Origin of the sequence: Halomonas eurihalina, from assembly GCF_008274785.1 — a bacterium.
GTDB classification, from domain to species: domain Bacteria; phylum Pseudomonadota; class Gammaproteobacteria; order Pseudomonadales; family Halomonadaceae; genus Halomonas; species Halomonas eurihalina.
Map to the genome: position 1 here is coordinate 1 of NZ_VTPU01000003.1, position 57,671 is coordinate 57,671.

At 58.2% G+C, this 57,671-nt stretch carries 40 protein-coding genes (1 of these 40 running past the window's edge); 27 read left to right on the forward strand and 13 right to left on the reverse strand.

What is annotated here, in order from left to right:
• Positions 1 to 224 precede the first annotated feature (224 nt).
• Positions 225 to 1,763 (reverse strand): alkaline phosphatase D family protein, encoded by a 1,539-nt coding sequence (locus FZZ93_RS04090; protein ID WP_149321063.1) that lies wholly within the window; start codon positions 1,761 to 1,763, stop codon positions 225 to 227.
• A gap of 467 nt (positions 1,764 to 2,230) precedes the next feature.
• On the opposite strand from FZZ93_RS04090, the gene FZZ93_RS04095 reads away from it, so the two are divergent.
• The 24 genes from FZZ93_RS04095 (at position 2,231) to FZZ93_RS04210 (ending at position 30,755) form a co-directional block, all read left to right on the forward strand.
• Complete coding sequence (locus FZZ93_RS04095) at positions 2,231 to 3,994, forward strand: SLC13 family permease (protein ID WP_149321064.1); 1,764 nt, start codon at positions 2,231 to 2,233, stop codon at positions 3,992 to 3,994.
• Positions 3,995 to 4,174: 180 nt separating this feature from the next.
• Complete coding sequence (gene cysQ / locus FZZ93_RS04100; RefSeq protein ID WP_149321252.1) at positions 4,175 to 4,978, forward strand: 3'(2'),5'-bisphosphate nucleotidase CysQ; 804 nt, start codon at positions 4,175 to 4,177, stop codon at positions 4,976 to 4,978.
• A gap of 120 nt (positions 4,979 to 5,098) precedes the next feature.
• Positions 5,099 to 6,013 carry a sulfate adenylyltransferase subunit CysD gene (gene cysD / locus FZZ93_RS04105; protein WP_149321065.1) on the forward strand — a complete coding sequence of 305 codons (915 nt, stop codon included), beginning with the start codon at positions 5,099 to 5,101 and terminating at the stop codon, positions 6,011 to 6,013.
• A gap of 149 nt (positions 6,014 to 6,162) precedes the next feature.
• The gene (locus FZZ93_RS04110; RefSeq protein ID WP_149321066.1) at positions 6,163 to 6,507 is read left to right on the forward strand and encodes a four helix bundle protein; all 345 of its coding nucleotides are present in this window, start codon (positions 6,163 to 6,165) and stop codon (positions 6,505 to 6,507) included.
• Between the two features lie 75 nt (positions 6,508 to 6,582).
• Complete coding sequence (cysN, locus tag FZZ93_RS04115; protein ID WP_149321067.1) at positions 6,583 to 8,496, forward strand: sulfate adenylyltransferase subunit CysN; 1,914 nt, start codon at positions 6,583 to 6,585, stop codon at positions 8,494 to 8,496.
• Positions 8,497 to 8,639: 143 nt separating this feature from the next.
• Positions 8,640 to 9,080: a DVU3141 family protein gene (locus FZZ93_RS04120; protein ID WP_246146104.1), complete on the forward strand. Its 441-nt coding sequence runs from the start codon at positions 8,640 to 8,642 to the stop codon at positions 9,078 to 9,080.
• The gene (locus FZZ93_RS04125) at positions 9,077 to 10,855 is read left to right on the forward strand and encodes a polysaccharide biosynthesis/export family protein (protein WP_149321068.1); all 1,779 of its coding nucleotides are present in this window, start codon (positions 9,077 to 9,079) and stop codon (positions 10,853 to 10,855) included. The genes FZZ93_RS04120 and FZZ93_RS04125 overlap by 4 nt, the downstream gene beginning before the upstream one ends.
• A 62-nt stretch (positions 10,856 to 10,917) precedes the next feature.
• A complete protein-coding gene (locus FZZ93_RS04130; RefSeq protein ID WP_149321254.1) occupies positions 10,918 to 11,730 on the forward strand; it encodes an ABC transporter permease in 813 nt (270 codons plus the stop codon).
• A gap of 51 nt (positions 11,731 to 11,781) precedes the next feature.
• The gene (locus tag FZZ93_RS04135) at positions 11,782 to 12,837 is read left to right on the forward strand and encodes an ABC transporter ATP-binding protein (RefSeq protein WP_149321069.1); all 1,056 of its coding nucleotides are present in this window, start codon (positions 11,782 to 11,784) and stop codon (positions 12,835 to 12,837) included.
• Positions 12,838 to 12,893: 56 nt separating this feature from the next.
• Positions 12,894 to 13,976, forward strand: a complete 1,083-nt coding sequence (locus FZZ93_RS04140; protein ID WP_149321070.1) for a KpsE/RkpR family capsule polysaccharide export protein — start codon at positions 12,894 to 12,896, stop codon at positions 13,974 to 13,976.
• 156 nt (positions 13,977 to 14,132) lie between these two features.
• A complete protein-coding gene (locus FZZ93_RS04145) occupies positions 14,133 to 15,065 on the forward strand; it encodes a glycosyltransferase (RefSeq protein WP_149321071.1) in 933 nt (310 codons plus the stop codon).
• Positions 15,065 to 15,886: a beta-1,6-N-acetylglucosaminyltransferase gene (locus FZZ93_RS04150; RefSeq protein ID WP_187774457.1), complete on the forward strand. Its 822-nt coding sequence runs from the start codon at positions 15,065 to 15,067 to the stop codon at positions 15,884 to 15,886. The genes FZZ93_RS04145 and FZZ93_RS04150 overlap by 1 nt, the downstream gene beginning before the upstream one ends.
• 1,007 nt (positions 15,887 to 16,893) lie before the next feature.
• On the forward strand, positions 16,894 to 18,060 hold the full coding sequence (locus tag FZZ93_RS04155; protein WP_149321073.1) for a nucleotide sugar dehydrogenase: 1,167 nt from the start codon (positions 16,894 to 16,896) through the stop codon (positions 18,058 to 18,060).
• A 71-nt stretch (positions 18,061 to 18,131) separates the two neighbouring features.
• On the forward strand, positions 18,132 to 18,551 hold the full coding sequence (locus FZZ93_RS04160) for a hypothetical protein (RefSeq protein ID WP_149321074.1): 420 nt from the start codon (positions 18,132 to 18,134) through the stop codon (positions 18,549 to 18,551).
• The gene (locus tag FZZ93_RS04165; RefSeq protein ID WP_149321075.1) at positions 18,551 to 19,768 is read left to right on the forward strand and encodes an SGNH/GDSL hydrolase family protein; all 1,218 of its coding nucleotides are present in this window, start codon (positions 18,551 to 18,553) and stop codon (positions 19,766 to 19,768) included. Before FZZ93_RS04160 ends, FZZ93_RS04165 begins: the two co-directional genes overlap by 1 nt.
• Entirely contained in the window at positions 19,765 to 20,787 is a 1,023-nt protein-coding gene (locus FZZ93_RS04170; protein ID WP_149321076.1) for a glycosyltransferase family 2 protein, read from the forward strand. The genes FZZ93_RS04165 and FZZ93_RS04170 overlap by 4 nt, the downstream gene beginning before the upstream one ends.
• Positions 20,788 to 21,006: 219 nt before the next feature.
• Positions 21,007 to 21,840 carry a sulfotransferase family protein gene (locus FZZ93_RS04175; protein ID WP_149321077.1) on the forward strand — a complete coding sequence of 278 codons (834 nt, stop codon included), beginning with the start codon at positions 21,007 to 21,009 and terminating at the stop codon, positions 21,838 to 21,840.
• A 3-nt stretch (positions 21,841 to 21,843) separates the two neighbouring features.
• The gene (locus FZZ93_RS04180; RefSeq protein WP_149321078.1) at positions 21,844 to 22,659 is read left to right on the forward strand and encodes a hypothetical protein; all 816 of its coding nucleotides are present in this window, start codon (positions 21,844 to 21,846) and stop codon (positions 22,657 to 22,659) included.
• A gap of 13 nt (positions 22,660 to 22,672) precedes the next feature.
• A complete protein-coding gene (locus FZZ93_RS04185) occupies positions 22,673 to 23,692 on the forward strand; it encodes a glycosyltransferase family 2 protein (protein WP_149321079.1) in 1,020 nt (339 codons plus the stop codon).
• A gap of 4 nt (positions 23,693 to 23,696) precedes the next feature.
• The gene (locus tag FZZ93_RS04190; RefSeq protein WP_149321080.1) at positions 23,697 to 25,808 is read left to right on the forward strand and encodes a beta-1,6-N-acetylglucosaminyltransferase; all 2,112 of its coding nucleotides are present in this window, start codon (positions 23,697 to 23,699) and stop codon (positions 25,806 to 25,808) included.
• Between the two features lie 64 nt (positions 25,809 to 25,872).
• Entirely contained in the window at positions 25,873 to 26,871 is a 999-nt protein-coding gene (galE, locus tag FZZ93_RS04195; RefSeq protein WP_149321081.1) for a UDP-glucose 4-epimerase GalE, read from the forward strand.
• Between the two features lie 120 nt (positions 26,872 to 26,991).
• Positions 26,992 to 28,962, forward strand: a complete 1,971-nt coding sequence (locus FZZ93_RS04200; RefSeq protein ID WP_281290356.1) for a capsular polysaccharide biosynthesis protein — start codon at positions 26,992 to 26,994, stop codon at positions 28,960 to 28,962.
• A gap of 63 nt (positions 28,963 to 29,025) precedes the next feature.
• Positions 29,026 to 30,051, forward strand: a complete 1,026-nt coding sequence (locus FZZ93_RS04205; RefSeq protein ID WP_149321083.1) for a phytanoyl-CoA dioxygenase family protein — start codon at positions 29,026 to 29,028, stop codon at positions 30,049 to 30,051.
• 44 nt (positions 30,052 to 30,095) lie between these two features.
• Positions 30,096 to 30,755, forward strand: coding sequence for a hypothetical protein (locus tag FZZ93_RS04210; protein WP_149321084.1), 660 nt, complete (start codon positions 30,096 to 30,098; stop codon positions 30,753 to 30,755).
• A 105-nt stretch (positions 30,756 to 30,860) separates the two neighbouring features.
• Here the strand turns inward: FZZ93_RS04210 and FZZ93_RS04215 are convergent, their stop codons facing one another.
• Together FZZ93_RS04215 and FZZ93_RS04220 are read right to left on the reverse strand one after the other, a co-directional pair.
• Positions 30,861 to 33,224 carry a glycosyltransferase gene (locus FZZ93_RS04215; protein ID WP_187774458.1) on the reverse strand — a complete coding sequence of 788 codons (2,364 nt, stop codon included), beginning with the start codon at positions 33,222 to 33,224 and terminating at the stop codon, positions 30,861 to 30,863.
• A 196-nt stretch (positions 33,225 to 33,420) separates the two neighbouring features.
• Positions 33,421 to 34,647 carry a Hint domain-containing protein gene (locus FZZ93_RS04220; RefSeq protein ID WP_149321086.1) on the reverse strand — a complete coding sequence of 409 codons (1,227 nt, stop codon included), beginning with the start codon at positions 34,645 to 34,647 and terminating at the stop codon, positions 33,421 to 33,423.
• A 944-nt stretch (positions 34,648 to 35,591) separates the two neighbouring features.
• Between FZZ93_RS04220 and FZZ93_RS04225 the strand changes: the two genes are divergently transcribed.
• Complete coding sequence (locus FZZ93_RS04225; protein WP_149321087.1) at positions 35,592 to 35,861, forward strand: hypothetical protein; 270 nt, start codon at positions 35,592 to 35,594, stop codon at positions 35,859 to 35,861.
• Here the strand turns inward: FZZ93_RS04225 and FZZ93_RS04230 are convergent.
• The 10 genes from FZZ93_RS04230 to FZZ93_RS18515 all read right to left on the reverse strand — a co-directional run bounded on the left by FZZ93_RS04230 (position 35,858) and on the right by FZZ93_RS18515 (position 55,854).
• Positions 35,858 to 36,433: a manganese efflux pump MntP gene (locus tag FZZ93_RS04230; protein WP_149321088.1), complete on the reverse strand. Its 576-nt coding sequence runs from the start codon at positions 36,431 to 36,433 to the stop codon at positions 35,858 to 35,860. The two genes, FZZ93_RS04225 and FZZ93_RS04230, sit on opposite strands and share 4 nt — an antisense overlap.
• A 250-nt stretch (positions 36,434 to 36,683) precedes the next feature.
• Positions 36,684 to 37,592 (reverse strand): LysR substrate-binding domain-containing protein, encoded by a 909-nt coding sequence (locus FZZ93_RS04235; RefSeq protein WP_149321089.1) that lies wholly within the window; start codon positions 37,590 to 37,592, stop codon positions 36,684 to 36,686.
• Positions 37,593 to 37,657: 65 nt separating this feature from the next.
• Complete coding sequence (locus FZZ93_RS04240; protein ID WP_149321090.1) at positions 37,658 to 39,676, reverse strand: CocE/NonD family hydrolase; 2,019 nt, start codon at positions 39,674 to 39,676, stop codon at positions 37,658 to 37,660.
• Entirely contained in the window at positions 39,673 to 41,253 is a 1,581-nt protein-coding gene (locus tag FZZ93_RS18510) for a BCCT family transporter (RefSeq protein ID WP_149321091.1), read from the reverse strand. Before FZZ93_RS18510 ends, FZZ93_RS04240 begins: the two co-directional genes overlap by 4 nt.
• Before the next feature lie 216 nt (positions 41,254 to 41,469).
• The gene (locus FZZ93_RS04250; RefSeq protein ID WP_149321092.1) at positions 41,470 to 42,801 is read right to left on the reverse strand and encodes an aminotransferase class I/II-fold pyridoxal phosphate-dependent enzyme; all 1,332 of its coding nucleotides are present in this window, start codon (positions 42,799 to 42,801) and stop codon (positions 41,470 to 41,472) included.
• On the reverse strand, positions 42,798 to 50,258 hold the full coding sequence (locus FZZ93_RS04255; RefSeq protein WP_149321093.1) for a type I polyketide synthase: 7,461 nt from the start codon (positions 50,256 to 50,258) through the stop codon (positions 42,798 to 42,800). The genes FZZ93_RS04250 and FZZ93_RS04255 overlap by 4 nt, the downstream gene beginning before the upstream one ends.
• The gene (locus FZZ93_RS04260) at positions 50,255 to 51,829 is read right to left on the reverse strand and encodes an LTA synthase family protein (protein WP_149321094.1); all 1,575 of its coding nucleotides are present in this window, start codon (positions 51,827 to 51,829) and stop codon (positions 50,255 to 50,257) included. Before FZZ93_RS04260 ends, FZZ93_RS04255 begins: the two co-directional genes overlap by 4 nt.
• Complete coding sequence (locus tag FZZ93_RS04265; RefSeq protein ID WP_149321095.1) at positions 51,826 to 52,590, reverse strand: SDR family NAD(P)-dependent oxidoreductase; 765 nt, start codon at positions 52,588 to 52,590, stop codon at positions 51,826 to 51,828. The genes FZZ93_RS04260 and FZZ93_RS04265 overlap by 4 nt, the downstream gene beginning before the upstream one ends.
• On the reverse strand, positions 52,587 to 53,825 hold the full coding sequence (locus FZZ93_RS04270; RefSeq protein WP_149321096.1) for a capsule biosynthesis protein: 1,239 nt from the start codon (positions 53,823 to 53,825) through the stop codon (positions 52,587 to 52,589). Before FZZ93_RS04270 ends, FZZ93_RS04265 begins: the two co-directional genes overlap by 4 nt.
• A 1-nt stretch (position 53,826) precedes the next feature.
• On the reverse strand, positions 53,827 to 55,854 hold the full coding sequence (locus tag FZZ93_RS18515; protein WP_309676010.1) for a capsular polysaccharide biosynthesis protein: 2,028 nt from the start codon (positions 55,852 to 55,854) through the stop codon (positions 53,827 to 53,829).
• Between the two features lie 374 nt (positions 55,855 to 56,228).
• Between FZZ93_RS18515 and hemP the strand changes: the two genes are divergently transcribed.
• The gene (gene hemP, locus FZZ93_RS04280; protein WP_149321097.1) at positions 56,229 to 56,399 is read left to right on the forward strand and encodes a hemin uptake protein HemP; all 171 of its coding nucleotides are present in this window, start codon (positions 56,229 to 56,231) and stop codon (positions 56,397 to 56,399) included.
• 203 nt (positions 56,400 to 56,602) lie between these two features.
• Positions 56,603 to 57,671, forward strand: the 5' portion of a protein-coding gene (locus FZZ93_RS04285) for a TonB-dependent receptor domain-containing protein (protein WP_149321098.1). The gene runs 944 nt beyond the window's last position; only the first 1,069 of its 2,013 coding nucleotides appear in the window; it begins with the start codon at positions 56,603 to 56,605; the stop codon falls past the right edge of the window.

Genomic DNA, 57,671 nt, shown 5'->3' on the forward strand with positions numbered 1-57,671 from the left:
GCCTGATTCTATTTTTTATATGATTTAGTAAGTTTTTATGCTGTATGGTTTATGGTGTATGCTGTAAGAGGGAAGAGGGAAGAGGGAAGAGGGAAGAGGGAAGAGGGAAGAGGGAAGAGGGAAGAGGGAAGAGGGAAGAAACCCCAGCCCCGGCCCCGAGGCTGGTTTGGGGTTGTCTTTTCTCTTAAAGGCGCTACGCGCCGTTCTTCCCTCTTCCAGCGGCGCTAGCCGCGCTCTGGTGTTAGCTCCTGCTTATGCAGGGCGTTGCCGGCGGCGTCTTTCAGGGTCACGGTCAGCATCTCGCTTTCGCCGTCGAGGTCCACCTGGCCGAAGAATTGGTAGCCGGCGGAAGGCGGCAGGTTGGCCTGGCCGTCGGGTGGGGCCTTCTGAAAGACGACTTCCGGTCCGAAGGTGGCGTCGAGATCGTTGGGGCCGAAGGTTCCGGCATGCAGGGGGCCACTGACGAATTCCCAGAAGGGCCGGAAATTCTTGAAGGCTGCGCGCTCCGGTGCGTAATGATGCGCAGCGGTGTAGTGCACGTCAGCGGTGAGCCAGACCACGTTGCGGATATCGTTGTCGCGCATGGCCTCTAACAGGCGTGCTATTTCCTGCTCGCGGCCCAGCGGCCGGCCGGGATCTCCATTGGCCACTGCTTCGGCGTTGTCACCGTCGGCGACCATCAGCCCCACCGGCATGTCCGAGGCGATGACCTTCCAGGTCGCGGTGGAGCGTTTCAGGCTGTCGATCAGCCAGTCGACCTGCTGGCGGCCGAGCAGGGCCGCGCCATCTTCCTGCTGATTGGCATCGTTAGGGCCGCGGAAGCTGCGCATGTCGAGCATGAACACCTCGAGGCCCGGCCCGTAGGGGAAACGACGATAAATCCGCTGTGGCGCCTCGGGCTGCTGACGCAGCGGCATGTACTCGAGGAAGGCGCGACGAGCCCGGGCCGAGAGCAGGGACACGTTGGTCTCGGTGTAGCGCGGATCGTCCAGCACTTCACCGGGATACCAGTTGTTCACCGTCTCATGGTCGTCCCATTGAGCCAGCATCGGTACCTCGGCATTCAGGCGCCGCACATTGGCATCCAGCAGGTTGTAGGCGTGTTGGCCCCGGTATTCGTCGAGGGTTTCGGCGACCTTGCTCTTGGCCGGAGTGAGCCGATTGCGCCAGATGCTGCCATCCGCCAGCTCGACGCTTTCCTTCAAGGGGCCATCGGCGTAGACGGTGTCGCCGGAGTGGATGAAGAAGTCCGGATGCTGCTGACGCATGGTCTCGTAGGTGGTCATGCCACCGCGTGATTCATCGATGCCCCAGCCCTGGCCGGCAGTATCGCCGGACCACACGAAGCGGACGTCGCGCTTTTGTTCCGAAGGCAGGCGTAGCTGGCCAACGACGGGCTCGCTGATCGCACGATGATCGCCCAGGGCAGCGAATCGAACGCGATAGTGCAGGGTATCCATGCCATCGAGCCCCGTGACATCCAGCTTGGCGGTGAGATCCCGCACGGGCAGGGCCTCGGGGCCACGCAGGCTTCGAGCGCCCCTGAATTCCGGGTTGTCGGCGACCTCCAACAGCATCCGGGAAGGACGGTCGACGCGCGACCAGATCATGGCGCGGTCGGTCAGCATGTCGCCGCTCATCACACCGGACGTGATCATCGGTCGGCGCGTTTCGGCAAGCACGATGGCAGGCGCGGCCATGGTGGCGCCAAGCGCCATGCCGCCCTGCATACCAAGCCCCAGTACCTGGCGTCGTGTCAGCATGTCATCGGTCTCCTCGGGTCGTTATCGGAACCCGGGAGCCTAAATGGAAGGGATGACAGTTATATCGCTATATGATGAAGCCTTGATTATCAACGCACTGTCATCGATTGGCGACAATACAAAGTTATTTTCTTTGTGTTGCAATGAGGATCCTGTAGGAAAGAGGCGGGACTGGCTGTTGTGGTGACGCCTCGTCAGCAGGAGGCGAAAGGGCTACGAAGGCCGGAGTGACCTGGAAAGTTACGTAAGGTTACGTTCCAATCAGGCGTTTCTGGATGAAAATAGCTCTTGTTCGGCTAGCCGCCAACGTTGTAAATCCATAGAATGGCCACCGACCTACGTGATCGAGCGTAGTCGCAGAACCCGCAGGAGCGGTCATACAATTCGACTCGACAGGGCAAGGGAAATCGCCCGGAGCAATCCCGGGGCGGTAGCGTGCCTCGGCGAATTTTGGAGTCTTATACCCCATGGCAATGGATGCCTGGCTCAGTACATTCAGCGTAATCGCCGTTCTGGTGGCCCTGGCTGCTACGCGGATCGCGGCGGACGCCATCCTGATGGCGGCAATGGCGTTTCTCGTGGTCAGCGGCGTGCTCGAGCCCGCCGAGGCCCTGGTCGGTTTTTCCAATACCGGCGTCATGACCATCGCGGCCCTGTATGTCGTCGCCGCTGCACTCAAGGAAACCGGTGCAGTGCAGTGGGTGGCGAATGGGCTGCTGGGACACCCCAGCTCTCTCAAGAAGGCGCAATTGCGGGTCATGCTGCCCGCTTCCACCCTCAGCGCCTTCATGAATAACACCACCGTGGTCGCCATGTTCATTCCGGCGCTGCAAGAGTGGTCCCGCAAGCTTCGGCTTCCCCCTTCCAAACTGCTCTTGCCGTTGAGCTACACCGCCATCCTCGGCGGTACCTGTACGCTGATCGGCACCAGTACCAACCTGGTCGTCGATGGTCTTCTACAGAGCGAGAAGGGCGTGGCGCTTGGCATGTTCGAGCTTGCCAAGGTCGGCGTTCCCTTGCTGCTGGTCGGCGGTACCTTCCTGATGCTGTTCGCCGACCGCCTGCTGCCACGGCGTGAAGGGGTGATCGAGCAACTCGACATGGCCCGCGAATACAGCGTCGAGTTCGTGGTCGACAAGAGCGGGCCCCTGACCGGCAAGACCATCTCCGAAGCCGGACTGCGCAACCTGCAATATGGTTATCTGACCGACATCGAGCGCGATGGTCGCCTGATGACGGCCGTCCCCCCGGAGACCCAGCTCGAGCCCGGCGATGTGCTGGTCTTCATCGGCGCTCCAGAGTGTGCCCGCGAACTGCGCCAGGTCAGGGGCGTGACCCCCGCCAATGGCGACATCCACAAGCTGGATATGGCCAACCACCAACGCTGCCTGGTCGAGGCGGTGATCGGACCGGATTTCACCGGCGTTGGGCACACGGTGCGCGAGGCCAGAGTGCGTTCGCGTTTCCAGGCCGTGATCCTGTCGATTTCCCGACAAGGACGCCGCCTGCCCGGCAAGGTGGGGGATATCCGCCTGCAAGTGGGTGACACCCTGCTGATGGAGACCGGCCAGGACTTCGTCGAGCAGTACCGCTATCGGCGTGACTTCCTGCTGGTCAGCGCGCTCAACGACTCCACGCCGCCCAGCTTCCACAAGGCGCCGCTCGCCTTGACGGTGCTGGGGTTGATGGTCGGCGTGGCCGGGGTCGGCCTGTTGTCGATCTTCGAAGCCGCACTACTGGCTGGTGGTGGCATGCTGATGACCGGCTGCATCACTGTCAGCAAGGCGCGCCGCTATATCGACCTCTCCGTGTTGACGGTGATCGCTGCGTCCTTTGCGTTGGGAACGGCCATGACCAGCTCCGGCGCCGCTCAGGCCATCGCCAACACCGTGGTGAGCGACAACATGTCGCCCTGGTTGGCGTTGGCCGTGATCTACCTGCTGACGACCCTGTTTACCGAGATCATCACCAACAACGCTGCGGCGGTGCTGATGTTCCCGATTGCCATGTCGGTGGCCGATCAGCTCGGTGTCAGTTACATGCCGTTCGCCATAGCCATCATGTTCGCCGCCTCGGCCAGTTTCATGACGCCACTGGGCTACCAGACCAACCTCATGGTATACGGCCCCGGCGGCTATCGATTAATCGACTACCTGCGCCTGGGTGCACCGCTCAGCCTGCTCATCGGAAGCACGGCAGTGGGATTGATACCGTTGGTGTGGGGGTTTTGAGAGCTGCCGCTCTCAAAAGCTGTAAGCCCTAAGCTTTAAGTTGTAAGTAACCCCAAAAACCAAACCAGAGGCTCAGGGTACAGGTAATGGGGTAGTGGTTGGCTCTTCTTATAGCTTACAGCTTAAAGCTTACGGCTAATAACCAAGGAGACTCTTTTGACTGATTTCGTGACGGACGATATGCGCGATCGCTTGCTTGCCGGTGTCGAGGTGGCGGGGCGCGAGGTGCTGGAGATCTACAACCGCACCTTCCATGTGGAAACCAAGGAGGATGACAGTCCGCTGACCGAGGCGGATATGGCGTCCCATCACGCCCTGGTAGCCTTGCTTGAGTCCGTGGCGCCCGGTGTGCCGGTGTTGTCCGAGGAGTCCGGTGAGATTTCCTATGAGACGCGTCGCGACTGGGCGCGTTACTGGTTGATCGACCCGCTGGATGGCACCAAGGAGTTCATCAAGAAGAACGGTGAATTCACGCTCAACGTGGCACTGGTAGAGAATGGCGACCCGGTATTCGGCATCGTGCATGCACCGGTGCTCGATACCACCTGGTACGGGCAAGTCGGCCAGGGCGCCTGGAAAGTGGAGCAGGGCGCGTCGAGCCGCATCCAGGTGCGTGCCCTGCCTCGCGAAGGTGGTGACCCCTGGAAGGTGGTGGGCAGCCGTTCTCACGGTGCGGAAGCATTCGAAGCATTCTGTGCCGGTTTGCCGCAGCATGAGCGGGTCTCCATGGGCAGCTCGCTCAAGCTGTGCCTGGTAGCCGAAGGTCAGGCGGATCTCTATCCCCGGCTGGCACCAACCAGCGAGTGGGACACCGCCGCCGCCCAGGCAGTTGTCGTGGCCGCAGGCGGGGAAGTGCTCGACGCCGAAACCCTTGAACCCCTGCGCTGTAACCAGCAGGATTCCGTACTCAACCCATTTTTCATCGTCTGTGGCGAGCGCGACCAGCGCTGGACAGACGCACTGAGCGCGAGTCTGAAGAAGTAAGAAGGAAGGGCGAAGAAAGAAGAAATAAGAAGGAAGCTCTGTTCTTCCTTCTTCCAGCGGCGTAGCCGCGCTCTTCCCTCTTGACTCAATGCCAATTCCCGACCCAATGGACCGATCGATATGGAAATAACCCCCGAACGTCTGACTCACCTCAAGCAGCTCGAGGCCGAGTCGATTCACATCATTCGCGAGGTGGCTGCCGAATTCCGTAACCCGGTGATGCTGTACTCCATCGGCAAGGATTCCTCGGTGATGCTGCATCTGGCGCGCAAGGCCTTCTATCCCGGGCCGCCGCCGTTCCCGCTGATGCATGTCAACACCACCTGGAAGTTCAAGGAAATGATCAGGTTCCGTGACCGCATGGCCGAAGAGGCCGGCATGGAATTGATCGAGCACATCAACCAGGAAGGTGTCGAGGCGGGGATCAACCCCTTCGATCACGGCAGCTCCAAGTACACTGACGTGATGAAGACCCAGTCGCTCAAGATGGCGCTGGACAAGTACCAGTTCGACGCCGCCTTCGGCGGGGCACGTCGCGACGAGGAAGCCAGCCGCGCCAAGGAGCGTGTCTTCTCCTTCCGCGACAAGCATCACCGCTGGGATCCGAAGAATCAGCGCCCCGAGCTGTGGAACGTCTATAACGCCAAGGTCGACAAGGGTGAATCCATTCGTGTCTTCCCGCTCTCCAACTGGACCGAACTGGATATCTGGCAGTACATCTACCTGGAATCCATCCCCATCGTCTCGCTTTATTACTCCGCCCCGCGCCCGATCGTGCACCGCGACGGCATCGACATCATGGTCGACGACGAGCGCATGCCCCTCGAAGAAGGCGAAGTACCCGAGGAGAAATGGGTTCGCTTCCGTACCCTCGGCTGCTACCCGCTGACCGGCGCGGTGGAATCCAAAGCCGCCACCCTGCCTGAAATCATCCAGGAAATGCTGCTGACGAAGACATCGGAACGCAGCGGCCGCGCCATCGACCACGACCAGGCCGGCTCCATGGAGAAGAAGAAGAGGGAAGGGTACTTCTAACGCGCCTTCGGCACGTTAGAAAGACGGAAGAAAGAAGTCGAAAGAGGGATGAGTACCTCTGATGCGCGGAGCGCCTCAGGTAGCCGTAAGCTGTAAGCTTTAAGCTGTAAGAAAAAACGGCAAGCTTGCAGCCTTGGGAGGGAACCCGCGTGAACTTCGAAAGGTTGGAAGTCTGGAAGCGCTCAGCACGTATGTCGGCTGAGCTCTATAAAGCGCTCGTCAATCTACGAGACTTTGGCTTTCGAGACCAAATCACCCGTTCCGGGCTTTCCATTCCCAGCAACATCGCCGAGGGCATGTCCAGACGCACAAAAAAGGATAAGAGTCATTTTCTGGTGGTAGCCAGAGGCTCATGTGCTGAATTGCGGACTCAAGTTTATATCGGTATGGATATCGGCTACATCGATGAGCAGCAAGGCCGGCAGTGGTTACAGGAAACTCGTGAAATTTCCTCGATGCTTCATGGGTTGCTCATCACTTTGGACGACGAATGAATCTATAGCTGGAGGTCGAGGCTGTTGGATGACTTACAGCTTACGGCTTACAGCTTACAGCTAGGGACTTTGGCAATGTCACACCAATCAAGTTTGATCGCGGACGACATCGAAGCTTATCTCAAGGAGCATGAGAACAAGGATCTGCTTCGTTTTATTACCTGTGGCAGCGTCGATGACGGTAAATCGACGCTGATCGGGCGGTTGCTGCACGATTCCAAGATGATCTATGAGGATCAGTTGGCGGCGATTACCCAGGCTTCCAAAACCAGCGGGACCACCGGCGAGGAGGTGGATCTGGCGCTGCTGGTGGATGGCCTGCAGTCGGAGCGGGAGCAGGGCATCACCATCGATGTCGCTTACCGCTTCTTCTCGACCGACAAGCGCAAGTTCATCATCGCCGATACCCCGGGACACGAGCAGTACACGCGCAACATGGCGACCGGGGCATCCACGGCGAGCCTGGCGATAATCCTGGTCGATGCGCGCCATGGCGTGCAGACCCAGACCCGCCGGCACAGCTTCATCGCCGATCTGCTGGGTATCCAGCACCTGGTGGTGGCGATCAACAAGATGGACCTGGTCGACTACTCCGAGGAGCGCTACAACGAGATCGTCGAGCAGTATCAGGACATCGCCGAGAAGCTGAACGCTCCGGACATCCACTTCGTGCCGATGTCGGCACTGAAGGGCGACAACGTGGTCAACAAGAGCGAGACGATGTCCTGGTACAAAGGACCGGCGATGCTCGAACTGCTCGAGACCGTCGAGATCCGCCACGACCAGAACCTGCGCGACCTGCGCCTGCCGGTGCAGTACGTCAACCGTCCCAACCTGGATTTCCGGGGCTATTGCGGCACTCTGGCCGCTGGGGTGATGCAACCCGGCCAGGCCATCCGCGCCTTGCCTTCCGGCAAGACCTCCAAGGTTGAGCGTATCGTCACCTGGGACGGCGATCTCGATGCCGCCTACCCGGGGCAGGCAATCACCGTGACCCTGGAAGACGAGATCGACATCTCGCGTGGTGACTGGATCGTCGCCGAAGATGCCCAGGTGCCGCTGGCGACCAGCTTCGAGGCGGATATCGTCTGGATGCATGAAAAGGCGCTCGAGCCTGGCAAGCTGTATGACCTCAAGCTGGCCACTCGCGACATGGCCGGCAAGGTGACAGCCATCGACTACCAGGTCGACGTCAATACCCTGGAGCATCGCCACGCCGATCATCTCGACCTCAACGCCATCGCGCGTTGCCAGGTGGAATTGACCGCGCCGGTTCCGGTTGACGACTACCGTACCAGCCCGGGCACCGGCAACTTCATCATCATCGACCGGCTGTCCAACATCACCGTGGGCGTCGGCATGATTCACCGGCCGCTGGAGAGCGAGCTGCCCTACGAGTTCCGCGAGCACGACAGCAAGGCCAACGTGGTGTGGAACCGCACCAGCGTCACCCAGGCCATGCGTGAGCAGATCAACGGCCATGCGGGCAAGTGCGTCTGGTTCACCGGCTACTCCGGCTCCGGCAAATCGACCCTGGCCAACGCGCTGGAAGTCGAGCTCAACCGCCGTGGCTATCACACCATGCTGCTCGATGGTGACAATATCCGTCATGGTCTGTGCAAGGACCTGGATATGGGCGAGGGCGACCGCGCCGAAAACATCCGCCGGGTGGGCGAGGTGGCGCGCCTGTTCGCCGAAGCTGGCGTGATCGTGATCACTGCCTTCATTTCACCGTTCCGCGCCAACCGTGATGCGGCCCGCGAGCTGTTCGACGAGGGCGACTTTATCGAAGTTCATGTCGACACCCCGCTGGATATCTGCGAGCAGCGCGATCCCAAGGGCCTTTATCAGAAGGCACGTGAAGGCAGGATCCAGGACTTCACGGGAATCAACAGTCCCTACGAAGTGCCGAGCAACGCCGAGGTGACGGTCAACACGGAAGCCATGAGCCAGCAGGATATCCTGACCCGTCTGCTCAAGGAGCTTTAACGCATTACCTGTACGGCGTGCGGGTATGCGGTTGCCTGGTGGCCGCCGACCTTACATCATGACAAACCGTCGCAAGAGCCGGCCCGGATGGTGCCGGCTCACAGGACGGCGACTGCCATGCCGATATTGCAAGGGAAACCAATATGGAAAAACGACAACTCAGTGGCATGTTCCGCCTGGGGGCGACATCACGCCCCAGGGGGCGCCGCCATGCATCCGCGATGCTGGCGGCACTCGCCGTGACCTTGTCGGGCTGTGCCATGCAGCAGGCTCAGAACCCCTCTGGCTCGGTCATTGACGGCCCGACGCAAGGTACCCAACTGGACGCCAATCTGAATGGCTTTCTCAGCCAGGCAGGCCCCGGCGCCACGACCGTGCTGCAGGACAGCCCCTGGGGTGGCAGCGTCGAGGTAATGGCGGACTCGAAGTATTACGCGGCGAGTGGTCGTGAATGCCGGCAACTGCAGATCATGCAACTGCAGGGCAGCAATGTGCGCTCAGCGGTGGCCTGCAAAACGTTGGATGGCAGCTGGGTCTCGCAGCGGCTGGTAACGCAAACCCAGGCAGGGAGAATGAGCCGGTGATCAATCGCGATATTTCGACACTGAGTGCTCTGCTGGTGGCGGGCTTGCTGTTGCTGCCCGGCTCGGCCAATGCCCAGAGCTTCCTGCAGTCGAGCACAGGGCTCTCGGGTCAACAACAGAGCGAGGAACAGTCTCGTCAGTCTCAATCTCAGTCGGCACAGAGTGGTGGTCAGAGCAGCAATGTCGATGCCTCTCCCCGTGCCAACTGGCAGAGCGCCAACTATGGCCCGGTGGTCAAGCCCAACGACTATGGGATGGAGGCTAATCCACCCAAGGCTGAAATGGACAAGCTGGATCCGTTCGGAGCCAACCTCTTCGAAGGGGGCTTCCGCGGCACCATGGCGGATGGCTTGAACGCCAGTTACAAGATCAAGCCCGGTGACCAGGTAACGCTACGCGCCTGGGGCGCCGTGGAGCTCGACCAGACCATACCGGTGGATGCCCAGGGCAATGTTTACATTCCCTCGATCGGCCCGGTGCAGGTGCAGGGGATGAATAGCCAGCAACTGGATGCCACCGTTCGCTCCGCTATTCAGGAGGTCTTTCCCCAGGACGTGCAGGTATACACCAACCTGCAAGGCGTCCAGCCGGTCGGGGTATTCGTGACCGGTTATGTCGATAGCCCGGGGCGTTACGCCGGCACACCCTCCGACTCGGTACTCTATTTCCTCGATCAGGCCGGGGGCATCGACAAGGATCTCGGCAGTTACCGCCAGATCCGGGTGGAGCGCGACGGCCGTACCGTCGCCAATGTCGACCTGTACGATTTCCTGCTCGACGGTGACATCCAGCGCCCGCAATTCAAGGATGGCGATACCATCGTGGTCGAGGAACGCGGCCCGGCAATCGCCGTGACCGGGGATGTGAAGCGCGAGTATCGCTATGAACTGCAAGGTCAGCAGCTCAGCGGTGGCGACGTGCAGCAACTCGCCCGCTTGAATAGTGGTGTTTCGCATGTGCTGCTGCGTGGTGATCGCAGCGACGGCCCGATGGCCGAGTACTTCCCGCTCGATGAGTTTGGCAGCCAGACTGTACAGAGCGGCGATGAAGTGCTGTTCAGTGCCGACAAGCGTGCCGAGACCATCGTGGTCGAAATCGAGGGCAGCTTCTACGGCCCATCCCGTTACGCCTTGCCACGCAACGCACGGCTTGGCGAGCTCCTCGATGCGGTCGGTGTACCTGAGGAGATGACCAGCGTTCACGATATCTCTATCCTGCGCGAAGGCGTCGCCAAGCAGCAGGAAGAGGCACTCGAAAAGAGCCTGCAGCGTTTGCAGACGACCTATCTAGGCTATCCGGCTCGTACCGCGGAAGAGGGCAAGATCCAGGTACAGCAGGCCGAGTTGATCGAGCGCTTCGTGCAGAAGGCCTCGAAGGTCGAGCCCACCGGCCAGCTGGTCGTGGCTCGCGGGAATAGCGGTATCGCCGATGTACGCCTGCAGGATGGCGACGTGGTCAAGATTCCCGAAACCAACGATGCCGTGCTGCTCAGTGGCGAGGTCACCATGCCGCAGGCAGTGGTCTACACGCCGGGCATGTCCGTCGAGGATTACATCGAGCAGGCGGGTGGCTTTACGCCGCGTGCCAACGACGATGAAATCCTGGTGGCGCATCGCAATGGTGCCGTCATCCCGGCCGATGATGCGAGGCTGCGTGCTGGCGACGAGATCATCGTGCTGCCGAGGGCGCCGACCAGCAATCTCGAGCTTGCCAAGTCGATCACGCAGATCCTCTATCAGGTCGCCGTGGCCACCAAGGTCGCGCTCGATCTCTGACCTGAGCACCGAGTGGTGGGGTAATGAAACTCGCTCCATCACTCGCTCGCAAGGAAGGTTTTATGCTGAGCATATTTACTCGCGGGCCTAATGAAGGGCGTTCTTCATGGGATGTGACGCGTAGCGTCTGGTACGCCATGTTCATGCGCGAGGCCATCTCGCGCACTATGTCAGACCGACTCGGCTGGTTCTGGATGATTGCCGAACCGGCGGCAATGACATTGATCATGGTAGCAATACGCACGCAAATAAAAGGGGGGCGCTTGATCCCCGGGGCAGAGTTCATTCCCTGGTTAATTACCGGGTTGATGGGTTTTTATCTGGTGCGAGAAGGCATGATGCGTGGATTGGGAGCGGTGGACTCCAATCAGGCATTGTTTGCCTATCGCCAGGTACAACCGGTGGACCCAGTACTGACGCGCAATTTCCTTGAGGGTATGCTGCGTACCTTCATCTTCCTGCTGTTTATTGCAGGCTGTTTGATGCTTGGTATCGATATGAACCCGGATGATGCCCTGCTGGCCATGTTCGGTTGGTTTTCGCTCTGGTGCTTGGGGCTGGGAGCGGGGCTGGTCGTCTCAGTACTGGGGTCGCTAGTGGAGGAGATTGGCAAGATCATCAAAATGATTAATATGCCGTTGCTGATTCTTTCTGGGGTGATCTTTCCTATCAATCATTTGCCACACAGCATTCTCGAGTACCTGATGTATAACCCCATTATTCATGGTCTTGAAACGCTGCGTTATGGCTTCTTCAACAGCTACCATGTCGTACATGGCACCAGTATATTATATCTCTGGTTCTTTACGTTCAGTCTGTTGGCTCTAGGTTTACTTCTCCATATTACCTTCAAAGAAAAGCTGAAAGCACGCTGAGAAGCATAATGTTGTATTCTTGGCGGAAACGTTGTTGCCATTAAGAGAGCCATGATCGAAATCAACGGATTATACAAGCGTTACCATAACCACCACGGTAGCGATTGGGTGCTCAGGGATATCAACCTGACCATCCCCAAGGGGGTCAGTGTCGGGCTGGTGGGACGCAATGGTGCCGGCAAGTCGACCCTGTTGCGTTTGATCGCCGGTATGGATATGCCCGAGCGGGGCAGTATCCATCGTGGCTGTCGGGTCTCATGGCCCATCGGACTCTCTGGTGGTTTTCAGGGCTCGATGACCGGGCGTCAGAACGTCAAGTTCGTGGCCCGAGTACACGGTGGCAGGCAGAACGTGGAAGACATTATCGAACGCGTTCGGGACTTCGCTGAGATTGGCGAAGCCTTCGATGAACCCATCAAGACCTACTCCTCGGGCATGCGTGCCCGCTTGAACTTTGGCCTCTCCCTGGCCTTTGACTTCGATGTTTACCTTTCTGACGAAGCGACCTCGGTGGGGGATCGGGCCTTCAAGGCCAAGGCCTCCAAGGCCTTTAAGGATAAAGTTGGTCAGGCTAGCCTGATTATGGTTTCCCATGGTGAAGGAATGCTGAAGCAGCTTTGCCAGGCGGGTGTCTACCTGCAGAATGGTCGAGCGACCTGGTATGACGATGTCAAGGATGCCATTGCTGCCTACCATGCCGAAACGGACGAAGCTCGCAAGCAGCGTGGCGAGCAGGTCGGCCAAGTGGCATCGGGAAAGTCCCAACAACGGCCTGGAACGGCTCAAAACGAGCTGGCTTTGCAACAGGGCAAGACCAAGAAACCATCGGAAGCTCAGCAGGCACAGACTGATACATCAACGCAAGAAAGTGAAACACGAGAGGAGCTCGAGAGTCTCGTTGCCAGGCGCCGTGCTGATTTTGAGGTTGCCAAGTCGGCCTTTGAGCATGCCAAGGCCATGCAGTTAGTGGAAATGGATCTCAAGCCCTATCAGCGTCGATTCCGAAAAGCACGCAATCAACTTCAGCAGGCACAGGAGCGGCTGGATAGCAGCTCCGCAGCTGAGGATGCTGGAGACAATTCCCATCCAGGATCAAATCACAGCTGATACATTGGCATGTCAACCTTGTCGCCATTCAAGTCACACAATGGACGTACCTTTTCATGACCCGGTTTATTAAATCCCAGCCCCATTGGGCGCTTACCCTGTTTGCCATTGTTCTGGTGTCGTTCTACTGGTTCGTATGGGCAGAGGACCGCTACGTTTCGCGAGCCACAGTTGTGCTGGAAAGCCCTCAGATCGCCCAGCCGGATGTCAGCTTTTCTGCGTTACTCACTGGCACCTCCAATAGCGCCGACTTGTTACTGCTTCGCGAGTATCTGCTCTCTGTCGATATGCTTAAGCAAGTCCAGAATCAGCTGGATTTTCGCGCCCACTACAGCCAGCACGGTGATTATTTTGCTCGGCTTAATGATGCCAATGTGCCGATCGAGACCTTGCATGAATACTACCAGAAACGTGTCAGTGTAGAGATGGATGAGTATTCCGGTGTTCTGGATATTCAAGTGCAAGCTTATACGGATAAATTTGCCCATCAGATGGTGCAATTGCTGCTTGATGCTGGTGAACGCCACATGAACAACATGGGGCAGCGTCTCGCGGAAGAGCAGGTGGGCTTTCTGGAAAGCCAGCTCCAACGCCTTAGTGACCGACTGAGCGAGGCGCGTGCCAACCTGCTGGAGTTCCAGAATCGTGAAGGATTGGTGGCACCAGAACAGACTGTGGAAAGCATCAACCAGGTGGTTGCCACGCTCGAAGGCAACCTGGCCCAGCTCAAGGCCCAGCGCCAGGCCCTCTCCAGCTATCAGAGCAATCGTTCGTCTGAAATGCAGCGTGTACAAAGCCAAATCGAAGCCATGCGTGAGCAAATTCAGGAACAGCGCGACCGCCTCGCCCAGGCCACCGGCGAATCGCTTAATCGTGTTTCTTCCGAATACAAGACGCTGGAGCTGCAAGCCCAGTTCGCTCAGGAAACCTATTCAAGCGCGCTCTCCGCACTGGAGAACACTCGACTGGAAGCGGCCCGCAAGCTCAAGCAGGTAAGCGTGCTACAGAGCCCATTGATGCCAGAATATGCCACCAAGCCGGATAGGCTCTACAACAGCACCGTTTTCGCCCTGATCGCTATCTTTCTTGCCTTCATCCTCAGCATGCTGGTCCTGATCATCAAGGAGCACAGGGATTGATGGCCCTATCAGTCATGCAAATCATGGGCGGCGTTATGGATGGGCGTGCAATAAGGGGGTAGATGGTACCCCCTTGCATGGGCTATACCTACTCGATGTGCGCTAACGTCCGCTATAGACCAAGAGGGTGGGAATATAGTGAAGGATGCCGTATCAATGGAGCATGAGCAGGGCACAGCCGCATCTATCATTATCCCCCTGCGGGCTCAGGAGATTGAGCAGCGGGAGATACTGCGCTTGAACCGGCTGCTGGAGACGATTCCCGCCGGTTTTGAAGTCATCATCGTGGACGATGGCTCGGAGCCAGTGGTGCGGCAGCATATTCGCCATATTGTGCAGCAGAGAACCTTGCAAGGGCAGGTCGTCCGGGGGATCTATCTACGCACCCGGCATCGGCGCTTTTCCCTGGCAAGGGCACGAAACCGGGGAGCTCGTGTTGCCAGGTCTCCTGTGGTTATCTTTCATGATGTCGACTTCCTGGCCTTGACCGATGTGTATTGGCGACTACTGGCTCATATTCGTGAAGTGGAACTGGCCACGCGCCCGGAACGTTTTTTCTGTGTGCCTGTGGCATTTCTGACAGAAGAAGGGACCGAGCACTTCCTTGAGAATTTTGAAGCCAGTCAAGAAGCTTGGTGTTTTCGTAAACGTCAGAATCATCCTCATGAGCGAATGAATTTCCTGGTCCAGGGTAGCTCATGCATTGTCACCAATCGGGACGACTTGCTAGCCATGGGAGGCCACGATGAGGGCTTCAAGGGACATGGCGCGGAGGATTTCGAGCTACTGCATCGGCTCTCCTGTTTGTACCCGATAGCCCCGCGCCCTCCCGAGTACACTCGCAATATGGGGAGTGGCCCGATCACCGAGTATCGAGGTTTTCGTGCCTATTTTGCACTTTACGGTGAGGAGTGCCGGCAGGAGGGATGTACCCTAGTACATCTCTGGCATCCCAAGCGTACCGAAAAGGGCTACTATCGTCACAAGCAGAACTTCAAACGATTGCAGATGGTAATGGACAAGAGTACGACGAGCACTTATGGCAGCAGGCCTCAAATCGATCCGAGAAAATTGCTGGAAGCCCATTAATGTCCGGTAATACTCTCGTGACGGTCACCTTTATCATTCTTTGCCACGATAGTGCGGAACGGGTCACTTCCTTGGTAAGGCTGCTTTTGCAGGAAGACCCTGAATGCCGCGTAATTGTTCATCTGGACAAAAAGTCGCCGAAAACGACCTTCAAGAAGCTCATCCTGGCATTGGACGATGAACCGCGTTGTTATTTGATGCGTAATCGAGTGCGTTGCGGGTGGGGCCAGTGGGGGTTGGTGGAAGCTCCTTTGCTTGCCTTACGACATGCTCTCAGCCAGGAGGTAGTATCGGACTATTTTTATCTCATGAGCGAATACTGCCGACCTGTACGTCCGTTAAGTGAACTTAGGGAGTTTTTGACAGCTCATCAGGGAGCGAATTTTATTGAGTGCGAGACCAGTGATTGGATAAAAGGTGGGATTCGTGAGGACCGTTACCTTTATCGCCACTATTTAGACAAGAGAAAGCATCCAAAGCTACACCGCTGGATGTATCGTGCGCAAAAAAAATTAGGGTTGAAACGTCAAGAACCTATATCTTTTGAGGTTCGTTTTGGAAGCCAGTGGTGGTGTGTTAAAAAAGAAAGCATACAAAATGCGTTTTATGAAATTGAAAGTAACTCTGAGTATAATCGATTAAGAACCGCATGGATCCCAGATGAATGTTATTTTCAGTCATTACTTAAAAAAGTATCCTCTGATGATGAAATTTATCCTATTTTAACCTTTTGTCCTTTTGATAATAAGGGGAAGCCAGAGCTCCTCGTTGAAGAGTCTTCTGTTCCATTGAGGTTTTTTTTTGCTAGAAAGTATCCATGAATAGACGGATATAGCACTCTGAGTGTAATATGCTCATTGCGTTGTTAACGGGGGCGATATTTAATATCAACTCGCTCTTCATTTCCGATGAGGCATTTGTAATCGAAGCGATTTCGAAGCTGTATATTGAGTGCGAGCGCAATGGCATTAAGTTCTTCATTGTGTCCTGATAGGCAGGTTGCCTTTCGGCAAGATACTGACGTATAAGGCCATTTATATTCTTGTTGCTGCCGCTCTGCCGTGGGTTATAGGCATCGCAGAAGCAACGCCCTTGGTGGTCATAGGTCAACGTTTTCTAGACGGTGGTCGGTATTCTATTTGGAAGGCACTGACTACCAAGGCACCCGTTGCATCATTCATTTCGACCAGAATCAGATAGTCATTGCTGAGCCCTGCCAGAGTACCGACAGAGGAGGCATTACTCTTGCCTTTGGTTAGGCCATCATTTCCAATGATCGGCTCCTTTACGCTCGTCGACCTCCGGCGGTCGTAACTGAATGCTGAATGTCGGATCTGGGCAAGTTGATCCACTTCACCGTAGCGTGATTTGCGTGTTGATTCCCCCAGACTCAGGCAATGGATCAACTCTTTGCGCTGATGACCCTCAGGAGCGGATAGATCGCGTTATAAATCGTCTCGTGACAGGCATGAGCATCTCAGAGGCCTGGGAGTATCATAGACTTGAACTTAGCGTTTGTGGGGCATCATATCGCGCGTCTCACCTGACTCTACTGCTTAGCCAAGGGAGCTCAGTACCAGTTATCAGTCACGTTGGTGCGTTGATAGTCCGGCGATGGAGAGTACTCCAGGATCTTGGTCACGCTGTTGCGTGCTCATGCCTTGCGCTCGGTTGACTTGGATCGTGACACGATCTTCAATGCTGAGTTCGGTATAGGAGATGGGAACAACACTTTATCGGCTTTTCAGGTGTTGCGCTCAGAATCTTCGAATAAGATAGATAAAATTGGCTTACTTTTTCCTTTATTCTCTGTGCAAGGTGGTTGCTGATGAAGATTGCGGTAGCAGGTACTGGTTATGTGGGACTGTCTAATGCAATGTTATTGTCCCAGTACCATGAAGTAGTTGCTGTAGATATTGTTCCTGATAGAGTTTCCTTGCTGAATGAAGGGATATCTCCAATAGAAGACGCAGAAATATCAAGTTTTTTGAAAAATAAAGAATTGAAGTTCTCAGCAACCTTGGATGAGGAGTTGGCATATGGAACAGCGGATTATGTTGTCATCGCCACGCCCACAGATTATGATGTAGAAACTAACACGTTTAACACAGAGAGTGTAGAATCTGTAATCAATGTAGTAAAGAAAATAAATCCGAATGCAGTCATGGTGATAAAGTCTACTGTTCCTGTTGGCTACACTCAACAGGTCAGCAAGGATCTTGAAACAGATAATGTTCTTTTCTCTCCTGAGTTTTTACGTGAAGGAAAGGCGCTTTACGATAATTTATATCCATCTCGAATCATTATTGGTGAACATTCGGAGCGTGCTAAAAAGTTTGCTGAAATGTTAAAGGAAGGTGCTGTAAAGGATGAGGTCTCAGTGCTATACACAAATAGCACTGAGGCTGAAGCCATTAAGCTCTTTGCTAATACTTTTCTTGCTATGCGCGTTGCGTATTTTAATGAATTGGACACCTATGCTGAGACTCATGGTTTAGATACTTTGCAGATTATTGAAGGGGTTAGTTTAGACCCTCGTATTGGGAAACACTATAATAACCCTAGTTTTGGCTATGGTGGGTATTGTCTGCCGAAGGATACAAAGCAACTTTTGGCAAATTATGAAAATGTACCAAATAATCTAATTAAAGCAGTCGTAGACGCCAATCGTACACGAAAAGATTTTATTGCGGATTCAGTTTTAAAACGGAATCCAAGGGTTGTTGGTATATACCGGCTCGTGATGAAGTTAGGCTCTGATAACTTTCGGGAGAGTGCGGTACAAGGAATTATGAAGAGGCTAAAGGGAAAAGGTGTTGAAGTTATAGTATATGAGCCGAAATTATGCCAAAGAAGTTTTTTTAACTCTCGCGTTGTGAAGTCATTAGAAAATTTTAAAAAAGAAGCAGATGTGATTCTAGCTAATAGGATGATAGATGATCTCAAGGACGTGAAAGGAAAAGTGTATACTAGAGATGTTTTTGGAAATGATTAGCGTGTTGCTTTCAGGAAATAAAATTCTTAATTGTGGTAAATGGTAGTTTTTTAGCGAGGCAGTGGACTGAGATGAGTAAAAAGATTTTTATACACTGCGGGATGCACAAAACAGGTAGTTCATCAATACAGCACTCACTCTATAACAGTAGAAATGACCTGATTAAATATGGCTGGGATTTTATATCCGATAACCCATCAGGGAATTGCTCTCGCCATATTAGCGTATGGAGAGAGAATGGGGAAGTTAGAACAAAGTTTCAGTCAAGGTTTTTTGAACTCTTAGAGTCAAGCCAAAGTGATTATACAATAATTTCGGCTGAGCATCTTTCAGTCATTAGTTCTGAAGGTGAAATAAGGAAATTAAAAAAGGAAGTAGAGAAGAATTATGCTGAAGTTGAAGTTATTTTTTACTTAAGGAGACAAGATAAACTTGCAATATCCTTCAAGGCTCAAGCAAGTAAAATGCTTTCTATAGGAAAGTTGCCTTAATGGGACATCATTTGAGCGCCTTGCCACCCATAAGTAGTGATGTGGAAAAATATTTTGACTACTATGAAAAGATTGCCCTGTGGTCAAAGGTTTTCGGAAAAGAGAATCTTAATATAAGGGTGTATGAAAAAAACGAGTTGGTTAATGGTAATGTGTGTGATGATTTTTCAAGCGCAATAAAATTGCCCTTTGATTTGCCTTCGACTGAAACTAATGAAAGTTTAAGTAGGCGTAGCAGTTTGGCTTGTCATTATCTTTTAGGGAAAGGGTACCAACCAAATCTTATAAAGCATGTAAAAAGAAATATTAAAGATGATGGGTTAAAAATACTTCCCGGTCGTGCGGAGGCTGAGGAGTTTTTGAAACATTTTGATGCTTCAAATAATAAGCTATTAAATTTTTTGGGAAGAAAGACCCTTTTTAATAGAGAATTCGATGCTTACCCCAATGAAAGCAATTTCATAATGGAAGAGGAAGATTATGATGAGTTGCTGAAGGCTGTTGTTAGTTACACCGTTCCACGGGAAAAAAAGAAGCAAGTTCTTGTTGTTGGGGACAGTCATGCTAGGGTCTTTTCTAGCAAAGAGCTACAGAGAAAAACACGAAGGATCAACTGGAATGTTTGTAGCGTTTCGGGGGCAACATTAAGTGGCCTTAGCAATCCAAATTCAAAAACCCAGGCATTAAATGTTTTTGACAAGGCTTTAGAAAAAAACTCAAAAAGAGATGCATTGGTTTTTTTGTTGGGTGAAGTAGATGTGGGGTTTGTGATTTGGTATAGAGCTTCAAGAGATGAGGTTACAATCAAAGAAGCATTGAGTAAATCACTGAATAATTATGAAGCTCTTATAAGAAAAGGAAAGATGAATTCCCCAGTTTTTGTTCTAAGTGCCCCGTTGCCGACAATACCTGATTATGGAGCGATTGGAGATGTCGCAAAAGAAAGGAGTAAAATTAAAGCATCTTTAGAAGATAGAACAGAGTTGACGCTGGATTTTAACAGCCAATTAAAATCCCTCTGTGGTAGGCTCGGTGCGCATTATATTGATTGTGATGTTAATGTTGTTAATGAAGAAGGAGGGTTGCGTCACGAATTTTATAACGATAATCCTGCAGATCATCACTATGATGAAAGCTCTTATGTATCATTAATTTCTGATGTTCTTTTTCCAGGGTTGAGGAGCGTTTTATTTAATAAAAGAGGGTTAAAGAAATGAGTACTTCTTGGTCTATAGTTGCGACTGCCAAAGAAAGCACTATTCTTCTTTCTAGTTTTATTGCTCATCACCTTAGTTTAGGGGCTGATGCCATTTATCTTTATTTAGATGATGCAAGAGAGGATCAATATGAACTATTTTCCTGCATTCCAAGTGTAAATGTCTTTTTATGTAACGAGGAATACTGGGCAAGTCGTTCTTTAAACCGGCCAGTAGATCATCGCCATAGACAGGTAGCCAATGCCAATCACGCTTTGGGGCTATGCCGTTCTGAATGGATATGTCATATAGATGTAGATGAGTATATAATGCCACCACAGCCAATCTCGCAAATATTGGATGATTGCGATGATCAGGTTGTAATTATGAAGCCTGCAGAAAATTATTTTTCAAAAAAACCAGAGTCTGTTCGAGACCTTCTTACAAGTTCCTTCCACCTTCCATTTCCGCGGTACAAAGAAGGAAGAAAGTATCGGAGAGAGATAGGGAAATGGTGTGAAGCCTGCTCTAATGGCCTTCAGGGGCATATGGCCGGAAAAGTTTTTCTCCGAAAAGGAACTGGGCTTAGATTGAATATTCATGAGGCAATACCGAAAGAAAAAATTTCATCTAAACTTGAGTCAGATATTATTCTCTTGCACTTTTTCTCTTTAGGATATTCTGACTGGCTTTCAAAAAATTTAAGAAGAATGGATCCTTATCGATTGGAAGGTGTCGCAAAGTGGAAAAGAAAAAAGCTGGATCTTTTCTTTGAGGCTCTAAAAAGCAAAGATAGAGATAATCAACTATTATGGCTGTTCGAGGATGCCTTGGTATATAATGGCAAAAAGGAAGAGAGGCTGAAAGAGTATGCTGGCGTGATATATAATGATCTTAACTTGGAAGGAAAGGTGGGAGAAGTGTTTGGGGATAAGGAACAGCTTTCTTTTGACAAACCTTTAAGTAACATTAAAGGCAATATAGATATTGATGAGGAAATGTACAAAATCGCATTGAGATCTATTGAGAGTGTTATTTGATAGAGGCTAAGGTCTCTTTTGTGGTTTTTGGCGACTTCAGTTTTTGGCTGTTTAAATGGAGGTTGTTAATATAATTTCTATTGACAGTGAGTGAGAAATGGCAACTTTATTCGTATTGGGATAAGCTGTAATGAATTCTTTATGTAAATATTGGTGATTGCCCTTTGGGAAGGATCAATTGGATCTCATGATTTTTTATTATTTATAAGGTGTTAGTTTATGTTAGAGAAAAAGCTGCCGAATTTTCTATGCATAGGATCTCAAAAGGCTGGGACTAGTTGGATCTATGAGATGCTTTCCCAGCATCCAGATATTTGGCTTCCCAATATTAAAGAAGTTCATTACTTTGATTTCTTGTTCGGAGAAAAAACTGGAACAAGAAAGTGGGGGGAAGGGCACATTAAAAGTGCTATGGACCGCATGAGAAAACAAGCAAAAGATCGCTATGAGAAAAAATATGTTGCAACTATTGAAGAAAAAGAACCCTTGACTGAAGAGTGGTATGCATCAATTTTTGATCACCGTGGAGCAAAAAAATCTAAAATAGTAGGAGAGGTTACTCCGGAATATTGCTCAATAAGTTCTGGGGGGGTTCAGCATGTCAAAGATTTTTTGGGTGACCCTAAAATTATATGGATTATAAGAGATCCGTATGAGCGTGCAGTTAGTCAAGTCAAGATGGTGATTAATCGGGGATGGTCGACGCCTCCTCGTAATGATAGTGAGTGGAAAAGTGCAGTTGATGCGGTTAGATATCAAAATCGAGCTAACTATAAAAAATATATCCCTTTCTGGGACGAGGCGTTCAGGGATAAAATACAGTATTTGGCATATGGCGATATAAAAACTCGACCTTCTGAGTTGCTTGAAGAGATAGAAGGCTTTCTCGATGTAAAAAAAGCCAAGTACTCTGGAGAAGGTGAGGTTGTTCATAAAACCAAGAAGTTAGAGTTGCCTGGGTGGGTAGAAAAAGAAATAAAAGATAATGTAAAGGATCAGTATGGGTTCTTGAAATCCAGGTTTGGTGAAAACTTTGTTAAGGCCACGTCTTGAGTTATGAATAAATTAATCTTGCATCTTGGTGTCCATAAAACTGCTACAACATACGTTCAATCTAAAATATATAATTCCAGAGAGGTCTTGTCTCAGGCTGGAATTGGCTGCATAAGCCTTGATGATACACGAAAATATTTCACCTCCAAACTTACAAGAAGTGTATCAGTTTCTAAGGAGGCGAAAAAATTTCTTGATTCTCACGATGTGATATTACTTTCCGATGAAAATATATTGGGTGGAACGGATAAGCCCATAAGCCAACTGGTATATCCCGATGGAGCTGAGAGAGCGAAACGGCTGTTGGAGAAGTTGTCTCCGGATTCGTTTGAGCTGCATTTGACAATTCGAGACCCTGAAGCTTATTTGGTTTCTCGGTACTGTGAATACTTGAGGCATTACCCGTTCCTAGATATTCATCATTATTTTGATGAGCTTTTCGTTAAAGAGTTTTCCTGGTTGCCGCTTATTAATGAGCTGCGGAAAATTGCTGGCCAAGACATTAAGGTGACACCTTTCGAAGATGTCTTTAATGATGAGAGGGCTTACTTCGAGTATCTTATCGGCCAAGACTTGGACTTGGTGCCTGCAGCAGATGATCCGGCTGTCCGGAGATCCAAGATATCTCAGGAGGCCTATGAAACCTTGCTGATGGTGTCCCATCATTTTCCGGGGCATATGATTAGAAAAATGATGACAATGATAGGAAATAATAAGCAGTTGTCCAGGAAAACACCGTTAAAACCTTTTAGCAAACAGTTGAGCAAGAGGTTGCGGGCAAACTATGAAGAAGATAAACGTGAGCTGGGCTTGACTTAATTTAGGAGTTTATATGTTACAGGGAGTTCAGAGCTGGATAAAACATAAATATAGATGGGGTGCAGAGCTTTATCCGTTCTTTCGATCGGCCTTCTATTACGGAAGGCGTATGTCGTTGGAACAGGATAATACCTCGTCAATCAAGAAGGGGGAAATACTTCTTTTTTCGACCATGAAAAATGAAGGCCATCGGCTGGAGTTTTTTTTGGATTATTATAGAAAAATGGGGGTTTCGCACTTCTTTTTGGTAGATAATAATTCAGATGATGACACTGCCGAGATACTCTCTCGGCATAGTGATGTTACAAAGTTTCTGGCTACCGATGGTTACAAGGAAAGCAATTTCGGCATGCACTGGCTGAACTATTTGCTTTTCAAGTATGGCCGTGGCCATTGGTGCATGACATGCGATCCCGATGAGTTTCTTGTGTATCCTCATTGTGACACCCGTGATCTCAAGGACCTTACTGGCTATTTGGAATCGATTCGGCAGGATTCTTTCTTCACGGTCATGATCGATATGTATGGAGAGGGGCCTGTATCCGAGACAAGGTATGAGCCCGGTACGGACCCACTGGGTGCATGCCCATATTTCGATCAGTCTGGCTACAGCAAACAGTATAATCATGACATGAGGAATCTGTTTGTTCAGGGAGGAGTACGTCGTCGCGTTTTTGCCAAGGAAGCGCCCGCTAATGCTCCAGCCTTGAACAAGGTGCCGTTGGTCAAGTGGAAATGGAATTATATGTATGTTTCCTCAATGCATATGGCACTGCCTCGTCGTTTGAATCAATGTATTGATGAGCGAAAGGTGACTGGTGGAATTCTTCACTTCAAGTTCATTAGTCAACTTAATGACAAGGTGAAGCAGGAGATGGTCGCTAAGCAGCATTACAATGACTCGGCTGAGTACAAGCAGTATGGCCGTGTTATTGATAATCGTGATCTTCTCTTTCACCCCCAGGTTTCTACTCGTTATGAAGGTTGGGAAACCCTGGAACACCTAGGACTCATCAATAAAGGGGAGTGGTAAACCAATGAAGATCGGATTCGTTATCCTGGCTCATGAATCGCCTGAAAAGCTCAAACCCTTGCTAGAGGGGTTACTGGCCTCGGGGCGCAATGTGTTCCTGCATCATGATGCCGGGACAGGTACGGACACCGCCGAAATTCTGTCTTCTTTGGATACCCCTTCCGGGGCCGGGAACCTATATCTGGCGGACCGCGTCAAGGTTGAATGGGGGGAGTGGTCCATCGTAAAGGCGACCTTGAACTGCTTGAGGAAGGCCGCTGAGAACCAGGACGATAGCGATTATTATTTTCTCCTCTCCGGTTCCTGCATGCCTGTCAAGCCTGTTCGGTTTCTGGAAGAAAGTCTGGGCGGTGAAGACGTCGACTATATTGAAGCCGTCAATGCCGAGGAAAATCGGTGGATTACTCAAGGTATACAGGAAGAACGTTGGGAGCAGTTCCACTTCTTCAATTGGCGTTCCCAGCAGTGGCGCTTTGATAATTCACTGAAGCTTCAGGTGAAGCTGGGAGTGAAGCGCAAGCTACCACTTTCTCATGTTGCGCATATGGGATCGCAATGGTGGTGTCTGAGGCGTTCTACTGTTACAAAGATTCTTGATTTACTGGATAAACATCCAAAGGTGGAGCGCTTCTATAAATATACTTGGGTGCCCGACGAGCTTTTCTTCCAGACCATGGTTGGGAATCTGGTCCCTGAGCGGGAAATTGTTGCCAGGCCTTTGACTCGTTATTCCTTTAATTCGTGGGGAATTCCCAGAGTCTATTATAATGATGATTACCCGGAGCTTCTTTCGGAAAATCGTTTTTTTGTTCGAAAGGTAAGCCATCGTGCAGAAGAGCTCAAGTACAAGTTGAGTCGATTGGCACCAATGTCCGTTGATGAATTTAGAGACCTTCTTAGGAATAGCGATACTGAGCTGGAGGCTCTGAGAAATAACATCAAGAAGGTTAAGGATTTGGAAGATTCCAGTTGGCACCATCTGTGTACCAGCATGGAGAATTATTACGATTTCGCCAAGTCGATTCCGGCTCGAATGATCGTCGTATGCGGGCTAGAGTCAACGAGGAAATCTCAGGCGCTAGCCGAGTTCGACAAGCTTGATGATACGGCGGTATATGGCGATCTTTTCGATCCTGAAGAGGTAGGCAAGGGGTATGAGGGAAACTCCTGGATGCCCATTAACCGTGGGGATGTCACGCTTGCTCAGCATACATGGCACAAGTTGTTAGGCGATATTGCGTTTCATGAGCCGGGTAAGACGATTGTCTTCTCCTTGGGGAAGAATGCGCTGCATTATCTTGAGGTCTTGCGCTGGAAGCAGGATGTCAATATCGTGCTTGTCGATGACAACAAGAGCGATGGTCTGGATAAGCCGCTTCTCAAGGAGTTCTACTTCAAGAGCAAGATTTTACACTTGATTCAAAACCGGATCTGCGAGTTTTCCAGGGTCGAAGTTGAAAACTTGAGGTATTGGATTGACGAAGCGATTTCGAAGAAATTCGATATGACCTATATCGTCGAGAACTTGCATCGAACCCAAGAGCTGGTCCAATGGCCAAGCTTGCTTTCGGATACCCATGACCATTGGGAGCTTCTGAAAGCCATCGACAGCAAGTTGGTCATCTTTGTCGCAGAAAACAGAAATGGTTTGGCCAAGGTCAAGGATGCCATGAAGAGCTGGTTGAACTCAGGAGTTCACACCGGGATTTTTGATGTCATTCCGAAAAGGGATAATACGTTGGATTGGCATTATTATCTCGCCGATGTGGCTCATGTCAATCGTGGTCAGTCCCGGCATAATGCCTTGTTTGCACATATGTCCGGTGGCCAGGTCGAGTTGCTTGATACCCTGAGGTGGAAGCACGACCTCATGGTGGTGTATTTGGGTAGCGACAATGACCAGGGGCGCTTGGAGGAACTTTCCTTCGAGTTGGCTGGAAGCCTGGATAAGGCGCGGGAAATTATTTCCGGTGAGGATCCGATCAAGGAACGACTGGATGAGCTGATGCTGGAGCGCCACTGTTCTTATCTTTCAGTAAATCAGAAAAGTCTCGAGTCGATCAAGAACGATGTGCTTGAGTTTGTCGATGCTCTTCCCGAAACAGAGTCTTCTTGATTGGCATCGGTAATGTGCCAAAAGAGCATTGTTGGCATTTTTGTTTCATAGTGAGGCTGGATAGATGAGTAATACGATTCTGGTAGTCGGTGGCTGCGGCTATATTGGCTCGCATATGGTCAAGCAGTTGGCCAGGGCCGGCAACAAGGTGGTGGTTCTGGACAATCTCTCCACGGGGTTCCGTGAACTGGCCAAATATGGCGAGTTGGTCGTAGGGGATCTCGGAGATGTTGATCTGCTGGAGCGGCTGTTCCGTGAGCACTCATTCGATGGTGTGATGCACTTTGCCGCCAATAGCCTGGTGGGAGAGTCGGTGGTCGAGCCATCGAAGTATTATCGCAACAATGTGGGCAATACTATGGGATTGCTCGATGTTATGGTGCGTCACGATGTTCGCCATTTCATCTTTTCATCCACGGCGGCTACGTTTGGTGAGCCTGAGCGAAGCCCGATCGACGAGCGGCATCCGCAAGCCCCTATCAATCCCTATGGTGCCAGCAAGTTGATGGTGGAGCGGATTCTATCCGACTATGCCCATGCGTATGGATTGAATTCTGTCAGCCTTCGCTACTTCAATGCTTGTGGCGCTGATCCTGAGGGAGAGCTCGGGGAGTGCCATGATCCTGAGACCCATCTGATTCCCTTGATTCTCCAGGCAGCCTCAGGGCGCCGAGAGTCGATCACTGTGTTCGGACGGGATTACGCTACCGAGGATGGTACTTGTGTACGTGATTATATTCATATCGAGGATTTGTGCAGTGCCCACGCGCTGGCATTGTCGATGATCCTCGAGAACGGCACCAGCGGGGCTTTGGCCTACAACCTGGGCAATGGGCAGGGGTTCTCTGTTCAGCAAGTGATTGATGTGGTCAAGAGTGTGGTGGCTCGAGATGGCTGTTCGCTCAAGGTGGAAGAAGGCGACCGGCGGCCTGGTGACCCCGCTGTGCTCGTCGCGGATGCTGCTCGCGCGAAAGAAGAGCTTGGTTGGCGGCCTGCCTTCGCCGATCTTGAGAAGATCGTGAGCCATGCCTGGCAATGGGAAAAGCACCTGGCCTCGATGTAGATGGCGGTGATAGGGACGCTTTCACGAGATCTTGTTCGGCATCCAACATTGCCCCGATTGCTGAGCGGGGAGCTTCGTCGGGTTTCGGCGACGGCCCAATGTCAGGGCCTGGATGCCCTGGTGGCCTGGGGGAAGCCGTCTTGTCGAAAGCGCTCCGAGGCCTTGGCAGAGCAAACGGGACTGTCGCTGTTTCGGCTTGGAGAGGGCTTTCTTCGGGCCTACGCCGAGCATGAGGATTTTCCGTCGCTTTCCTTGATAGTGGATGACCTGGGCACATATGACGATGCCGATCATCCTTCCCGCTTGGAAGCACTATTGAATGCAGAGGAGTCTCCACTCGAGGGCATCGAAACGGAGACTGATGCGGCCATGCGGCTTCTGATATCCGAACGCTTGAGCCGCTACAATGATGCTCCCGATCTGGATGTATCGCTGTTGCGGAGCGATGATCGCGAACGGGTGCTGGTGGTCGACCAGGCTCAGGAAGGCGAGAGAGGCAGGACTAGCCAGCGTGCTTCCAGGTTTGAAGATATGCTGGCTGCCGCCTCGGCGGAAAATCCGGGTGCCACGGTTTACGTGTATGCACCTTGTACGGGCAATGTCTCGCAAACTCGCAATCATGAACCATCGGGAAATGGTGTTGAAGTGGGGCGGATCGTCGTACTTCGTGAAAGAGTCAATCCCTGGAGCCTGATCGAGCGCATGGACCGTATCTATACGGTGAGTGCGCATATCGGTTTCGAGGCGTTGATGGCGGGCTTGCCGGTGAGCGTTTTCGGTATGCCCTGGTATGCGGGCTGGGGGGTGACAGACGATCGTTTGCCCTGTGCTCGTCGTACCCCCATGCGAACCGTCAGAGAGCTATTTGCGGCAGCTTATATTCGCTACTCCCGTTATCTGGACCCTGAGACCCTGGAGCCGGGGGATATCTTCGATGTCATGCGCTGGCTGACTCGTCAGCGCCGGGTCGAGGGCCGAATCCAGGGGCGCCGGGTGATGGTAGGGTTTCGGCGCTGGAAGGCTGCCAACCTGGGGTCAAGGCTAGCGCTACTGCCAGCTCGGTTAAGCCGTGTGCCGAATGCTGGAAAGGCGGAGTGCCTTGGATTGGGACCACAAGATGCTCTGGTGCTATGGGGGCGTGATATTCCGTCGGATGTTGCGTTGCTGTCAGCTTGCACGGGAACTCGAGTGCTGCATATGGAGGATGGCTTCGTTCGTTCGGTGGGCCTGGGGTCCGATATGGTGCCTCCCTATTCCATTGTGCTGGATGAGCGGGGCATCTATTTCGACCCGGGGCAGGCCTCGGATCTCGAGCACCTGTTGAATACGCACCGCTTCACTGATGATGAGCTGGATCGCGCCGAGCGTATTCGAGACTGGATCGTGAAGCACCGTATCACCAAGTACAACCTCGAGCCTCATCGCGTTCCGGACTGGGAGGCGCAGGGCCGGGAGGTGGTTCTTGTGCCAGGGCAGGTGGAGGACGATGCCTCGATTCGCTACGGGGCCAATGCAGTACGTACCAATCTCGAGCTACTCAAGGCCGCCCGGCGAGCTCATCCCGATGGGTTTCTGGTTTACAAGCCGCATCCCGACGTAATCCGTGGAGGGCGTGAAGGCCATGTAGTGCTCTCCGAGGCCTTGGAGGTAGTCGATCACGTCGAGACGGAGTTGTCGGTGATCAGTTGCATCGAAGCTTGTCATACGTTGCATACCATGACGTCCCTGACCGGATTCGATGCCCTTTTGCGTGGTAAGCGCGTTGTCACTTATGGCGAACCCTTCTATGCGGGGTGGGGGCTGACCGATGACAGGGCGCGGGATGCGAAGGCTCTGGCGCGTCGCTCTCGATGTCTCGGCCTGACGGAGCTGGTAGCGGGAACCCTGCTGCTTTATCCGTTGTACTGGGACCCCGTACTCAATGGCTATACCAGTTGTGAGGCGGTACTGCGTCGCATTATTCAAGAGCGCGAGGCCTTGATGGCACAAACCGGATTGATGTTTCAGCGTTTGGGATATGGCAGGCGCCAGTGGCTGAAGCTGAAAATCATCTATCGGTCTTTCATGTGGGAGAGACGTTTCTCACGGTAAGTGTGCCTTCATCGCCTGGGCCTTGAATGCTCTGTGGCTCGGGTTACTAAGGAGTGGTGGATCATGATGCTGAAGCGGGTCGTGCGGTTGCCCCTGTGGCTGGCCGAGCTGTTTAGCGGCACCAAGTCGTTCGTGGCCAACCCGCTGATTGGCAGCCGGCGGTTGAATCGCTGGGGGCTGCATGTCGGGCGAGTCGCGTTGGCGCATGGGGTGATGCGACTGCGCATGGCGATGCTGAGTTGGCGAGTGCCATCTGAGGATCGTCGGCAGTTCATCGAACAGGGCTTCGTACTCAAGCGGAATTACTTGCCGGAGGACGAGTATCGAGCCCTGGTCGAGGAAGTACGTCAGGGGCAGGGGGAAGTACGCCAGTGCATCCAGGGTGATGCCCGTACCCGTCGCATGTTGCTTGCTCCCGAGGTTCTCGAGAAGATGCCGCGAACGCGAGCGTTGATGGGGGACCCGGCGTTTCGCCGCTTGATGCGCTTCTGTGCCGGTCATCTGCGCATGCCGATCTGTCATGCGGAGCGGGTGATGAATGGTGTCAGCGAGGCGCCTCCGGATCCGCAAACCAATCTGCACGTCGACACCTTCCAGCCGACCATGAAATTCTGGCTCTATCTGGAGGATGTGTCGGACCTCAATGGCCCCTTCGTCTTCGTGCCGGGGTCGACTCGATTGAGCCGTGAGCGACTGTCCTGGGAATACCGTATGAGCCAGCAGGCCCGGGAGCATGCTGATCGCTACACGGCGCGCGGTTCGTTCCGTGTCGAGCCGGAAGCGGCGGCTCGGCTTGGCGATGAGCCGCCACGGAGCTTCAAGGTACCGGGCAATACCTTGTTGATCGCCAATACCTTCGGTGTGCACGCCCGGGGACACGCCGAGCCGGGGACATCGCGCCTGGCTCTGTGGGGTATGAGCCGTACCAATCCGTTCATTCCCTTGCCGGGACTGGGCTTCGAGAGTCTGAATCGCCTGCAGTATCGTGTGTTGCAGCGGATGCGTCGCCGGGAGGATGAACGGGCCGCTGCGCGAGGTGTGGCAGCGTCCTGGCATCGTGTCGAAGGCAGGGATGCCTGGCGACACTAATCATCATCGTAAACGTCTTTATTATTCGACAAGGATTCGTGATTATGCACAAGAGCGAACAACACAAGAGCGAACAGCTATCTGCTTTCGGAATATCGCCGTATTTTCGTGTTGCCGGCTCGGGGCTGATTCTGGCACTGGGTACCGGCCTTTCGAGTGGGGCATTGGCCAATGAGTTGAGTGTCACACCCTGGGAGAAGGGCTGGGCGCTGGGCGGCCACGCCGGGCAGGCGGTGCATGAGACGGTCAAGAGTGGCGAGGCCTTCAACCCCTTCGTTTGGGATTTCCAGGACTACTATATCGTCAGCTCCGGCCTGCAAAAGGAACTGGTGAATTTCTGGGGGTACTCCAAGCTGTATGCCGAAGCCAACGTCTCGTACATCTTCGGGGATGAGCATTATTTCGAGACCTTTCTGACACCATCGATCAGTTGGGAACCTTTCCCCTGGGACAGTGTACTCGATACCACGGCTTATCTTGGTGTCGGGATTTCCTATACGTCGGAAACATCAAGGTTGGACCATTCCGGCGAACGCCTGATGGCCTCGATGATCTTCGAACTGGAAGTGCAGCCCGATAGCTGGGGGCCATGGTCGCTCTATGGGCGTATCCATCACCGCTCGAGCGCTTATGGCACCTTTGGCGATGATGGCGGTGGCAGCAACATTCCATCATTGGGTGTGCGCTACCATTTTGGGCAATGACACTGTGCTCGGATGCCGCTTCCCACGATAGCAAGCACCTCCGCCACGAAAACGGCCACCGGCTTGAGCAGCCGGTGGCCGTTTTCATTTTGGCGGATGTAATGGCTATTCGCCGGGAGTGGAGGAGCCTGTCGTGAAGAACGGTGCCATATCCACGCCAGTGGTGGTGGTCGCATTCCAGTGTCGCTTGGTTTTCTTGTGCGGTAGCTGGATATGTATCTGCACCTGCCTACGCAACATATAGCTTGGCAGGATGGCGACTCGCTCGGCGGGAGAGTCCGGTGCAGCGTGGACCAGATAGCTGGCCACCGCTCGGGTCAACAGGCCCGGTCCTGTCTTGCCCCAGGTATTGTCGTTATCGCGCGATAGCAGGGCCTCGGCGGCCATCTCTGAGGCAAGCACGATGGCTGGATGTTCCGGCGCGGCGACGATGACATTGTTGGCCAGAATATCAAAAGGTTCATGGAAACAGACCATGCCCACTCCAGGAGGGAGAAGCGCATCTAACTGGCCGTATAGACGGTCATCCGCATCCGCATAGACGCCTCCATGGTGGCGGAGGTAACAAAGGCGGAAGAAGTCGGCGCCTTCGGCAATATTGTTGGCCTGCCTGAATGCACGCTCATAGTCGGCCCCAAAGGTGCGTCTCAGGAAGAAACGCGCCGATTGGGTGTTGAAACGCTGATACTCGATGTTCGGCAAGCTAGCCCAGGAGTGCATGATATCCGTCACGCTCTGGGGAGGCGTGGGGTCGTTCCAGTATTGTACCACCCGGCGCGGGATAAGCTGTTGGGTATCTGGAGCGTGCACCATCGGTTGCTCGAAGTGACGTTTGATCACCGCGCTGGCGGCATGGACATAGTGAGCGGCCAGGTAGCCGTCATGACTGCCAGGAGGCAGAGAAGCCAGTTCGCGACGAAACAGTGCCAGATCGTTCATCAGGTTACCGATGAGCGAGATAGAGAAGTGGCCCGATGCGATGCGGTTATTCATGCCGCGTTGTTTTGCTTCCTGGATCAGCTCGGTTGCTTCGTCTTCGAGCCCAAGCATGATCAAGACACGTAGGCGCAAGTCGAGAATACCATTGGCGGCGTTATAGGTACTGGCCTTGTCCAGTTCCTCCTTTGCAGCATCTATCAGACCCATTTCCAGCAGATTGTGGGCTCGAATACGCGCGCAGGGAATGCGCTTGGTGGTGGGGATGGGGGCGTCCAGTGTTTCGAGAGCCGTTTCTGGATAGCCAGCATCCATCAATAACCGGGCATGTTGTAGGCGCAATTCTGCCTCATCCGGCCAGCGTCTGCGGCAGAAACGTAGATAGCGAAGGCCCAGGGCATAGTCGTTGCTGGCGCGCAGGAAGCGAACGAGGTTATAGACCTCGGGCAGGGAGCGGCGTTGACGCCGATCCTGGCGTAACCGTTCAAGCGCGCTTTGTGGCCCATCGGTTCGCAGGGCGAATTCTGCTGCCAGGCTGGCCTGTTTGGCCTTCGGGATATGGCGTAGCAGATGCGAGATGACAGCATCTGTTTGGTGGGGCTCGACCGTGGCCATAGCCTTCTGAAAGAGAGTTCGAGCAACAGGAGGCGTGCGTGGCCCGGTAGCGAGTATTCCTGCGAGCGCCCGGTGGGCAGCCTCTGCCAGGCCGAACCGTTCGGCCTGGTTGAATAATGCCAGCTTGTCCTGCTCCGACAACTGGTCGACCATGCCATTCAAGAAGTCGATAGTTTCATGGCAGGTGCTGACAAGGTCCGATGTAGTGGCCAGCTTTACTGCTTGAAGCAGTTCCGCAACATCGGCGGGAGATACCTCGGGCTGTTGCCGGGCCTGGGCCAGCAAGTTGGGGAGCGACGATGATGCCGCTTTTTGGTTATTGGTACTGTCATTAGCCAGGTTCTGCCGTATGACACGGGCCTGGCGATGCTGCGGATGGTGTTCCAGCAGGTGGTCGAGTACCGTTCTGGTGGCTCGGAAACGGCCATGAGCACGGTAGAACTGAGCGACAGCTATCAAGACTTCAGGATTTCGGGGCCAACGGCGGCGCAACTGACGAAGAACGTGCAGGGCAGGACGTGTGCGCCCGAGGTCTCGCAGCAGCTGGAGTTTTTCTAGCCTTAATCGGGCACTATTGGGCCAGCGTGGGATTGCCTGGTTGACGCGGTGCAGAGCACGACGTGGCTTGCCTGCGGCGGCTTGTATACGCGCGTCGAGGGCGCGGAGTTGTGGGTCGTTGGGTTGTTTCTCGAGTGCTTGTTCCGAGCGTTCCAGGGCAATATCGATGTGCCCTTGGCGGAATGCTATGCGTACCCAGAGACGCCGCTCGCCGGGTTGGGGATCTCCCAACTGCACTGCATGGTCGACCAGAGTTTCCACCCGTTCCAGATCGCCTGTGGCCATGGCACGTTGAGCTTGTTGAAGGCTGCTTTCCGTTTTATCGACCTCGGCCATATTGTTACCGGGACGATCTTTCATAATGTCATCATCCATGAAGGCAAGTTTACACTCTAGATATCATCAACTATGGGGAATTTGTAGAAAGCTTACACTCTCATTGCCCTGTCATGAAGGAGAATCTGCACTTTGAGGTCAGGAGTTGCGTGTAGACAAAAAAACCGGCCGGACAAGAGTCCGGCCGGTGTCTTGAGACACTATGGTGTCTTCAGGTGACTCAGGCGGTTCCGGTGGCCTGGGTCATGTCCTGAATGCCCAGGCGCTCACGCACGGCCAGGGGCAGCAGGCGACGCGAGGAGATACGGTGGCGGGGCATCTCGACAACACGTGTCTCCATGCCGTAGAGCGCCACGTACTCGGCATAGTTGTCGAACGACTGGCGATCGATATAGTCGATGTAGGTTTCGGCTTCGGTGCCGTTGGCGAGAATCACCTCGTGATTTTCTGTCTCGACATGGTAGTAGGTCACCGATTCGGAAAGTTCGAGCCACGAAACATGATCGATCGAGTCGTGATTGACCAGCGCGCCGGCGTTGATTACCAGGCCATCGACGAGGACGCCGTGACTGGCGGTGAGGACGAGATCCTGGTTGGGCACGTTTGGTGCCAATGCCCCTTCGCTGATGCGCACAGGAGCTTGGCTTCCTGATGAGCGGAGACGGTTGACAGTCTGATGCCCGATCCACTTCACCGGTACCTGTTTGCCACTGGCAGTTACCACCAGGTCGCCGATTGACAGGGTTTCCACGGCAACCTCGCCGTCGGGGGTGGCGATCATCGTGCCTGCCGCGAAGCAGACCTGAGTAAAGGTATTACCGGAGAGATAAGCATCAGGATCGGCTGCGAACTCGTCATACTCTTCCTGAGTCATCTCGATGCGAGCATTGACGCTGCCACCAATGACCGAATTACCTTGTGTTAGATGCAAGGCGCCATCTCGGTAGGCGTCCTGAGGGTTAAGGATGCTACCTTCATCCAGGCTCCAGTCTCCCCCTCCGAGATTGAGCTCATCGCCCGCTTCCATTCCGGTGACATTGAAGCTGTAGTCATCAAGAAGGCTTATTGAACCTTTATTGAAGGTAAAAGACCCAGCCTCGCTACCTGAGAAGTTGACATCGTAGGAATTCAGGCCATTGAGCGTGCTAAGGTCGGATGCATTCAGTGTCGCACTGCTGGCACCTTCGATTCCGAAAGTGAAGCTATTGAGTCCGCTGACATTGAGCAACCCTTGATCTACCGTCAGGCTGCCACCATTGGTAGAAGTGAAGGTAGGGGAAGCTCCTGCCTGAACTCCTGCGACATTGCCAACCGTGGCTTCAACACCATCGACGATTAGCTCTTGGCTACCCAAGGCTGTGATATTAAGAGTGTTGGTATCGTCTGCGTTATCACTCGAAATAGTTTGTGTTCCAGAGTTTGCGAGATCGAGATCAATTAATGCCATCCTTCATTCCCCCTGACTTAGTGCTTGGTGACGTTTTCGTCATGTTTTCGAACCGTCATGGCCATGGCGAAATACGCATGACGTTTCGAAAATTTTTATGAGGTGGGTTGTTGTCAATCTAATCTTTATGCGGTTTGCTTGATAGCTTGTGTTGCATAAAGCGTTGATTGTATTGCTCCACCCTGGCACCTGGAGCCTTCCTGCTCCCAGATGGCCTTGCTTCACCAAGAAAGCTATAGCCAAGGGTATGTCGCGTCAATCTATAGTTGTTTACTTTTGTTACAGACCTTGTTTTTTTGTTTCTGGTCGATAGGAAAAGTTATCAAGGACAGAGGCTGTTGAGAGGGCTAGGTCAAGGCTGCATATAATTTTTAGTTATTACAGTGTGTGTTGATGTGCACTGTTTTTAGATTTGAAGCATCATGCGATCGGTACCGGAATGTGAATCATCTGTCATTCGGCATGATGGTGATAGGGATAAGAATAGTTCTAACTAATTGAATGTTAAAAAATATTAACTGGGTGCGATGCTGGTGGCAGTGACGGCCCGGTGCGATGCTGGTCTCGGCAAAGACGATACGGCCTTGCCTTCATGCGTCATCGACCATGGGTATATGGCGAGTGCGGCTGCAAGGTGTGAGGCGCGTTGGATTCTCTTTGTGGGCTCTTGATGCTGTTTACATTTGGTTACATTTTTAAGCATGCGAGTCACCTCTTTCTTGCCTCTTGGCTACGGCAGGGGGAACCCATCGTCAGGCGTGTGCCTGGCCCGATCATCAGGGCCCCGGTCATCAGGACATTGCGAGGGCACGAGTGCCGTGTTGGTCGAGACCGAGCACCTCGAGCTTTACACCGCATTGCCACGGGGTGTCGCGATTCTGCCACAGGGCAGGCGGCATATTGCTTGCTAGCATGGAGACAACGGTTCAAGCGGGAGATTCCCCATGCGTGTGTTTTCGCTGTTAGTAGGCGCTCTGGTTATCGCGGGGCTGGCAGGCTGCAGTTATCATCCTGCTCGTATCAGCCCTGAGCCCGCCATCGTGATCGATGATGACAGGTACTATCATGACCGCGACTGGCACGACCGTGACTGGAAGCGTGACAGGGATTACCGTCACCGCGACCATGATCGCTGGAAACGCCATCGCGATTATCGGGGCCATGATCGGGGGAGATTCTGTCCGCCGGGGTTGGCCAAGCAAGGGCGTTGCTAGGCCAGCAATCCCAGGTGGTCGATCAGGATGCTGGTGCCGATGCCGCAGAGGGCGAGGCCGCCGAGGATCTCCGCCCGCTTGCCGATCATTGTGTTGATCACGCGACCGAGCATGACGCCGAGCGTGGTCATCAGCAGGGTGGCGGTGCCGATCGCGAGCGAGGTCCAGAGGATGTTGGCGTCCATGAAGGCCAGGGTGATGCCGATCACCAGGGCGTCGATGCTGGTGGCCAGGGCCGTCATCACCAGGCGAATGAACGAAGGGGCCGAACGTTGGGAGCCAACGTCGGCCTCTTTGTTTTGCAGGCCCTCGTGGATCATGTGTGCGCCCAGCAGCGAAAGCAGCCCAAAGGCGATCCAGTGATCCCAGGCGGTGACGTACTGCGCCATCGACAGGCCCAGGGTCCAGCCGAGCAGGGGCGTCAGGGTTTCGATGATGCCGAAGACAAGGCCGGTGCGCAGGGCCTGGCGCAGGCTGGGGCGTGCCGGCAGGGCTGCGCCCTTGCTCAACGACGCCACGAAAGCATCGCTGGACATGGAAAAGGCAAGGAAGAATGTCGAGAAGAGGGACATGCGGTGGTCGGCTCCCGGGGTGAAAGGCCATGACGACGTGCGCTGTCAATACAGCGCGGTGACATCATTGGTCTCGCCAACCTTTCGGCCTCCCGTGCCACGGCATGACTGCCGAGTGTGTTGACACGGAGACTTCCTGCGCTGCCAGCGCTGGAAGCAGGCTACTCCCCAAGAACGAGCATGAGCTTACATGAGCGAATAGGGAATGTCATGCGCTTCTCCCGGAGGTTCGAGCGCTGTATTGAGGGCGTCACAGGTGGGTCAGCCAGCGCTGAAAGGTGCGACTGGCCTGGGTGAGATGGCGATGCTGAGGAATGAGCAGCGAGAGCTTGCCGCGGCTGGGCAAGGCTTGAGGCAGGGCGCGCAGGAGATGCCCCTGGCGTAGCTCGTCGGCGAGCAGCTGCTCCCAGCCCAGTGTAATACCCTGGCCGGCGAGGGTGGCGTTCATCAAGACCTGATAGCTGTTCGCGCGCAGGCAGTGGGTCGGCTCATGCCAGGTCATGTTCAGTGCATTGAACCAGTCCTGCCAGGTCAGCCAGTCGTTGAAGTGATCCTCGAGCACCAGCAGGGTGTGATGACGCAGCAATGCCTCGGGGGTTCCGACGTCTCCGTGATATCGGGTGTAGTGAGGGCTGCACACGGCGATGACATTTTCTTCGGCAAATACCGTCTCGGCCATCAGGCCGGGCGGGTCTACCTGTCCTTCGAGGTGATAGTAGAGCCCCAGGTCGAACTCGGTGAGATCGAGCCGATAGGGATCCTCCATGGTCAGCAGTCGAATCTCGATGTGCGGGTGCTGCCGTTGGAACTCGGGCAAGTGCCGGGACAGCCAGATGGAGGCGATGGTAGGGCTGGTGGCCAGGGTCAGTTGGTGGTCGTCGCCATGGCGACGCAGGCGTGCCGTCTCGTCGGCCAGCTCGCGCAGCAGGCGGCGCACGACCCGGTAGTAGTGATCCGCGGCCGGCGTTGGGCGCAGGCCGTCGGGAACACGCTCGAAAAGCGGGCGGCCCAGGTCTTCCTCCAGGCGCTTGATCTGGCGACTGACGGCGCTCTGGGTCAGGTTGAGTTCGCGGCCGGCCTGGGTGAAGCTGCGGTGCCTGGCAGTGGCCTCGAAGGCTTTCAGGCACTGCAGCGGTGGCAAGGCGTCGCGTCCGCTCATGGAAATCCTCGACGATGGGAAGGTCATGCTGTCGCCGAGGATATCATGTCCGCCCGAGCGCATTGTCAGATGGCCCGGCGCGGCACTTCCGTCCGCCAGTGCTTGCGGTGGACTTCCTCGCCGTCATCGTGGGCGATCTGTTCGGCCTCGATGAAGAAGGTCGTCTCGTCGCAGGTCAGTCGGTAACGGCTTTCCACGCTGACATCGAAGCGACCGGGACCTTCGTCGCGGCCGGCCCGATAGTGCCAGACGATGTCCGCACGGGCTCGGCTCGGGTCCTCCGGATGGGCGGTATAGCGCTCCTGACAGGACTGTGCCACTCGGTAGCCGTGGTCGTTCAGCGTCATGGCGCCCAGGTCGTCCTCGACGATCACCGTGACTTCGCCGCTGGCCACGTCCTCCTGGATGGTACGTCGTGGCGCCGGGCTGCGCTGGGTGTCGACATCGGCGGGTCGAGCGCTCTCCGGGGCCTCGAAGGGATTATCGATGGTCTCGCCCTGGTAAGTGGGCAGTTCGAGGCGCTGCAGACCGGGCTGCAGGGTGAGCGCGGCGCGCCTGGGCGTCGGCCACAGCAGCGGGAAGTTGGCCGAAGTGATCGCCACGCGCAGGCGGTGCCCGGCGGGCAGGCGATAGCCGATCATGTCGAGTTCGATATCCACGTCCATGGGCTCGCCGGGAACCGGCGGTTCCAGGTGGTCATGATCGCACAGCGACAGGTTGAGCACGCCATAGGTGATGCGGGCCACCTGGCCGTCGGGGCGTACATCGCTCAAGCGCACGGTGAGCTGGCCACAGGGCTGATCGCTGGCCAGTCGCAGGCGCAGGCGCGGTTTGCCGAGGATGTCGAGTGGCGCCTCCAGCGGTTCGCTGTCGAAGCACAACGCCAGGGCGTCGTCCTGACGCTGGTCGCCCGGCAGGTCGGGGCCGAACCAGATGGCGCAGTATTCGCCCTGGTGACTGCCGGCGGTGAGCGGCGAGTCGACGGTGCGGGCCTCTGACAGGGGCTCGTCGCCGGCGACCAGGCCGGCATCGGTCAGCGCATAAGGACGCTGCTCGACGTCCGCCGAGGGCCAGCCTTCGGTACCCACCCAGGCGCCCGGGCGTTCGGCGTACATGGGCTTGGGCGGCAGGGCATCCTGGAGATAGAAGGTGCCGGCCGGCTCGTCCATGATCCCGGTGTCGATGTCCTTCAGCCAGTGGTCCCACCAGCGCAGCGCTTCCTGGAGGAAGCCGATCGCCGGGTCGGGAATGGCAAAGTGCGGATACTTGTGAATCCAGGGGCCAATCAGTCCCTTCTTCGGCCCCGGAAGGTGTTCCAGCAGGCGCGGCACGCTGTTCTTGTAGCCGTCTCCCCAGCCGCCGACGGCATAGACGGCGGCTTTTATGTCGGCGTAGTTCTGGTTGACCGAGCCATGCTTCCAGTAGGCGTCGCGGGTCTGATGGCTCATCCAGGTCTCGGCCAGCAGCGGCATGTTGTCGAGACGCTGCTTCCAGCGTTCGCGCCACACTTCGCCGACCAGGGCCGGGTCGGGAGGTGCCGCCGAGAAGCTGAGCATGGTGGCCGACCAGCCGAGGTTCTCGTGCAGCAGATTGCCGCCCTTGTAGTGGATGTCGTCGGTGTAGCGGTCGTCGGTGGAGCACAGGGTGATGATGGCCTTGAGCGGCTCTGGCTTCAGCGCTGCCAACTGCAGCGAATTGAAGCCGCCCCAGGAGATGCCCATCATGCCGAGCTTGCCGTTGCACCAGGGCTGGCGGGCCAGCCAGTCGATCACTTCGAGGCCGTCGGCCTGTTCCTGGGGCAGGTACTCATCGGCCATCAATCCCTCGGATTCGCCGTTGCCCCGCATGTCGACCCGCACGGCGGCATAGCCGTGACCGGCGAAGTAGGGATGCGTCAGCTCATCGCGTACCGCCGTGCCGTCGCGTTTGCGGTAGGGCAGGTATTCGAGGATGGCGGGCACCGGATGATCCTCGGCCCCTTCCGGCAGCCAGATGCGAGCGGCGAGTCGAATGCCGTCCGAGAGCGGGATCTCCAGGTGCTCGATCTCGCGGATACGATGCGGGAAGTCGGTTTTCACGTTCATTGCGGCTGGCCTTGTGCGTCGAGCTGTTCGCGGTTGGTTGATGAATTTGTTGATGAGGTGTCGGGGCATTCGAGGGCGCTGGGGTCGCGCAGCCAGTGCCAGAGGGAACCGCTGGCGAGCAGGATAATCACCAGGGCGGGCAGGCCGCCGAGGTTGGAAAGCATCTTGACGCCATCGATGCCGACGAAGCTGGTCATGACCCAGGCGATGATGCCGACTACCACGCCCCAGATGATCTTCATGGGAATGCCGGCGCTGAAGTCGGAATCGGCGGTCAGGCCTCGGGTGCAGAGGTTGCCGATGGCGTCGGTGTTGGAGTCCGCTGCGGTGACGTAGGAAATGAAGGCGATGAACAGCAGCAGCGGCACCCAAAGGCCGGACAGCGGCAACTCGCCGAAGAGTCGGTAGAGAACGTGTTCCACGCCCTGGTCGTCGAGCACGCTGTGCAGGTCGATGCCGGTGCGCATCTGGAAGTAGAGGGTGGCGCCGGAGAAGATGACGATCCACACGGCGGCGAACAACGATGGGTAGAGCAGGTTGATGCGCAGGAAGTCGCGTACGCTGTAGCCGCGCGAGATGCGCCCCAGGAAGAGCGAGGCCACGGGCGCCCAGGCGAACCAGATGGCCCAGTAGAAGATCGACCACCAGTGCGGCCACTGGTCGTTGCCGGCGGCGCCGGTGAACAGGCTGCGGGTGAAGAAGTCATCGAGGTAGACGCCGAACGACTCCACGCCGATCTGCAGCATGAACGCCGTGGGGCCGAACACGAAGACGAACAGACCGAGCACCAGCAGCAGCCAGGCATTGAGGGCCGAGAGCCGGGCGATGCCCTTCTTCAAGCCGCTGGCGGCCGAGAGCACGAAGGTGACCACGATCACCGCGATGATCAGGCCCAGGCGCAGTGGATTGGTGTCGCCTTCGATGTACTGGCCGAGGCCGCCGGCCAGGGTGATGGCACCGGTGCCGAGGGTCGCGGCCATGCCGGCCACCAGGGAGTATAGCGCGAGGGCGTCGATCAACCCCGAGTAGCGGGTGATGCGAGGGCCGAAGACCGGCTCGAGCATGCTGCTGATGGAGAACTTCTGCCGGCGGTTGTAGAACGCCAGTGCGAAGATCAACGCCGGGACCGCGTAGATGGCGTAGGGCGTGAAGGTCCAGTGCAGGAACATGGTCGACATGGCGAACAGCGCCGCCTCCGAGGAGCCGGCTTCCATGCCCAGCGATGTGGGCGGCCCCATCAGGTGATAGAGCGGCTCGGCGGTGGTCCAGAACAGCACGCCGACCGCCAGGGTGGTGCACAGCGTGATGGAGAACCAGCGGGTTTTCGACAGCAGCGGTTCGGCATTCTCGCCACCGATACGGATGCGGCCGAGCGGCGAGACATACACCGCGACGGCAAGCACCAGCAGGTAAAGGCTGCCCAGGCTGAACAGCCAGGAGAAACGTTCCAGGATGGCGTCGTTGAGCTGGCTGGTGAAGCCGAGGAAGGCGTCCAGGTCGACCAGGCTGCCGATCACGGCGGTGAGCAAGATGAGAAAGGTCGGCCAGAAAACCAGGGGCCGCATGTGATGGATCATGGGCATCTCTCCACTTATTGTGTCGTCTCCGGAATGCCTCCGGCGCATGGCTTGATACCTTAACGGCCCGCACGATGGGGATGACAGCGAAGTGTCTGCATGGGGGCATGACACTCGCGCATGCCCCAGTAAGCGATGGATGGGCTTTCGTGCATGCAACGACAAGGCCCGGCGTGAGCCGGGCCTGCGGGAATCGACAACCTGGCTGTCGGCGGGTTACTGCAACCGGGTGAGTTCCTCGTTCAGGGCGTCCAGGGTTCGGTCGACCTGTTGTTCAGTGTGCTCGCAGGAGAGGAAGAAGCGTAGCCGTGCGCTTTTCTCGGGTACAGCGGGGTGCAGGATCGGCTGGACGTTGATGTCGCGCTCGAGCAGGGCGTGGGAAAGCGCGGCGGCGCGTGCCGAACTGCCGATGATGACCGGCACCACGGCGGCGCCAATGCTGTCGCCGGTATCCAGTCCCAGGGTGCGGGCCTGCTCCAGAAAGTAGCGTGAAATGGCCTGGAGCCTGTGGGTGCGCTGCGGTTCCTCGTGCATCAACTCCAGCGCCTTGAGCGAGGGGGCCGCGACCTGGGCGGGCATGCCGACACTGTAGAGAAAGCCCGGCGCCAGGTGGCGCAGGGTATCCACCAGGGCCTGGCAGCCGGCGATGTAGCCACCGCAGCCGGCCAGCGTCTTGCTCATGGTGCCCATCCAGATGTCCACCTCCTCGGGTGGCACCTCGAAATGCTCGCGCAGGCCGAGGCCACGTTCGCCCAGCACGCCGAAGGAATGCGCCTCGTCGACCATCAGCCAGGCCTGGTGACGGCGCTTGATCTCTACGAAGCGCGGCAGGTCGGGCAGATCGCCGTCCATGCTGTAGAGCCCTTCGATGACGATCACGACGCGCTCGAACTGGGAGCGATGACGGCGCAGCAGGTCTTCCAGGGCATCGGCGTCGTTGTGCGCGAACCCCATGCGCCGGGCGCCGGAGAGTTGGGCACCGACCAGTGCGCTGTTGTGGATGTACTCGTCGTGGAGAATCAGGTCGCCGGGCCCCAGCAGGTAGCCCAGGGTGGAGACGTTGGTGGCGTGGCCGCTGACGAAGACCACGGCGTCGTCGACCTGGTAGGTGTCGGCGATGGCGCGCTCGAGCTCGCCGTGGAAAGGACGCTCACCGGAGACGATGCGGCTGGCCGACACCGAGCTGCCGTAGTGCTGTAAGGCATCGATGGCGGCCTGGTTGACACGTGGGTCGCCGGAGAAGCCCAGATAGTTGTAGCTGGCGAAATTGATGACGTCCCGGTCGTCGATGCGGCTGGTGGCGCCGGCGTTGCCCTGGTGGCAGCGGAAGAACGGGTCCGTCAGGCCGAGGCGGCGTGCCGCCTCGCGCATCATGCTCAGTTGCTGGTAGCCAGGGTGGGCATCGAAGCGGGTCAGCCGCTCCGGTACCTTGCCGGCGGATGCCCCGGGTTCACCGTCGCGCTCCAGCGTGGGGCGCGAACGCTTGCGCTTGCGCGCCCCGTCGAGGAGTTGGCGCTTGAGGTCGTTGCGTGATGTGTCCTGACTCATCGGGCAGACACCTCCTGCGCGACTTCAGTCTCGGTGCCGTGACGCGCGGCCAGCGAGGCCAGTTCGGCATCGTCGTCGCCATCGGCCTCCTCATCGTCGCCGCGTGCCAGGCGCTCGATCAGCACGCCGCTGAGCTTGTCGAGGGTCGAGGCCTCGCTGAGTACCATGACCGGCACGCGAACGCCGAGTCGGGATTCGATGGCGGTCATCAGTTCCACGCCCATCAGCGAGTCGAAGCCCATGTCGTAGACCGAGCGGTGCACGTCGATCTTGTCTTCCTCCACCAGCAGAATGCTGGCGAGTTCCGACTTGAGCAGCTCGGTGACGGTGGCGTGGAGCTCTTCGGGCGACAGCTCGTCGAGCAGGCGGGCCAGATCCTGGTCGGCATCGTCCTGCTGGCCTTCGTCACCGGCGGCGCGGGCGATCTCGGAGAAGCGTGGCGTTTCGGCGGTGGGCAGCGAGCGTGCCAGTGCCGACCAGTCCAGCTCCAGCACGCCGAGGCTCGGGCCGGGGGCGGCGAGCATGCGACCCAGCACCTCGAGGGCGTCGTCGGCACGCAGCGCCGAGCCGCCGAGGCGCTCTTGCAGGGCGTCGCGGGTGCGGGTGTTGCGGGCCAGGAAGCCGGCGTCCTCGATGGCGCCCCAGCGCACGCAGGTGGCCGGTAGTCCCGCGGCGCGGCGGTTGGCCGCCAGGGCTTCGAGCCAGTGGTTGGCGGCCACGTAGCTGGCCTGGCCGGGGTTGCCGAACAGGGTGGTTGCCGAGGAGTAGAGCACGAAGAAATCCAGCTCGTCGTTCCGGGTCAGCGCATCCAGGTGGCGGGCGCCCTCGATTTTCGGCGTCAGTACCCGGGCGATGCGCTCGTCATCGAGGTTGCGGATCAGACCATCCTCGATCACCGCTGCAGCATGGATGATGCCCTTGAGCGGCGGATGTTCGGCACGGCAGCGTTCGAGCAGCGCGGCCAGGGCGTCGCGATCGGCGACATCGCAGGCGGCGGCCTCGACCGTCACGCCCATGGCTTCGAGCCTGGCGATGCCTTCGTCGGCCTCCGGCGAAGCGGCGCCACGTCGGCCAACCAGCACCAGGTGGCGGGCGCCGCGTTCGGCCAGCCATTGGGCGCTGCGCAGGCCGAAGCCGCCGAGGCCGCCGGTGACCAGGTAGGTGGCATCGGCCGGCAGCTCCGGCGCGGCGAGCGTCGAGGTTTGCGCGACGTCGGCGCGCAGAGGCTGGTCCTGGGTGACCACCACCTTGCCGATCTGGCGGGCCTGCTGCATGTAGCGGAAGGCCTCGACCACCTGGCGATTGCCGAAGGCGGTGTAGGGCAGCGGCGTGAAGGTGCCGTCCTCGAACAGCGCCATCATCTCGCTGAACAGCGACTGGGTGAGTTCCGGGCACGCCTTCATCAACTGGTCGGAGTCGATGCCGAAATAGCTGAGGTTGTTGCGGAAGGGCCGCAGGCCGATGTGGGTATTCTCGTAGAAGTCGCGCTTGCCGAGTTCCAGGAATCGGCCGAAGGGGCGCAGCACGCGCAGGTTTTGGTTGATTGCTTCGCCGGCCAGGGAGTTGAGCACCACATCGACGCCGCGCCCATTGGTGTCGGCAAGGATCTCCTCGGCGAAGGTCAGCGAACGCGAGTCGTAGAGGCGCTCGATGCCGCTGAGGCGCAGGAAGTCGCCTTTTTCCTCGGCACCCACGGTGGCGTGGATCTCGGCACCCAGCCAGCGCGCCACCTGGATGGCGGCGAGCCCGACACCGCCGGCGGCGCCGTGAATCAGCACGTGCTCGCCGGGCGACAGGCGGGCCAGGTGCTTCAGCGCGTAGTAGACGGTGAAGAAAGTCGTTGGGATCGTCGCCGCGGCGGCGAAGTCGATGTTGTCGGGCAGAGGGGCGATGGCGTGCTGGCTGGCGATCAGCCGGTCGCTGAAGCTGGCCGGGCCAAAGCCGAGCACTGCATCGCCCGGCGCGACGCCTTCGACGCCGCGGCCGAGCCGTTCGACCACGCCGGCGAATTCCAGGCCGAGGGTCGGGCCGGCGAAGCCGTTCTCGATGGCCTCGTCGGAGAGCAGTCCCAGGGTGTACATGACATCGCGGAAGTTGAGGCCGGTGGCCTCGACGCGAACTTCCACCTCACCCTCGCCGGGTTCCGGCAGGGCGGTCGGCTGCCAGGCCAGGTGACGCAACTGGCCGGGCAGCGGGAAGCCGAGCGTCATGGCGCTGCGGGGCGTTTCCGGCGCATCCGCTGAGGTGCCCGGCGCGGGCAGGATGCGCAGCCGGGTGGCGAAGCGGGTGCCGCTGGCGTCGATGGCGACTTCTGTCTCGTCGTCGGGGGCGGTGAGCTCATCGCTCAGCGCTTCGAAGGCGCCTGTCTCGAGATCGCCGCTGGGTAGGTCGAGCAGACGGACCCGGAAGCCCTGGGCTTCGTTGGCCAGGGAACGGCCGAAGCCCCAGAGGGCGGTGTCGTCGCTGACGCCGGCGCTCGGGCGGCTCGTCGGGTCGGAGGCATCGCCCCAGATGGCGGCCACGTCACGGGTGACCAGCCACAGGGTCGGGGCGTCGTCGCGGCCTTCGCCGCTGGCCTCGACGATGCTCGCCCAGCGCGCCGCCTGCTGGCAGCGCTCGAGGCCGGTGTCGCGCAGGTCGACGATATGTTCGGCCTGGGCTGCTTCGCTTGCATCGCCCAGTGCCGCGCGATGCCCACGGCGCTTGAGGTCGGCGGCAAGGCGTTCGGCGAGCGCGCGATTCGCGCCATCGGCGACCAGCAGGTAGTCGGTCGGGGCCTCGTCGACATCTTCGCTGGCGTCGAGCGTATCGGGCAGGCGGGCATGGACCAGATAGGCGCCGGCTTCGTCTTCCAGGGGCAATGATTGGATCTGTTCGGCGCCGAGCCGGGCGAGCAGGTCGGTGACGTCGTCGAGCTCGCAGGCCGTGGGCGTATCTTGCTCGTCATCGAGGCCGGGCGTGGCCAGCAGGGTGTCGAGCCAGGCAGAGGGCGCGACGCCTAGCAGCAGGACACGGGCTCCGGGCGCCAGCCGTTCCGGGAGCGCCTCGATCAGGCGGCGGCTGAGGTCGCGGTTGGTGACATCCAGCGAGACCAGGGCCAGTTGGGCCTGCTTCGAACGTTCCTGTGGCGGCTGCTCGGCTGGCGCTTCCAGTGACTCGACCTCGATCAGCGGCTGGCGCTCGCGCAGTTGCTCGGCGTGCTGCCAGGCGAGTTCGCCAGCGGTCAGGATGCGATAGTCGCAGCGGTCGGGATCGATCAGGTCGGCGAGCCGCTCGCCCAGTGCCGGGGCGCTGACGCCGGCCTCGAGCAGGGTCAGGCGTTGGCCTGCGGACAGGTGCGCCAGGGTGTCGGCCAGTGCCTCGCCGAGGGGCGTGGCGATGGCCCGCCAGCCGTCGTGACCGATCAACTGGCGATTGAGACGCGTCAGGCGGTCGCGGTCGAGGCCGATGTCGGCGGCCTGGCGATGGCCGGCCAGCAGGTCGCGCAGGTTGAGGCCGAAGCGACCGAGCCGGTGAATGGGGCCGATATGGCCCGGGTAGTCCTGGGCCAGCAGTCGCCAGATGGTCGTGGCGTCGATCTCGTCGTCGCCCGCGACTCGCGTCCAGCCATTCTCGCCGTGCTCGAGACGCCCGGCGTCCTCGAGCAGGCGCAGCAACTGGTCGAGCAGCGGGCGGGCCTGCGGGTGGGTGCCGGCCAGTGCCTGGTAGCGGGATTCGCCGAGCACGCCGTCATGCAGTTCGTCGTCCAGCGCCTCGGCGGCGAAGGCCTCGGCCAGCCGGTCGAGCAAGGGCGCGACCTCGCTGGCATAGCGCTGCCCGGTGGCCTCGACGTAGCCGTCGACCAGTCGCGGCATGGCGGCCTCGAGCGCGGTGAGATCCGCCGGTTGCCGATTCCATGGGTGCGGCGCCGGCGTCAGGCGAACATCGAGATGACTCAGTGATTGCTCGGCGGACTGGGTCAGGCGAACTGCCTTGAAGCGGGTCTCGCTGACCACTGCCACGGCCTGGCCGGCTTCGTCGAAGAGCTCGAAGTCGGCGGTGAAGGAGTAAGGCGCACGCTTGAGCAGGCGGGCCCGGGCCAGGATCGGGCGTCCGGCTTCCGGCGTCCACTGGATGCGCCCGACGCGAACCGGCACGAAGGCCATGCCGCGTGCCTCCAGGCCGTCGCGGGCCAGCAGCGGCAGGAACAGTTGGAAGGCGCTGTCGAGGATGCCAGGGTGCAGGTGCTGCAGTGCCAACTGGTCCTCGATCACCGGCGTGGGGCGTACGCGGCCGATGACGCTATCGCCCTCGACCCAGGCGCGGTCGATGGCCTGGAAGGCCGGGCCGTAGTCCAGCCCCAGTCGACTGGCCATGGCCAGGTGCTCGTCCAGTTCCAGGTCCGGCGCTCGTTCGGGCAGGGCCGGTGCGGTGCGTTCCAGCAGCAGGCCACGGCTCTGGGCCATGATGCGAGCGGTGGCGTGCAGTTGCCATTCCACGCCGACGGCGGGTTCCCGCGAGTGGATAGTGACGCGGCCGTCGTCAGGGGCGATGGCCAGCCGGGTGAGCCGGCCGTGCTGGCCATCGAGCATCATCGGCGCCTGGATCTCGAGTTCCTCGACGTCGAGCGGCGTGGCCTCGCGCCAGCGCGCGGCGGCGGCCAGGGCCAGTTCGATGAAGCCGGCGCCGGGGAAGATGGCGGCGTCGCCCACCACATGGTCGGCCAGCCAGGGCTGGCGGCCGGTGTCGAGCTGGCTTTCCCAGGTCAGGGTGTGCTGCGCCAGGCGGTAGCCCAGCAAGGGATGTTCGTAGTGGCGCGCCAGCAGTCCCAGGGCTTCCGAGGTGGTCGGCATCCAGTGGGGCTCGCGTTGCCAGGGATAGCGGGGCAGTTCGGCGAGGCGCCCGGTTACCGGGAACCAGTGGTCGATGTCGGTATCGAGCCCGGAGAGCAGCGTCTGGCCGATGGCGCGATCGAGGCAGACCGGCCCCGGGACGTCGCGTTCCAGGGTGCCGATGACCAGGCCGTCGAGCTCTGCCTCGCGCAGTGCTTCGCTCAGGTAGCGCTTGAGGATCGGGTGGGCGCCGATTTCGACCAGTACATTGGTGCCGTCGGCGGTGATCGTCCGCGCGGCGTCGTCGAAGCGCACGGGCTGGCGGATGTTGTGCCACCAGTAGTCGGCGTCGAGCCGTTCGCCGTTGAGTTCCTCGCCGGTTACCGTCGAGATATAGGGAATGCGTGCCTGCCGAGGATGCAGCCCGGCCAGCGCGGTGATCAGGTCATCGCGGATGGGATCCATGACCGGGCTGTGGAAGGCGTAATCCAGCGGCAGGCGCTTGGCGAAGTGGCGTTGGTCGCTCAGTTCGGCTTCCAACCGGGTTAGTGCCTCGGCGGGTCCGGCCAGGGTCACGCCCTGGGCGCTGTTGGAGCCGGCCAGATGGATGTCGCGATACTCGGGGCGTTCCAGATAGGCGGCGATGGCCTCGGCGCCGAGGCCCACGGCGGTCATCTCGCCTTGCCCCCGGGTCAGCCCCTGGAAATGGCTGCGCAGGTAGATCACGCGCACGGCGTCTTCCAGCGACAGGGCGCCGCAGGCCCAGGCGGCGGCGACTTCACCGACGCTGTGGCCGGTGACGGCGATGGGCTCGATGCCCTGGGCGGCGAGCATCCGGGTGATGCCGACCTGCAAGGCGAACAGTGCCGGTTGGGCGATTTCGGTGCGCACGAAGCGCTCGCTGCCGTTGTCGCCTTCGAGTTCGGCGCGCAGCGAGAAGTCGGCGTGACGCTGGAAGAGGGCGTCGACCTCGTCGATGGCGGCGGCGAAGACCTTGGAGTCGGCGAGCAGGTCGCGGCCCATGGTTTCCCACTGGCAGCCGTTGCCGGCGTAGACGAAGGCGGGGCCCTGGGCGGCGTCGAGGCGTCGACCCTGGATCACCGGGCGTTTTCCCGGGTTCCGCTCGGGGTCGGCGAAGGCGGCCAGGCGCTCGGCGGCGTCCTGCTTGTCGGCGGCGAACAGCAAGGCGCCATCGGTATGGTGATCGCGGCGCTGGTAGAGCGTGTCGGCGACATCGTACAGGGCGGTGTCGGTATCGCGCAGCCAATCGGCCAGTTGGCCGGCCATGGCCCGCAGGGCAGGCTCGCCGCGTGCGGAGAGCTGCAATGGCAGCGGCTCGTCGGAGGCCGGTGGCGAGGCGGGCGCCGGCGTCTCGGGCGGGCTCTCGAGGATGACATGGGCGTTGGCGCCGCCGAAGCCGAAGGAGTTGACGCCGATGACCAGACGCCCTTCCGGCTTCAACGGGCGAGCGTGGGTGACGACCTCAAGATTCCAGTCGTCGAATTGAATCTTCGGGTTGAGGCGACGGATGCCAATGGTTGCCGGCACTTCGCGATGGCGCAGGCTGTAGAGTGCCTTGGCCAGGCCGGCGATGCCTGAGGCGGTTTCCAGGTGGCCGAGGTTGCTCTTTACCGAGCCGATGGGCAATGGCGAGCGGCGGCGCTTGGCCAGTGCCTCGCCGATGGCGCGGGTCTCGATGGGATCGCCGACGGCGGTGCCGGTACCATGGGCCTCGAGATAGTCGATCTCGTTCGGGTCGATGCCGGCCCGCTCGTAGACCTGGCGCATCAGGGCGACCTGGGCGTCGGCATTGGGGACGGTGAGCCCCTGCTTGTGGCCGTCGGTATTGACGGTCGAGCCGGCGACCACGGCGAGAATGGTGTCGCCATCGGCCACGGCCTGGTCATAGTCCTTGAGCAGGAACATGCCGGCGCCTTCCGAGCGCACATAGCCGTCGCCGTCGGCGTCGAACACGCGGCAACGCCCCGAGGGCGAGAGCATGCTGGCCTTGGAGAAGATGACGAAGCCGTAGGGGTGCAGGTGCAGGCTGATGCCGCCGGCCAGTGCCATGCTCGTCTCGCCGGCGCGGATCGCCTGGCACGCCTGGTGGAAGGCGACCATCGACGATGAGCAGGCGGTATCCACCGACATGCTGGGGCCGTGCAGGTCGAACAGGTAGGAGAGCCGGTTCGAGGCAATGCTCGAGGTGTTGCCGGTGGCGGTGGAGGCGTCGATGGCCGCCATGTCCCCGGTGTAGCGGTATGAGTAGTCCAGCGCCGCGACGCCCAGAAAGACGCCGCACTGGCTGCCGCGTAGCTGCGAGGGCGGTATGCCGGCGCTTTCCATGCTCTCCCAGGTCAGTTCCAGGAGCATGCGCTGCTGGGGGTCCATGTTCGCCGCCTCGCGGGGCGAGATGCCGAAGAAGTCGGCGTCGAAGCCACTGATGTCGCCCAGGCTGCCGGCGGCGAAGGTCACGCTGGTGCCGGGATTACGCTTGTCGGGGTGCTGGAAGGCCTCATGGCTCCAACGGTCGGCCGCGACCTGGGTCACCAGGTCCTTTTCGGCTCGCAGGTCCTGCCAGAAGTCTTCCGGGGTGGTTCCCGGCATCCGGTGAGCGACACCGATGATGGCCACGCGTCTTGTCATGCTTGCTCCCGATGATCCTGGTTTCTGCCGTCATGGGCGTGCTGCGCCTGATCGATGACGGCTTGCCATATCCGTTGACTCAATTGTTCTGCCGCAAGCGGCGTAAACGCCTGGGGCCGGCTTCCCCGGCCGTGGCTCGACCACAACAGATAGGGGGTGTCACCGTCCGGTTCGCCATAGTGCCGATAGACCTCAGGCATGATTGGCACATGGTCGCCATACCAGCACAGTAGCCCGCCCCGGGGCGTCGCCTCCAGTTGCCGCCGCAGGCTGGCAGCCATGCGATCGGCATTGCGCAGGTGGGCCAGGTAGCTGGCCAGCTCCCTGCAGTCGTCCGGCAAGGGTGGCGCGTCCGCGGCCAGAAGGTCGCGGGCCGCGTTCTCCGCCCGGTCGTCGAATTGCAGCGGGCCGTGATTCTCCATGGTGATCACGAACACGAATAGCGGTTTATTATCCGGTTCATCGAGCAGACTGCCAACCTTATCGGCAAGAGCCAGGTCACCGACATACTGTCCGCAGTAGTCGGCGGGCTCAAAGGCGCGGATGTCGATGAAGTCGTCGAAGCCGAGTCGCGGCATGACCCGGTCGCGCTGATAGAAGCTCGCGGCATAGGGATGCAGGCAGATGGTTCGATAGCCGAGTCGCTTCAGTTCGGCGGCCAGGCTCGGCACGCCGTGGCGCGCCAACTGGTGATAAGGATTGAAACGATGAATGCCCAGGGTGTCCCGGTCGAGGCCGGTCAATACCGCCGCTTCGGTGCGCACCGTGTTGGCGCCCCAGGCCGGTACCCTGAGGCTGCCGTGCATCAATGAGGCTTCGGCCAGGGCATCCAGATTCGGCAGCAGGTCGTCACGCAGGCCGCCGTGCCAGGGGCGAGGGTCGAAGAAGGACTCGCTCTGCACGACGACCAGGTGGGGCAGGTGTTCGCTGGATGCTGCCGATTCGGGCGCGGGCGTGTAGGGCGAGTCGCCCGCCTCGAGGGGGCGGCGCGCCAACCGGCCGTAGGCCCAGAGTGCGCTGAATAGCCCGAGTCGATGAGTGTCGTCGACGGGGTCGAGACGGCAGGCCGGCAGGCGCGAGAGCCCGATGACCAATGGCAGGACCGATAGCGCGATGACAAGGGCCGTTCCGATGAGGAAGTCGAGCGTGCCATGTCGGGATAACAGTGATGGCTCGAGGACCAGAAAGCCGATGATGGTCGCCAGGCCAGCGAGGCTGGCGGCAATGGCCAGCCCGATGCCGAAGAAGGGGATGTACAGGCGCGGATGACGGATGGCGTCGAGAAAGTACTCGAAATCCTGGCACAGAAAGGGTTCGCGCAGGGTCTTCGACTTGGCGTTGCTGGATTGCACGACGACAAGCTGCAGGGCGAGAAAGAGCACCATCGCGAACCAGGGGCGTTGCAGCACCAGCGTGAAGCATCCATAGAGCACGCCCCAACTGCCGAGGTGAACGGCCAGGGTCGAGATCGGCCGGCGCCAGGGCGGCGCGGTGGCCGGTCGCAATGCCGCCTCGGCAATGACGCTTCCAAGCAGGCCCAGACACCAGGGCAATAGCAAGGCCCGGGTCATGAAGGCCTCCCGTAACCCATCAGGCCGAGCAGGCGCTGGGAGAGCGCGGCTGGCAGTACCGCCAGGCTCCAGCACCCCAGGTTGAGCGGGAAGGGAAAGCTGACGCGCGCCCGATTGCGTTCGATGCCCCTGGCGATGCGACGTGCGGCGCGAGTGGCGTCGATTTCCCAGGGCTTGGGGCCGGGCATGGACTCGCACATCGGCGAGCTGACGTAGCCGGGCATGATCACGGTCACGCCCACGCCGCGCGATGCCAGCCAGCCGCGCAGGGCTTCGCCGTAGGCCTTGATGCCGGCCTTGCTGGCGCTGTAGCTGGGGGTCAGCGGCAGGCCGTGCCAGGCGGCCAGGGAGCTGATAAAGACGAGCTGGCCGTGGCCGCGCTCGACCATACGCGGCGCCAGCCGTTCGGCCATGGCCATGGGCGTGCGCAGGTTGATGGTCAGCAGTTGGCTGGTGGCCGACCAGTCCTCCATTTCCCGACCCGGCTCGGCGTGGGTGTTCTGGCCGGCGTTGGCGATGATCACGTCGGGCAGCGTCAACTGCTCCAGCCATTGTGTCAGGGCGGCGTCATCGGTCAGCTCCACTCGGCTCGTTTCGACTTCGGCGCCGGCCTGGCGACACTCGTCGGCCAGGGCCTCGAGCCGTTCCCGGCGGCGACCGTGGAGGACCAGGCGCACGCCGGGCAAGGCGTAGTGCCGGGCCAGGGCGCTGCCGATAGCGCCGGTGGCACCGGTGATCAACAGGCTGCGGGGTGCGGTCATAGCAGGGCCTCGAGTGGAGAAGTGGTGGCCTCGAGCCTGGCCGCGACATTGTCGACGGCGAGTCCGATGCCCGTGTCGCAGTAATAGCCTCCGTTGAGCTGAACGGTGTGCATGACCGTGCGATGAAAGCAGTGGAACAGTTCTTCGTCGGGTGGCTGCCCGTGGCGCCAGAAGTCGTTCAGCCCGCCGTCGAACGTCAGGCCATCGAGCCGATAGATCGGCTGGCTCAGGGCGATGGTCGGACAACGATGTTCCAACGCCACGATACCCGAGGTGCTGTTGACCGTCACGGTACCGGTGGCAGCCTTGAACAATGCGTTGAGATCGCCGGACTCGAGATAGACGACGCGCCCGGCGATGTCATAGCGCTTCTCGAGACGTGCGATGAGACCGGCGTAGTCGATGAGGCCCATGTCCAGCGGGTGGTTCTTTATACACAGCAGGCTATCTGGCGGCGCGTGGTGAGCGAAGGAGGCCATGGTGAATTCGATGACTTCCTGCATGTCGGCGAAGGCTGAATGATTGCGGATCTGGGCATCGCCATTGAGCTGCAGGGGCAGCACGAAATAGGGCTGCTTGCTTTCGGCCAGGGCGCGAATGCGCTCGGCGTCGCGCGGCTTCCACCAGCGCAACTGGGTGAAGCGCTTGATATAGCCGGCATATTCGATGGGCGCGGTGACCGGCGCATGGTTGCGATAGCGGGGGAACAGCGCGGGATTGGCGAGCCCGGCCAGATGGTAGAGCACATCGTGGGTGGCACGGCGCTTGAAGGATGTCTGGAAGCGCTTGGCCGGCGGTGGCTTGGGCAGGTGACGGCCGACATCCAGATACCAGTCCGCATCCTGGGGTAACAGCGAATAGCCGTTGACCCCCTCGCGCTCCAGGGTGATCCAGTGGGGGCGGAAGTAGCCCTCTTCGAGTACCTGGTTGCGAATGCCTGCGCGCTTGGCGGCGGCGGCCGCCGCCAGATGGACGGGGCGCTGGTCGCCGAACAGCAACTGGTCGGTGGTGCCGTGTCGTTCCCAGAGGTCGGCCAGGAAATCCGGCAGTTCGTCCAGTTTGCCGCGAAAGGCATGGCTGGGGCCGGCGTGGCGAGACCAGTAGGCGATGTCGCCACCGGCGAACTGGACCTTGGCGACATGATGGCCATCGTCCCTCAGCCGCTTCGCCAGGCGAGGGAAGAAAGGCGAGCAGACACCCTGGAGGAACAAGAATGAGCGTTTCGGCGAATTCACGTTAATGCTTTCCGATGAAGATATTGCGGTACCAGCGATACAAGTGCGTTCGCCACGCCGGGCGATGATGGTCGGCTCGGCGCTGTTCCAGAAGGGCCACGACGGTCTCGGCGTTGCAGAGCCGGCGGCTGCCCGGATCGACATACAGTGGGTAGAGAATCAGCGTGGCCGCGACCAGGGCATCCAGATTGAGCGGCCGGCGGCGCCTGGGGCAGGCATGACGATCCTCGGTCAGCCCCCAGCCCGCGTAGAATGGCATGCCGTAGGTGACGACATGGCGTCCCCGCAGCAATGCCTCGAACCCCGCCAGGGAGCACATGGTATGGACCTCGTCGACCATGTCCAGCAAATCGACGATATCGACGTCGCCGACCTCGATGTCGTAGAGCTGTTCGTCGGCCTGGCTCAAGGCGCCGAGTCGAGCACCGGTGACAACGTCGGGATGTGGCTTGTAGAGGATGCGAGCCTCGGGATTGGCCTGGCGCACGGCGGCGAGCAGGCCGCCGTTGGTGCGGATGTCGAACGTGCCGTGGACAATGGAAGCGTCGGTTTCCACCTGGCCGGGCACCAGCAGCAGTCGACCACCCTCGGGGCGCTGGATGCGTCGTGCACCGGGAACGTTGTACTTGGAGAGGCGCAGCGCGACCAGTCGTTCGCGCAGCTGGGCGGCACGCTGCAAGAGAGCGGGTGGGAAGCTCGCCTCGTTGAGGATGCGTTCCAGCTCGCTTTCGCGGTTGGCGTCGTAATGGATGCCAAGTGAATCGACGACCAGGGAGAGCGGGCGGGCCAGGTCGACGCCCAGGCCGATGGAGCGCAGAAAGCCATCCTCCATGCGCCACAGAGAGTGGTCCCGCTCGCGACAACGTTGTTCGGTGGCAGCGTCCAGCTGCGATGCCCAGCACAGCAGGCGCTCGTCGTGCTCGGCGCCTTCCGGGGGCTTGTTGTGGCGCAGGTGGCGAAGGGTGGCGCCATCCCCAAGGAAGTCACCGACGAAGCCGCGTTTCCATGACGACAGCCCGTAGGTAACCCAGCGGCCGGCCAGGCGGCGCTGCTGGCGGGTCTGGTCGCCGATCAGCTCCAGGGTCTGCTCGAAGTCGCAGGCCTGGCCGGTGTAGGGATTGGCGTAGCGGGCATAGCCGAAATAGGCCGCCGCAAAGACCTGTGCCAGCGAGCGTGGGACGCCGCGACGCGGGCAGTGCCGGCGGTCGTCGGTGAGCCCCCAGCCGGCATAGAAGGGCACGCCGTGGCAGACGACGCGCTTGCCGGCCAGCAAGGCTTCGAAGCCAAGCTGGCTGCTGACCACATGCACGCAATGCACGGCATCGAGCAGCGACCAGGGGCTCAGGGTCTCGCCAATCAGGCGGCAGCCAGGGAGCTGGCCGGCCGCCAAGAGATGCCCCTCTTTCTTGCCGGCGATGACGTCGGGATGGACCTTGACCAGGATCTCCGACTCGGGATGTTCGGCTCGGGCGCTTTCCAGCATCCGCTGGAAGTCGTCGGCCTCGGCCAGGCTGCCGGCGATCGAGGCGTCGCCGGCGGTCTGGTCGACGACCAGCACGCGAGGCCGGTCATCGTCGAACAGGCGGCGATCCGGCGCATGGTTGTACTTGGAGAGCCGCAACTCGCACAGCCGTTGCATGCCGCTTTCGGCACGCGCGAGCTGCGCCTCGGAAGTCTCGTCGGCGGCCAGGATCAGGTTCTCCAGCGTCGAGGGACGGCTGGCATCGTAATAGATGCCCAGCGGGTCGACGACGAGGCTGTGGGGCGGGTGGCCCTCCACGCCAAGTCCCCATGAACGCAAAAAGCCATCTTCGATGGCGATATAGGGCAGCCGATGGCGGTCGGCATGCTCGCGGGCCTTGCGTGTGCTGGGCTTGAGGCCCCACCCGGCCACGGCGTCGGCATGACGCGTGCGTGGCGAACCGAGATGGCAAAGCCGTTGGAACTCGGGCAGACAGGCACGCAGCGTGGGCAGGGCGAGCATGCGCCGGGTCGCGACGGCGAGGGTTCCTGTGGCTGTCGTGGCCAAAAAAACAATCCTTTGTAGCTTGGGCTTTATTCGATGTTTGACCTTTTCGCGTTGTGCATCCACTGCACTTGGAGCGATCTCGCTGTTTTGATTGAGCAATCTCCGTATCGCTTATGGCACGGTTTCGACCGGCGCCTTGCCGAGGCTTTTATTCGGCGCGGATATTGCGTGCCGGGATGGTAACCCGTGCCAGCCCGGTGACATGTGAACGTATGTGAACACGCCTAAAATGGCCAGTCTATCAGGCTGATAGCGATTTGGCTCGGTGCCTTCGATAACTGGGATGGCGTCGTCAAGGTTCTTGAAGGGGCGGCGAGGGAGTGGTATAAATTTAATTTGATAATCGTTATCATTAACAAAAGGGATTTCATCTCATGAATGTTCGGGGGAAGTCCCCATCCGCAACCGAGCGTCGAGAAGAGGATACCAGGACCATCGACAGCCAGACCCTGCTGGGGCGCGATGGCCGCTTGATTATCCATCACGAGGGGCGTCGCTATGTCCTGAGGCGGACGCGGTTGGGCAAGCTGATCCTGACGACATGAGAGGTCTCGATCATCGAGCTACGAGCTACGAGCTACGAGATGCGAGATGCGAGATGCGAGATGCGAAACCCTGCTTCTTGGTTTTTGGGGTTGCTCGAAGCTCGTAACTCGAGGCTCGTAACTCGAGAATGCCAGCCAGGTGCGGTGTCGCCGTTCCCAGCCAGCCATCCGAACCACGGAAACTGTCCGGGAGCCCCTGGCTTATGAAATTCAGCCATTCCCTCGCCACTGCCATGGCGTGGAGCCTGCCTCTTCTCACTACCCAGCTTGTCAGTCAGCCCGCCATGGCTGAGTCGACCGATGCAAACGCCTCGGCGGAGGAACTGAGCGCGGTGACCGTCACTGGCACACGCCTGCCCGGCGACCCGTCCCGTGCGCCCCTGATCCTGGATGTCATCGACCGGGACGATCCGGCGCTGTCCACGGCATCGAGTGTCGAGGATGTACTGTCTCGGCAGCCCGGGCTGCATATCGACGGCAGCGGGCGGCGCAATGGCCAGACCCTGAGCCTGCGAGGCTTCGATTCCAATGGGGTGCTGGTGCGTCTCGACGGTGTCCGCCAGGACATCGGTACCGGCCATCTCGGCGCGTTCTATATCGACCCCTGGCTGATACGCGAAGTCCAGATCGCCCGCGGGGCCCTGTCGAGCCTGTATGGCAGCAATGCCATGGGCGGGGTGGTGAGCTTCGAGACGGTGGAAGCAACGGATTTGCTGCAACCCGGAGAGCAGGGTGGCATGAGGTTGTCGTTGGGTGGCACCACGGGGCGCGACGAGTTGGGGGGTGCCTTCAGCGCCTTCGGCAGGCAGGACACGGCCAATGGTCGTATCGACGGCCTGCTGTCCTTGGGGCGTCGCGAATCGGGCGATATCCGGCGTGCCGGCGGACAGGAGGCGCCGGAGGATGCCGAGCTCGATAGCCTGCTGCTCAAGGGTGGCTGGGAGCCCGATGACCGGAACCGGATCTTCGCCCAGTGGCAGCGTTATGACGAGACAGCTACGCAACCGGCCAACCCGCAGCAGCTCGGCGACGAGGACGATCAGCGGCGGCGCCAGGTGACCAGCGACAATGTGCAGTTGGGCCACCGCTGGCGTCCCGCCGACGCCAGCGAGGTGACCTCTCGCCTGAGCCTCAGTCGGCAGGAGATCGACGAGAGCGATGCCAATCGCACCCTGGAGCGCTGGGGGCTGCAGAGCGATGGTTATCATCGCATCGAGCATGGCTGGCTGACCCAGACCCTGGTGCTCGGTGCCGAGGTGGATCGCGCCAGCC

Excerpts from the sequence above, each read along its gene's own strand:
- FZZ93_RS04090 (WP_149321063.1), bottom strand. The coding sequence starts at position 1,763 with ATGCTGACACGACGCCAGGTACTGGGGCTTGGTATGCAGGGCGGCATG.
- FZZ93_RS04095 (WP_149321064.1), top strand. The coding sequence starts at position 2,231 with ATGGCAATGGATGCCTGGCTCAGTACATTCAGCGTAATCGCCGTTCTG.
- cysQ (WP_149321252.1), top strand. The coding sequence starts at position 4,175 with ATGCGCGATCGCTTGCTTGCCGGTGTCGAGGTGGCGGGGCGCGAGGTG.
- cysD (WP_149321065.1), top strand. The coding sequence starts at position 5,099 with ATGGAAATAACCCCCGAACGTCTGACTCACCTCAAGCAGCTCGAGGCC.
- cysN (WP_149321067.1), top strand. The coding sequence starts at position 6,583 with ATGTCACACCAATCAAGTTTGATCGCGGACGACATCGAAGCTTATCTC.
- FZZ93_RS04120 (WP_246146104.1), top strand. The coding sequence starts at position 8,640 with ATGGAAAAACGACAACTCAGTGGCATGTTCCGCCTGGGGGCGACATCA.
- FZZ93_RS04130 (WP_149321254.1), top strand. The coding sequence starts at position 10,918 with ATGCTGAGCATATTTACTCGCGGGCCTAATGAAGGGCGTTCTTCATGG.
- FZZ93_RS04135 (WP_149321069.1), top strand. The coding sequence starts at position 11,782 with ATGATCGAAATCAACGGATTATACAAGCGTTACCATAACCACCACGGT.
- FZZ93_RS04140 (WP_149321070.1), top strand. The coding sequence starts at position 12,894 with ATGACCCGGTTTATTAAATCCCAGCCCCATTGGGCGCTTACCCTGTTT.
- FZZ93_RS04145 (WP_149321071.1), top strand. The coding sequence starts at position 14,133 with ATGGAGCATGAGCAGGGCACAGCCGCATCTATCATTATCCCCCTGCGG.
- FZZ93_RS04150 (WP_187774457.1), top strand. The coding sequence starts at position 15,065 with ATGTCCGGTAATACTCTCGTGACGGTCACCTTTATCATTCTTTGCCAC.
- FZZ93_RS04155 (WP_149321073.1), top strand. The coding sequence starts at position 16,894 with ATGAAGATTGCGGTAGCAGGTACTGGTTATGTGGGACTGTCTAATGCA.
- FZZ93_RS04160 (WP_149321074.1), top strand. The coding sequence starts at position 18,132 with ATGAGTAAAAAGATTTTTATACACTGCGGGATGCACAAAACAGGTAGT.
- FZZ93_RS04165 (WP_149321075.1), top strand. The coding sequence starts at position 18,551 with ATGGGACATCATTTGAGCGCCTTGCCACCCATAAGTAGTGATGTGGAA.
- FZZ93_RS04170 (WP_149321076.1), top strand. The coding sequence starts at position 19,765 with ATGAGTACTTCTTGGTCTATAGTTGCGACTGCCAAAGAAAGCACTATT.
- FZZ93_RS04175 (WP_149321077.1), top strand. The coding sequence starts at position 21,007 with ATGTTAGAGAAAAAGCTGCCGAATTTTCTATGCATAGGATCTCAAAAG.
- FZZ93_RS04180 (WP_149321078.1), top strand. The coding sequence starts at position 21,844 with ATGAATAAATTAATCTTGCATCTTGGTGTCCATAAAACTGCTACAACA.
- FZZ93_RS04185 (WP_149321079.1), top strand. The coding sequence starts at position 22,673 with ATGTTACAGGGAGTTCAGAGCTGGATAAAACATAAATATAGATGGGGT.
- FZZ93_RS04190 (WP_149321080.1), top strand. The coding sequence starts at position 23,697 with ATGAAGATCGGATTCGTTATCCTGGCTCATGAATCGCCTGAAAAGCTC.
- galE (WP_149321081.1), top strand. The coding sequence starts at position 25,873 with ATGAGTAATACGATTCTGGTAGTCGGTGGCTGCGGCTATATTGGCTCG.
- FZZ93_RS04205 (WP_149321083.1), top strand. The coding sequence starts at position 29,026 with ATGATGCTGAAGCGGGTCGTGCGGTTGCCCCTGTGGCTGGCCGAGCTG.
- FZZ93_RS04210 (WP_149321084.1), top strand. The coding sequence starts at position 30,096 with ATGCACAAGAGCGAACAACACAAGAGCGAACAGCTATCTGCTTTCGGA.
- FZZ93_RS04215 (WP_187774458.1), bottom strand. The coding sequence starts at position 33,224 with ATGAAAGATCGTCCCGGTAACAATATGGCCGAGGTCGATAAAACGGAA.
- FZZ93_RS04220 (WP_149321086.1), bottom strand. The coding sequence starts at position 34,647 with ATGGCATTAATTGATCTCGATCTCGCAAACTCTGGAACACAAACTATT.
- FZZ93_RS04225 (WP_149321087.1), top strand. The coding sequence starts at position 35,592 with ATGCGTGTGTTTTCGCTGTTAGTAGGCGCTCTGGTTATCGCGGGGCTG.
- FZZ93_RS04230 (WP_149321088.1), bottom strand. The coding sequence starts at position 36,433 with ATGTCCCTCTTCTCGACATTCTTCCTTGCCTTTTCCATGTCCAGCGAT.
- FZZ93_RS04235 (WP_149321089.1), bottom strand. The coding sequence starts at position 37,592 with ATGAGCGGACGCGACGCCTTGCCACCGCTGCAGTGCCTGAAAGCCTTC.
- FZZ93_RS04240 (WP_149321090.1), bottom strand. The coding sequence starts at position 39,676 with ATGAACGTGAAAACCGACTTCCCGCATCGTATCCGCGAGATCGAGCAC.
- FZZ93_RS18510 (WP_149321091.1), bottom strand. The coding sequence starts at position 41,253 with ATGATCCATCACATGCGGCCCCTGGTTTTCTGGCCGACCTTTCTCATC.
- FZZ93_RS04250 (WP_149321092.1), bottom strand. The coding sequence starts at position 42,801 with ATGAGTCAGGACACATCACGCAACGACCTCAAGCGCCAACTCCTCGAC.
- FZZ93_RS04255 (WP_149321093.1), bottom strand. The coding sequence starts at position 50,258 with ATGACAAGACGCGTGGCCATCATCGGTGTCGCTCACCGGATGCCGGGA.
- FZZ93_RS04260 (WP_149321094.1), bottom strand. The coding sequence starts at position 51,829 with ATGACCCGGGCCTTGCTATTGCCCTGGTGTCTGGGCCTGCTTGGAAGC.
- FZZ93_RS04265 (WP_149321095.1), bottom strand. The coding sequence starts at position 52,590 with ATGACCGCACCCCGCAGCCTGTTGATCACCGGTGCCACCGGCGCTATC.
- hemP (WP_149321097.1), top strand. The coding sequence starts at position 56,229 with ATGAATGTTCGGGGGAAGTCCCCATCCGCAACCGAGCGTCGAGAAGAG.